The sequence below is a fragment of the Mucilaginibacter myungsuensis genome, assembly GCF_015222005.1.
Classification (GTDB): domain Bacteria; phylum Bacteroidota; class Bacteroidia; order Sphingobacteriales; family Sphingobacteriaceae; genus Mucilaginibacter; species Mucilaginibacter myungsuensis.
Map to the genome: position 1 here is coordinate 230,686 of NZ_JADFFL010000006.1, position 57,671 is coordinate 288,356.

The following is a 57,671-nucleotide window of genomic DNA, read 5'->3' on the forward strand; positions in this document are numbered from 1 at the left end:
TGCAGGTCTACCAATGCCGAATATCATATCATCGTCTGTCAAAACCCGATGCTCTTCCGCCCTCGCCTTGAAGCCACGCTCCTCGGCGAATTGCAAAGCTAAAGCGGTATCCTCGGCAGAATCGGTATCAATGATCACTCTCGTCATAATACTAAGTTACAATATTTTGTAAACAGAAAAAAACTGATCACCGGTCACTTATCTCTGATCACAAAAACTTACCTTTGCGCCTTAAAAAATAACCCTGCTCATGAGTCAGTCCGTAAAGATAAAAAACGCTTTAATATCAGTTTATTATAAGGATAATCTGGAACCGATAATTCACGAACTTAACCGCCTTGGTGTTAACATTTATACCACCGGTGGCACCGAAACTTTCATTAAAGCTTTAGGTGTGGACGTGATCAAGGTAGAGGACCTGACCAGCTACCCGTCTATCCTGGGTGGCCGTGTAAAAACATTGCATCCTAAAGTGTTCGGCGGTATCCTGACCCGTCGTGGTTTAGAAGCCGATCAGCAGCAGATCGCCGAGTATCGAATCCCTGAGATAGACCTGGTTATTGTTGACTTGTACCCATTCGAAGAGACCGTTAAGTCGGGCGCCGGACAGGATGATATTATCGAGAAGATCGATATCGGCGGTATCTCATTGATCCGCGCAGCCGCTAAAAACCATAAAGATGTGGTGATCATTGCATCTAAAGATGACTACTCAGGTTTAGAGACCTTACTGAAAGAGCAGGAAGGCACTACTACTTTTGATCAGCGCCGTAAATTTGCTGCAAAAGCATTCAATATCTCATCTAATTACGATACTGCCATTTTCAATTATTTCAACCAGGAAGAAGGCATCCCGGCATTCAAACAAAGCATTATCGACGCTAAGACCTTACGTTACGGCGAGAACCCGCACCAACAAGGTGTATTCTACGGTAACCTGGATGCGATGTTCAATAACCTGAGCGAGAAAGGTAAAGAATTATCGTACAATAACCTGGTAGACGTTGACGCGGCCGTTGCCCTGATCGACGAGTTTACCGAGCCTACCGTGGCTATCCTTAAACATACCAACGCTTGCGGCGTAGCAACCCGTCAATTTATTAAAGAGGCTTGGATCGATGCTTTGGCTTGCGACCCGGTTTCAGCTTTCGGTGGTGTGATCATCACCAATACCGAGATCGATGCGGAGACCGCTTCTGAAATTGACAAGTTATTCTACGAAGTACTGATCGCGCCGGCTTATACAGACGAGGCTGTTGCTATCTTGACCGCCCGTAAAGGTCGTATCGTATTGGTACGTCAGCCAGTAGAGTTGCCACTGAAACAATTCAAGACGCTATTAAATGGCGTTATCGAACAAGATAAGGACCTGACCGTTGAAGGCCCGGCCGAAATGAAGACCGTTACCGTGCGCCAACCAAGCGAGCAGGAATTGAAAGACCTGTTCCTTGCTAACAAGATCGCCAAGAATACTAAATCTAACGCTATTGTATTGGTTAAGAACAATCAGATGCTGGCCAGCGGTGTAGGGCAAACCTCACGCGTTGACGCCTTAAGACAAGCGATCGAAAAGGCTGCATCATTCGGCTTCGACGTTAAAGGGGCATCGATGGCTTCTGAAGCTTTCTTCCCTTTCCCTGATTGTGTGGAGATAGCGGCTGAGGCAGGTATTGTTGCCGTGTTGCAACCGGGGGGATCTATCAAAGATCAACTGTCGGTAGATATGGCTAACCAAAAAGGTATCAGCATGGTGACCACCGGTGTGCGTCACTTTAAACACTAAGATCTCACCATAACCCCTCTCGCAAGGAGAGGGGTTTTTAATACATTAACCCTCAGGCGGCAACGTCTTTGGCGCGTGATAAATAACTAAACCCACACAATAATAATTTTAATTCAACGCTTTAAAGATCAGGCGATGAATAGAGATCATTAGACTTATTTTTAGCTAACTTTGCACACTATTTTAAACACACAGTAAATGGGTTTATTCAATTTTTTCACACAGGAAATAGCTATTGACCTGGGTACCGCAAATACCCTTATTATACATAATGATAAAGTTGTTGTCGACGAGCCGTCGATCGTAGCTTTTGACCGCACCACAAACAAAGTTATCGCCATTGGCCGCCAGGCTATGCAGATGGAGGGTAAAACTCACGATAATATCCGCACTGTTCGCCCATTGAAAGATGGTGTGATCGCCGACTTTAACGCCGCCGAGCACATGATCCGCGGTATGATCAAAATGATCAACCAGGGTAAAGGCTGGTTTTTCCCGTCGCTGCGTATGGTTATCTGTATCCCATCAGGCATTACCGAGGTTGAGAAACGCGCCGTGCGCGACTCGGCCGAGATAGCGGGCGCTAAAGAGGTTTACCTGATCCACGAGCCTATGGCTGCCGCGGTAGGTATCGGTATAGACGTTGAAGAGCCGATGGGTAACATGATCATTGATATCGGTGGTGGTACTACCGAGATCGCGGTTATTGCCTTATCGGGTATCGTTTGTGATCAGTCTATCCGCGTAGCGGGTGATAACTTCGACTCGGATATCGTTCAGTATATCCGTCGCCAGCACAACATCATGATCGGCGACCGTACGGCTGAAAAGATCAAGATAGAGGTTGGTGCCGCGTTGCCTGAGTTAGCTGATCCACCTGCAGATTTCGCTGTACAAGGCCGCGACCTGATGACCGGTGTGCCTAAACAGATCACCGTATCTTACACCGAGATAGCCCATTGCTTAGATAAATCTATCTCTAAAATAGAAGAAGCGATCCTAAAAGCGTTAGAGATCACCCCGCCGGAGTTATCTGCGGATATCTACCAAACAGGTATCTACCTGACAGGTGGTGGTGCATTACTACGCGGTTTAGACAAACGTATCGCTGCCAAAACTAAACTACCTGTACACGTAGCCGAAGATCCGCTTCGCGCCGTAGTACGCGGTACCGGCACGGCCCTTAAGAATATTGGTAACTTTAAGTTCTTAATGCAATAGAAAGATGCAAGGGCCAAGAATCAAGAAGCGAGACTTTTTTCTTTCTTGATTCTTGACTCTATACTCTTGATTCCCTGTCAAACTAAATAAGACATGCGCAACCTCCTGATATTTATCACTAAGTACAACGCATTCTTTCTGTTCCTGATATTTGAGGTTGGCGCGTTGGTTATTTATGGTAAATACAACTCGTTCCAAAAGGCAAGTCTGATCAATTCTACCAACGAGGTGACGGGGAACGTCTACGCCAAGTATAACGAGGCTGAACGCTATTTGTCGCTACAGCAGGTGAACGATCAGCTGGCTAAAGACAACGCAGCATTACGGGCCAAGCTGAAGTCATCGTTCTATATAGACACCCTGGCTAAGCGTATGGTTAACGATACGGTCTATCTCCAGCAATATGAGTACACCGTTGCCCGCGTGATCAACAATAGCGTTAATAAGCGCAATAACACCATTACCATCAACCGTGGTAGCGATGCTGGTATCCAGAAAAATATGGGGGTGATCAGTGATCAGGGTGTGGTCGGCATAGTTGTAATGGTCTCGAAACATTTTTCGATCGTGATGTCACTGCTACACAAAGAGACCTCATTTAGCGCAATGCTTAACGATGATAGGGTAAGGGGCACTATTAAATGGGCTGACAACCTGGACCCGCGCGTTGCGCAATTAGTAGATGTTAACAATAGCGCAAAGCCGCATATTGGCGAGTTGGTGGTAGCTTCGGATCAGTCATTATTCCCTACCGGTGTGCCTATTGGCCGGGTATCTAACCTGCGCACAAAAACAGGCGGCTTTTTCCTGAATATGGAGGTGACCCTATCTGTAGATTTTAGCAAACTGCAATACGTGTACGTGGTTACCAACCGCTTAAATAAAGAACAGACCGATCTGGAACTGAAGCAAAAAGATGAGCAGAACGATATTAATTAATTTGGTAAGGTTTGTTGTACTGGTATTGGTGCAGGTTTTCCTGCTCAAAAATATCACGCTGTACAGCTTGTCTATCCCGTATATCTACATCCTGTACATCCTTTTATTGCCTTTCGAGATACCGAACATTTTGCTTTTCCTGCTGGCCTTTTTAACAGGTCTTACGGTTGATGCTTTTTACGATACACCCGGACTGCATGCGGCCGCCTGCGTGCTGTTGGCTTTTGTAAGGATATTGTTCATCAATATTACGGTACAAAAAGAAGGTTTTGATAACGAACCCGAACCAACGCTTAGCGTTATGGGTTTCCGCTGGTTCTTTACCTACGCGTCCATCCTCACCTTATTCCATCATTTCTTCCTCTTTAATCTGGAAGTTTTCAGCATTAGCGAAATACAATATACCTTCACCCGTTTTATTATAAGTTCGGTTTTTACCGTATTTTTAATGCTGATCACCGGACTATTATTTTTCAGGAGAAAAGAACGTAAATGAACAGTTTTTTTGCGCGGCGCTACGTTGTTACCATCATTTTTGTTGTTATTGCCCTGGTCTTGCTGGCCCGGCTTTTCTATCTCCAGATCGTAGACGAAAAATACATCCTGCTGGCTAAAAACAACGTGGTGCGTACCCGCATCGTGTTCCCCGCCCGCGGACCGATCAAAGACCGCAACGGTATAGTACTGGTAGAGAACCAACCCGTTTACGATATCATGGTCACCCCGAAGCAGGTGAAGCCTTTTGACACCCTGGCCTTGTGCGATCTTTTAGGCATCGATATGAAAGGCTTCCGCCTGCGTTTAGCCAACGCCAAGATCAAGAACGGCGTTACACGTGCAACAGTGTTTGAGGGGCAGCTTTCGGGAGCGCTGTACGCGTCTTTGCAGGAACGCTTATATGAGTTCCCTGGTTTTGATGTACAGCTGCGTTCGGTACGCAGTTACCCCGATTCTATTGCCGCGCACTTTTTAGGTTATACCGATGAGGTGAAAAATTATGATATAGAGAAACACGGCGGCTATTACCACCCCGGCGATTATATTGGCAGGACGGGCGTAGAAAGCTCGTACGAAGAAGCGCTGCGCGGCCAACGGGGCGTGCAGAATTTGATGGTGGATAACAAAGGCATACCTAAAGGCAGATTTGCCAATGGGGCCTATGATACTGCCGCTGTTGCCGGGGAGCAACTGATATCATCGTTAGACAGCCGCATACAAAAATTGGGCGAACACCTGATGCAGAACAAAGTTGGCAGCATTGTGGCTATCGAGCCGTCATCGGGCGAGATATTGGCCTTTGTAAGTACTCCCGGATATAATCCCAACTTGATGGTGGGCCGTAACCATGGTAATCACTACATGGATATTCAGAACAGCCCAAATCACCGTTTGATGATACGCCCTATTCAGGCAACGTATCCGCCGGGGTCTTCCTTTAAGCCTTTAAGCGCATTGATAGCATTGCAGGAAGGGGTGATCACCAAACAAACCACTTACTTATGCCCGGGCAGGTATTTGGCCAACAATGGCAAGCCTAAGTGTACCCACGTGCATGGTCTGGTCAACTTAAGTTCGGCCATTGCCGAATCTTGCAATGGTTATTTTGCCATGGTGTACGAGAAGCTGATCAATGCCAGAGGAGCTAAAGCTACAGCTACAAGTTTAGATTATTGGGCAAGCAACGTTAATAAATTTGGGTTAGGCGTAAAGCTTGGGGTTGACCTTAATGGCGAGAAGCGCGGAAGGGTGCCCACATCCAAACTTTATAATAAATTTTATCCTAATGGCCAATGGCGCTCAAAAACCATACTTTCTAATGCCATCGGTCAGGGTGAGGTGGAAGCCACGATGCTACAATTGGCGAATGTAGAGTGCGCTATTGCCAATCGCGGGTTCTTTTATACCCCTCACCTGATCAAAGCTATAGGAGACAAAAAAGTGATCAAACCCGAATTTACGGTTAAACACGATGTTGGCGTCGATGCGCAATATTTTGAGCAGGTGATATTGGGGATGCAACAGGTTGTAGACTATGGTACAGCACGTGCATCCAAGATCCCCGGCATTATTATGTGCGGGAAGACCGGCACAGCACAAAATAGTGACCATAGCGGTAAGAACCACTCTGTGTTTGTGGCTTTTGCCCCGCGAGATACACCTAAGATCGCCATAGCAGTAATTGTGGAGAACTCCGGCGATGGTGGCACCTATGCCGCACCAATAGCAAGTTTTATGGTCGAGCAATATTTACGTGGAAAGATCACCCCTCGTGATGCCGGGCCGGGTTTTTCTGTCGATTATTACAGCGGCCTGAATTTGATGCCACAGCCAAAAGTGAAAGCGCCTGTTAAGCCATTGTCTCCAAAAGATTCGATAAAGCAAAAACTGATCGACAGTGCGGCCATGAAACAACGTGCACCCAAATCACCCGCAAACCGATCAAAGCCAATTACTATAGCCATGTTGCCCAAAAAGGAGGACCGCAAATGAGAAATGAGCAACGCAGTCTTTTTTTTAATGTTGATTGGTTGTTGATACTGATCTACGTTGCACTTTGTATGATCGGTTGGTTCAATATCCGGGCGGCAGTTTTTGACCCCGAACACACCAGTTTATTTGATACCCATACTCGCTACGGCAGCCAGTTCATCTTTTTGATAGTGGCTTTCGTGGTCGGTACTGTCATCTTGCTATTAGAGAGCCGCTTTTTAAGCGCCCTCGCGCCAACTTTTTATGTAGCGACGGTGTTGCTTTTGATCCTGGTATTGGTAATAGGCCGCAACGTGGGTGGTAATCAAGCCTGGATAGATATAGGCGGTGGTTTCCGTTTGCAACCATCAGAATTTGCCAAATATTCTACGTGTTTACTGCTGGCCCGTTATTTAAGCGGCGTTAATATCAAGGTGACCGAGATCAAATCGTTCCTCATTGCAGGCGGTATCATCCTGTTGCCAATGCTCCTGATTCTAAAACAGCCGGATGCGGGGTCTACACTGGTATTCTGCTCATTGATATTTGTGCTTTACCGCGAAGGGTTGTCGCCATTGTTCCTCATTATTTTCGGGTTATTGGCGGTGCTGTTCGTGTTGTCGTTATTGGTGGTTAACCAATGGTATCTCATAGCAGGCATTATGACGGCAGGCTTGTTGCTCATCTGGTTTGTAAAGCGTAACAGGGCCTTAGCGCTTTGGGTATTGCTGGGGACGTTGCTGAGCGTCGGGTTCGTATTTGTGATCAGGCCGCTTTATACACATGGCCTGCAGTCTCATCAGCGCGAACGTATAGATCTGGTATTAGGCCTTACCAACGATACTAAACACGTAGGTTATAATCAAAATCAATCCAAGATTGCCATCGGTTCCGGAGGTATGTGGGGTAAAGGCTATTTGCAAGGGACGCAAACCAAATACTCCTTTGTACCCGAACAAAGCACCGACTTTATCTTTTGTACGGTAGGCGAGGAGTGGGGCTTTGCCGGATCCATTGTGGTAATAGGTCTGTTCCTGTTCTTGCTGCTCAGGATCATCCACGTAGCCGAACGCCAGCGATCGCCATTCTCGCGCATATACGGTTACGGCGTAGCCTCGGTCATCTTTTTCCACTTCTTCATCAACATCGCCATGACGGTGGGCTTTATGCCCGTGATCGGTATCCCGTTGCCGCTGATCAGTTATGGTGGATCATCATTGTTAAGTTTTACGATCCTCATCTTCACATTGATCAAGCTGGACTCGAACCGGATGGGGATAGTTTAGGACGAGGTAAAAGGTGAGAGGTCAAAGGCGAAAGGTCTTTGATCATGACAACTATAAATAGAAAAAGGTCAAAAATGAGATAATGCGTAACGCAAACCTTTCACCTTTGACCTCTCACCTTTAACCTCAAACTACAAATACCTTCTCCTTAACAGGTCATAAAACTTATCGGCAGTGGCTTGCTTATCAGCCCAGTTGTTTTTGGTAGCGTAGCTGCCATTCAAAAAAGCTTGTGCTTCTTCAAGCGACTTATAACGGTTCAGGATATCGATAGCTTCGCTGTAGGCCAGGCTGTAGCCGTTGAACAGGTCTTTCACGTAAAGTAATTTATCATTCAATGATATCGCTGACTTCAGGTCAGCGATAGGCTTGCCTGCTAAATGCTCAGGTACGCGTCCTGCATTTAATTGAGCAGACATGCGCTCATTCAGCGTCATCACATGGTCCTCAGGAACGGCGATCACCGTATGTGGTTGCGATGCAATTATCGGCTCCGGTTGTGCGGTGATCACTTGCGCGGTAATGGCCTCTTGAACTACCGGCTCGGGTTTTGCCGTTTGTGCAACTACAGGCTCAGGCACTACTGGTCTGATCGGTTCCATAACCGACTCCGGTAACGCCGGTTTTACTACTTCGATAAAAGGCTCGGGTTTCTGAGCTTCTACTTTTATCGGCTCCGGTTCTGCAACAGGTGCTTGTCGAGTGGTCGGTTCTTCAATTTCCTCTTCGTCCTCGTCCCAATCCTCGCCAATATCTTCTAAAGATAATTCGTGACGGATCTGCTCAGGTCCTGCAACTGGCTCAGGTTCCGGTTCAGGAACAACTTCAGGGTTTCTGGGTATCTCGAACTCGATCACATGCGCGTCGGCATCGTCCTCTGGTTTTATCGGTGTAAAGAACGATGGTTCAGGAGTGCGCTTTTCTTCTTCGACCACAGGCTCCGGCGTAGCAACCTCGGGTAATAATTCAACAACCGGCGCAGGCGGTAAGGCCGCGACAACAGGCTGCTCTTTAGCAAGCGATGCATTCACTTTACGCAGTATCTCTATATGGCCCGACAAAAATTGGGCGTTGGCGGCCATCAGTTCTAATTCAAGATCGTTATTGAGTTCTCCGGTGGTAAGCAAATATTGGTACTGGTCGTTCAGCTCTGCCACAATGCCGCCTATCTTCTTAAAAACTTCCTGTTGCTTCATGGGGTATAAATTGGTATCTGCATCTCAAAAGTAGTATTAAATTGTGATATTTGCAGGCTGTAATTGGTAACGATGCTGTTTAACGAAGACGTATTTAAGCGAAGAAGCGAGCTCGGCGGGAGCATAGAGGTAGTGTGCGGATCCATGTTCTCGGGCAAGACCGAAGAGCTGATACGCCGCCTGCGCCGCGCCCAGATAGCTCGCCTGAACGTGGAGATATTTAAGCCCCGTACCGATACCCGCTACCACGAGACCGAAGTGGTATCGCATAACCAAAACTCTATCCCGAGTACCCCCGTAGAAAACTCATCAGCCATCTTATTATTGGGCAGCCATGTGCAAGTAGTAGGCATTGATGAAGCCCAATTTTTTGACGATGAGTTACCTTACGTTTGCAACAGATTGGCGAACAAAGGTGTACGTGTGATCATTGCCGGTTTGGATATGGACTTTCAGGGTAAGCCTTTTGGTCCGATGCCTGCCCTAATGGCCATGGCTGAGTCGGTGACAAAGGTACACGCTGTTTGTGTGCGATGCGGTAACCCGGCCTTATATTCCTATCGATTAGTGCCGAGCGATACCAAGATCCTGCTGGGCGAAAAAGAAAGCTACGAACCACGCTGCCGCCAATGCTACGAGTTAGACGGTTTGGTTTAATGCTCGATATAGCCTGAGGCTCTGCAATTCAATTATTTTTTACAAAAATTGCCTTTCACGCAAACAAAAGGCAGGGTGTTAGCTGTTTATAGCATATACCGTTGTCGCCACTGCTATCATCGGTATCCGCTTACAGATCTAATTGTTTAAGAACATCATGGCTAAGAAAATACTGATAATTGAGGACGACAGGGATATCAGAGAAACTATAACCTACGCGTTAGAAGACGCGGGTTATGAAGTTGTATCGTCCGAAGATGCCGGTATATTAAAGTCGCTTGATAAGCTTAAACCCTCATTGATCCTGCTTGATAATTGGCTTACTGACTGGAAAAGCGATGCCAACGGTCAGCAACTCTGCAAAGAACTTAAGACCGACCCCAAGACCAGTCATATCCCGGTAGTTATCGTATCAGCCGTAAGCAACATCCGCGAAATAGCCGAAGCCGGACAGGCCGATGGTTATCTTAAAAAGCCTTTTGATCTAATCGATCTGAATGCGGTGGTGGAGAAGTATGCGTTGTAGGAGGGAAAAATCGGAACAACCAATCATGAAAATGCACGTCATTGCGAGGAACGAAGCAATCTCTACACCCAGAGGTCCGCTTTGCAATTCGCTCTGCTAACGTAGAGATTGCTTCGTTCCTCGCAATGACGAGGTAGAGAAGGTAACTCACATTTCCTACCAATTCAGTCTACAAATAAGCATCGATTTTTGTAGTTTTGCGCCTTATTTCGCGGATAAACTACTATGGACTATCAATTTAAGAAAATAGAGCAGGATTGGCAAAAGTTTTGGGCCGATAACCAAACGTTCAAAGCCGACAACAACTCTGACAAACCCAAATACTATGTGCTGGATATGTTCCCTTACCCTTCGGGGGCGGGGTTGCATGTGGGCCACCCGCTGGGTTATATCGCCTCTGATATTTTTTCGCGCTATAAAAGGCTGAAAGGCTTTAACGTGCTGCACCCAATGGGTTACGACTCGTTCGGTTTGCCGGCCGAGCAATATGCTATACAGACCGGTCAGCACCCGGCTATCACTACCGAGACCAATATCGCCACTTATCGCCGTCAATTGGATCAGTTAGGTTTCTCTTTCGATTGGAGTCGCGAAGTGCGCACCAGCTCGCCTGACTACTACAAGTGGACACAGTGGATCTTTATGCAATTGTTCAATAGCTGGTATAATAAAGATGCAGACAAGGCAGAGTCGATCGCTAAACTGGTAGCTCATTTTGATCAGAACGGTTCGGCAGGCGTTAACGCTGTTTGCGATGAAGAAGTAGCATCATTTACAGCTGATGAGTGGAAAGCCAAGACCAACGAAGAACAACAAGCCGAATTATTAAAATACCGACTGACCTACCTGCGCGAAAGCACCGTGAACTGGTGCCCGGCCTTAGGTACAGTATTGGCTAACGATGAGGTGAAGGACGGCTTTAGCGAGCGCGGCGGTTTCCCTGTCGAGCAAAAGAAAATGAACCAGTGGAGCATGCGCATCAGCGCATACGCCGAGCGTTTATTGCAGGGTCTGAATAATATCGATTGGCCTGAGCCGCTAAAAGAAATGCAACGCAATTGGATCGGTAAAAGCACCGGTGCGTCTGTGCGGTTCCCATTGGCTGATGCTTCTGTGGACTATATCGAAGTGTTTACAACTCGCGTTGATACCATCTTTGGGGTTACCTTTGTGGTACTTGCTCCTGAGCATGAATTGGTAGCCGAGTTGACCACGCCTGAACAAAAACAAGGTATAGAAGCCTACATCACTCAAACTAAAAAGAAAAGCGAACTTGACCGTATGTCGGATACCAAAACGGTATCGGGCGCATTCACCGGTAGCTATGTGACCAACCCGCTTAACGGCGAGAAGATCCAGATCTGGATAGCTGATTACGTATTGGCAGGTTACGGTACCGGCGCGGTAATGGCCGTACCATCGGGCGATCAGCGTGATTATTTGTTCGCCAAGCATTTTAACTTGCCGATAGTACCGATAATCGATATCCAAAACATCGAGACCGAAGCCGACCCGACCAAGGAAGGTAAATACATCAATTCCGATTTCATCAACGGGTTAGACTATAAGAACGCAACCGCGACTGTAGTAGCCAAATTGGAAGAATTAGGTTTAGGTAAAGCCAAGATCAACTACCGCATGCGCGACGCCATTTTTGGCCGTCAGCGTTATTGGGGCGAGCCGGTGCCGGTGTATTTTAAAGACGACCTGCCACACCTGATCAGCGAAGCAGAATTGCCACTATTATTACCCGAAGTAGATAAATACCTGCCGACCGAAAGCGGCGAACCGCCATTAGGCCGTGCGACCGATTGGAAACACCCTGATGGTGAATACGAACTTTCGACCATGCCTGGTTGGGCCGGAAGCAGCTGGTATTGGTATCGCTACATGGATGCCCATAATGCTAACGAATTTGCCTCTAAAGACGCGATCGCGTACTGGAAAGACGTGGATCTGTACATCGGCGGCAGCGAGCATGCTACCGGTCACCTGTTGTACAGCCGTTTCTGGAATAAGTTTATGAAAGACCTTGACCTGGTGGTTGAGGAAGAGCCTTTCAAAAAACTGATCAACCAGGGGATGATACAGGGGAGGAGTAATTTTGTGTATCGTTTGGTAGATGCAGAAGGTCGCGGTACAAATACCTTCGTTTCTAACGGCTTAAAAGGCGACCATAAAACGTCAGCGTTGCATGTAGACGTCAATATCGTTGATAATGATGTTCTGAATATCGAGAAATTTAAAGCATGGCGCGAAGAGTATGCCGATGCTGAATTCATCTTAGAGAACGGCAAATACATCTGTGGTGTCGAAGTTGAAAAGATGTCAAAATCTAAATTCAACGTGGTTAACCCGGATGACCTGGTAGAGCGTTACGGTGCCGATACCCTGCGCATGTACGAGATGTTCTTAGGCCCGCTGGAGCAAAGCAAGCCTTGGAATACCAACGGTATCGAGGGTGTGTTCAAGTTCTTGCGTAAATTCTGGAAGCTGTTCCACAATAACGATTGGGAGTTCAACGTGTCTGACACTGAGCCGAGCAAAGCCGAATTGAAAGCCCTGCACAAGATCATCCGCAAGGTAGAGGAAGATGTAGAGCGTTTCTCGTTCAATACATCGGTATCCAGCTTTATGATCGCCGTTAACGAGCTGACCGATCTGAAATGTAACAAGCGCGCCATCCTGCGAGAGTTGGTGGTGGTGTTATCACCATACGCCCCGCACATTTGCGAGGAGTTATGGGTGTTATTAGGCAATCCGGCAGGTAGCTTATCGCACACGGCTTATCCAAAATATAACGCATCGTATATGATAGAGGATGATTTCTCGTACCCGATATCTATCAACGGCAAAACCAAAACTAACCTGAACATCGCCTTAAGCATGGATCCGGCAGCGGTTGAGGCCTACGTACGCGAGCATGCCGATGTACAGAAATACTTAGCCGGCGCTCCGATCAAAAAAGTGATCGTAGTGAAAGGCAGGATCGTGAATATTGTGATCTAAGGTTGATCCTTTTAAGACTTACGAAGTTTTCAAAACTTCGTAAGTCTGTCTTTATACCAAAAGCGGGGCGCTCTCATCGAACGCCCCGCTTTTCTTTTTATTTGAACTTGCTGCGCAGTGCGGCAAGTTTGATCGCCATGTCGGTCTCAACCTCCGGCTTTTGGTTAGATCTGTTTTGCGAACGGTTCTGGTTTTGATTACCTCCGCCACTTTGCCTGCGGTCGTCCGGGCGGCGCTCTTGTTGTTTAGGACGCGGTTCGTTCTCTTTCATGCTTAGCGAGATACGCTTGCGGCTTTCGTCAACTTCGGTCACGGTCACCTCTACGCGTTGGGCTACTTTCAACACCTCGTTAGGGTCTTTAATAAAACGGTTAGTGATCTGACTTAAATGCACCAAACCGTCTTGGTGAACACCAATATCCACAAATGCACCAAAGGCTGTAATATTAGTAACGATGCCCGGCAACTTCATGCCCACCTTCAGATCACCGATGGCGTTAACACCATCTGTAAAGCTGAAGGTCTCGAACTGCTCACGCGGATCACGGCCCGGTTTGGCCAACTCAGCCATGATATCATTCAGGGTAGGCAAGCCAACCGTATCACTGATGTATTTTTGCAGCGGGATGCTTTTACGTAGCTCTGCATCGCTCATCAGGCTTGCTACGGTGCAACCTTTATCCTTAGCCATTTGTTGCACCAATGCATAACGCTCGGGGTGAACGGCACTTGCCTCTAATGGGTCCTCCGTATTGCGGATACGTAAGAAACCGGCAGCTTGCTCAAACGCCTTATCGCCCAAACGCGGCACTTTCTTCAACTCGCTGCGGCGTTTAAAGGCACCGTTCTCGTTACGGTAGGTGACAATGTTCTGCGCCAATTGCGGACCAAGACCCGATACATAAGCTAACACTTGCTTACTTGCGGTATTCAGCTCCACACCAACTGCATTGACACAGCTGATCACCGTGTCATCCAACGATGTTTGCAGTTTATTCTGGTCCACATCGTGTTGGTATTGGCCAACGCCTATCGATTTAGGGTCTATCTTAACCAACTCGGCCAATGGATCCATCAACCTTCTGCCGATAGATACCGCGCCACGCACGGTCACATCCTTATCCGGGAACTCTTCGCGGGCAACGTCAGATGCGGAATAGATCGACGCACCACTTTCGTTAACCATCACAATGGTCACACCCGGGATATTCAATTTACGCACAAAGGCTTCGGTCTCGCGGCCGGCGGTACCGTTGCCAATGGCTATCGCTTGTATCTTATATTTATCAACCAAAAACGGAACGGTCTTCTCAGCCTCTTTAGCCTGACCTGCTCCCGTATGCGGGAAGATGGCGGTATACTCTTCTAACTTACCCTGCTCATCTAAACAAACAACCTTACAACCCGTACGGAAGCCCGGGTCTATCGCCATTACACGTTTCTGCCCAAGCGGTGCTGCTAACAATAACTGGCGGGCATTCTCGGCAAATACACGTATCGCCTCTTCGTCGGCGGCCTTTTTGGTCATCAGGCGTACCTCGGTCTCCATGGATGGTTTCAGCAAGCGCTTGTAACCATCGCCAATGGCTAAACGCACCTGGTCCGACGATGAGTTATTACCCTTCACAAACTCACGGTCCATCAATGCGATGGCTTCATCCTCGGGTGGTTGCAGGTCAAGGTAAAGCACCTCTTCTTTCTCACCGCGGCGCATGGCCAAAACCCTGTGCGACGGTGCCGACTTCACCGGCTCGGTCCAGTCAAAATAGTCCTTATATTTTATTCCCGACTCTTCTTTACCCGGCGCAACTTTAGACTGAAAAGTACCTTTCTCAACAAACAAGGCACGCACCTGCGTACGCACCTCAGCGTTCTCGCTGATCTGCTCGGCAATGATATCGCGGGCACCGGCAAGGGCTTCCTCTATCGAGTTGACACCTTTTTCGGCGTCGATATATTTTTCGGCTTCCAGTTGCAGATCAACTCGGTTCTGGTCAAACACCAGGTCGGCCAATGGTTGCAGGCCTTTCTCGCGCGCTTTGGTAGCACGTGTTTGGCGTTTAGGGCGGTAGGGCAGGTAGATGTCCTCTAACAGCACCATGGTTTCGGCCTCGTTAATGGCTTTCTCCAACTCGGGCGTCAATTTACCCATATCGGTCAGCGATTTTAGGATAGCCTCACGGCGTTTATCCAGATCGCGCAGTTGCTGCACACGGTCGCGGATGGCGGCCACCTGTACCTCATCCAGGCTGCCCGTCAGCTCCTTACGGTAACGGCTGATGAAAGGGACGGTAGCGCCCTCGTCTAACAGGGCAATAGTGGCGGTCACCTGTTTATCGGTAATGGCCAGTTCGGTTGCTATCTTATGGTGATGAGCGGTCATAAATTCAATTTTGCAGATGCGAAGATGAGGCGATCCCGTTTAAAAACCAAAGTTTGTGGAAAGTATAATGGCTGTCTGAACCGCTGATCCGAATGATCACCTTAATTTCGCTGATCGGCGGAATATGAGGATGTGAATTGCGGTGTTTAATGTTCTGAGTCTTTGCAAACATCACCGATCCCAGCGGGATCTCGTGTTAATAGCAGGCGCGCAACAAGAGAAATGGCTCCGTAGGTGCCTCGTATTATTCTGCCCGACCCATAATCAGAAAACGAACGGTCCCGTCTTTCATCGGCACCGGTAGCCCCGCTCTCTGTCCAAGTTTTGCCCCGGCCCACGATGCCTCCCCTCACGCAAAAGCTTTCCCGCCGATCGGGTTTAGGTTGAACGGTTTGTGCTTTGTCCTGCTTTATGTTTACCTGGCTCCGCTGGAGCCTTTTGATATTGGGTAGGTGACAGGCTATTAACACGCGATCCCTCCGGGATCGTACGGCGGACGAACCGAATCATATTAACTAAAAAGTCAGCGCAAATTGGTGTAATAATTAATTAGAAGTAAAATAATTAAACCCTTTCGCTTGCGTTTATGCTTCGTTACTAACAGATTAGATCACTGTCAGTTAATAGTTAATAAAAAAGCAGGCCGGGTCGGGTGGGTTGTGAGCGCCTGCTTTTTTTGTTTCTTTTTCTTGTTCATCATCTGTTTTCCATTCCCATTCTTTTAGATCTTCGTCAAAGAAAATGTCTGGGATCACCAGCGCATCATCCGCGTTTTTAGCCATTTCTTTAAAATCTTCTGTCCGTCTTTCACGATTGTCTTCTTCGATTTTACTCATAATATAATTCATTACGCCGTCGCTCCGCTGCAGCCGAGCGACGGCAAGTAGGTTTTGTACCTACCAGTTTACCACCACCTTCACCCCATCCGGATTATTGTCAAATCCCAGGAATAAAGTATTAGATGAAGCATCCCAAGTCGACTTTACCTCTACGTCAGCGCCTTTGCTATCCGTCAACTTAATACTTTTTGCTTGTGCGGGTAATAATATCCGCATGGCATTAATAGTATTGGCCGGGCTTTTAGCGGTAAAGTTGTACTGCTTGCCCGATACGCTTTCCTCATAGATACGGGCGGCGGTGGCTAATACCTGCGGCTTGCCTTTATTGGGTGCGCGTTTTACATTGTACAGGTACGCTTGCTCGCCGGGGTTTACGATTTTCTCTGCCAATACTGGTAACTCGGGATCGAACAAGTCTATCACCGGGCCCTTAACAACGTATGGTTTGGTATCCTCGTTCTCGTTCAGTACAGCGACGATATCGTACGGACCGCGCTCTAAGTACAGGTTGTTCTTGATGATCAGCTTACCGGCTTTGCCGTCTATCTCATAGGCTTGTTTAATAGTATTCAGGTAGTTGGCATCTTTACCCGCTTGCATGGCAAAGTCTTTAGGGTTATCGCGCATCACATGCACCGCGCCTGCGCCTACTTTGTATTTACCTGCTTTGGCGTCCTGATCTATGCCCAATGCCTTAAACAAATGCTGCGATGGCGCTTTAAAGGTATTGCCCTTGGTGTTCCACCATTCGTAAACGCTTTGGTAGGGGTCGTCGTCTTTACCGGCGTAGATCAGTACGCCACCTTTTTTAACCCAGGCAGCCAGTTGATCATGCACTTCGGCGGCATGCGGTTTCATGTTAGAATAGCTTACTACCAATACTTTGATGTCTTTTAAAGTGGCGGCATAACCCAGGTTTTCCATGTGGACGGTCTGCACCGGGATGCCGCGTTTTACCAACGGTAAGGTCTGCCCGTAAAAGATCGAGAACTGCGGATCCTCGAAACCATTGTGCGTAGGAAAACGCTGGAACATCAGCGAATTACCCATCAGCACGCCGATGCCGTTAACGCCGGTCACTTTATTGGGGGATGCAGGTATATCGTTCAGCGAGTTCACCATCACTTGCATTTGGGTGGAATAGAATTTAGGGATGTATACGCTCGAATCGGTATTGGCCAATTTGTATTTGCCGGTGTAGATACGCTCGGGCCACGGCATCACCTCGTAATTGGCCACCATGGGGTACAATAATTTAGCGGTGAACGTTGCCTGATAGTTGCGCTTGTAATCGGCCCAATCGCGGTGTGCGTCCTCTATCGGGTCGGTCAAAAAGAATAGTTTACGTTTAGTAGGGGCGGTCATGGAAACCATCGAACCATATTCAAGGAACGCATTCTCGAATACGCGCTCTTTACGTTGCCCGTTAAAGTAAGTCGGTTCACGCGAGGTACCCGTCCATACTTGTGCAATGTAACCGTCTATACTCGGCAGCGATGCTAAACTCGCCTCCGGACTAACGATCTGCCACGATGAATAATTCACCAGCGAGTGTGTCGGTATGTAAACCTTTACCTCGGTGCCTTTGCTTTTGGCGTAGGCCTTGGCATATTCAGATACCTCTTTAATGCAACGATAGTAAAGCTGGTATTTTAATTTGCTGGACAGGTAGGTGTTCTCCGCACTTTCATGCTGAGGTTTCCAGGCAAAGCCATAAAACTTCTGCCATTCCTCTTTAAATGCTTCGCTATAACCACCGCGCATCCAAAACTCGGGTTCTTCTAAAAATATCTCCTTGATGCCTACATCTATCACCCGTTTCATTACGCCCTCCTGCATGTATTTGATAAAGGACTCGGTCGGCACAACATACGGTACATTTACGCCGTGCATAATGGGTTTGCCATTGCGCTCTACCTGTGCCAGATCAAGGTGGTTCTTTCCGTCCCATTTGCCGGTGAAAAAATCCGAATAGCTACCCCAGGCAATGCCGGTCATGAAGGCGGTCTGATAGCCATGGTCGCGCCAGCTTTGTACGCGCTGCTCAAAGGTCATATCGCGACGGTCGTTAGTGCCGTAAACAATGGCCACGTCAGAGCGGACATCTATAGCCGGACTCCATGGTGCGCCGGTCTGGAAGGTGGTTTTTTGCGGTAACGATGCAGTTTTGCTTTGCGCGAAGGCAGTAACAGCGGCAGTTGCTAATAGGGTAGCAAGTAAAATTCTTTTCATAGCGGTGGTTTGTACTTGCCAATGGATAAGCAAGCGGATAATAGGGAACTGTTTAAAAGGAACTGTGCAGACAAGTTAGCTATTTTGCTACTTGTTTATACAAGATGTGGTGTGTAATTATTTCTTTACGATGAAAGGACCTCAACGTATCGGGATATACAAATATACTAACAAGTTTAGTAAAATGCATTTTTATTTTAAATAATAGATCAGCCTCTGACCACCTCCTTCGACGCGGCTACCTTATTCCGCTTCTCCATCTCCTCTTCGTAGATCAGCAAAATGAATTTGATATCGTCATCGAACTTACCCACCTCCTTAGCGGGGAAACCGTAATAAGGGGAATTGATATTAACCCTTGGACCAGCCTCGCCAACATAAGGAGAATTGATCCCGACCGACCAAATCATGCTTGCCGACGACATTAACAGGTTAGGAGCATTAACATTTAGAGACGCACCGATACCTAAGGCAACGCGCCCCACTGCACCATCAGGCGCTTTAGTGAAATAGAAATTCTTAAGCAGTTGATTCCAGCTCAATACGTCAGCCTGGGCGTTCATCTGTATCTCTACAGCGCCGTATTTGCCATCCTCTTTGCCGAACTTCTCCATCGCTTTTGCGGGGTTTAGCCATTTGATGTCCCTAAAGTCCATCTTGTCAAGAGTGTAGATCGATAGCGGGTCTGCCACCTTACCATTAACGGTCAACACGGGCCGCTTGTCCAGCGAATCGATCCGTTGATAAGGTAGCTTTTGGGCTATGGTCATTCCCGACCATAGCAGTAGTAACAGGAGAGGTAAGAGCGTCCTCATGGCTTGTACATTTTAAAGTGTTCGTTATCGCCATAGCCATTAACGGCGCCTTGCAGGTAGTGCAGTATCCTGCCCTCTGCAGATTTGTAAGCGCGATTATAAATGTGCATAACCACGATCATTGGGTTAGGTCTGGCGCTTGATACAGGCGGCTTGTCGACGGTTATGCCTGCCAGGCGGCTTTTATGGAACACCAGGGTTTTGGGGTGTTGGATGGCTTCATAGCCCGACATGCCATCCGACCCCGAGGTCATAGCAAATTTTTTCACTACGGAATCGACATTGTACATCTCCAAAACCTGATCGTAATTGATTTGCCCGGTCCGGTCTTTCATCTCTATCACAAAAACGCTATCGCCGCTGGCGGCATCTATATTCAGCTCTTTTTTGGCCGATGCCCCGACCGCGAATTTGATGGCATCTATCCCTTTTGGATCCAGGTAGTGTACGGAATGCGGGTTGATCTCTCTGTCGCCCAAAAATAGCCGGATATGCTTTTGCGCCGATGCTGTCAGCGCGAATAGTAAGGTCAAAAAGATGGTCAGCAGGTTTTTCACTCGGTCAGGTTAATTGGTAGGGCAAGATATGCATTATGAACAAAATGATAATGCCTTTATCTTTTTATTATTTTAGACCGATCAATTACACCCACCATGAAAAGATCGCTCATCAAAATATTCACATTTGCCATGCTGATAGGTGTCAGCCTAAACACATCAGCCCAAAGCCAACTCATCAAAAACTTAAAAGCCGGCAGGCCACAAACATTGGTTACCTACGGCACAAGCTTAACGGCAGCGGTAGGAGGAAAGGCTTGGGTAGATTCGGTTCACAAGGCGCTGAGCAAGCAATATCCCGGACTGTTAAAGACCGTCAACGCTGCCAAGAGCGGCATGTGGAGCACCTGGGGCGTTCAGCATTTGGAAGATAGCGTGATCAAAAAAGCACCCGACGCGGTGTTAATGGAGTTTGGCATGAACGATGCCTTTATGAACTATAAGACCAGCGTTGATGTAGCGCGCCTGAACCTCAACTACACCATCGACCGTATCAAACTGGCTAACCCCAGTTGCGAGGTGATCCTGCAGATCATGAACATCCCGCTGGATAAACATGCCGAGCAGCGGCCCGATCTATTGGCCTATTATCAGATGTATCGCGAGGTAGCTAAAAAGCGCAAGTTATTGCTGATAGACCATTACCCGCATTGGAAAGCCCTGCTGGATAAAGGGCGCGACGAATATCTGAAAGCAGTATCAGACGGCATCCACCCGGATGTGATACCCTCTACAAACATCATCGCCCCATATGTGCTGGAGCGATTGAATGATAAGCCATAAATGTGCGGGAATAATTAATCCTCGATCTTCTCGATACCGAAACCTGTAAGGTCCTTTGGTGGCAGCGGTTTCTTATCCTTCTTTTTGGTGAACTTACCAATGAAGTTAGATACCTTACCCCAAACGCCGGTCACGTTATCCTCGCTGATGTAGTGTGATGCTTTTTGCGAAGCTAAGCCCACCAACGTTTTTACGATGAAGTTGGAATTTCTGAACAAGGTCTTGTTCAAAGCCAGTGGCAATACAAAGCGCGACACGATACCAAGCAGATCCTGCTTTTTAACGGCGTCTGTCGCGGCCGACTTTGGGAAGATAGATAAGACAGCATTGAATATGGCGCCAGGTCCGTTAAAGCGTTCACCTAAAGCTTTTTGTTGCACAACCTTTACCCCCTCTAAGCGGGCTATCTCGGCTTGCAATTCCTCTATGTTAGTAATTGAAAGGTCCATGGTTGCAGATTATTTGAAAAGTTTCTTGATCAGTATATTAACGATAGGGCGCTCGAAGTTCTTTTTAAAAGTGATCATCAGCACCACGGCCAGGGCATAGCCCAAGGCTACACAACCAAATCCTTTCCATTCAGAATGGAATACTTCAGCCAGGAAAAATGCAAGGGTGATACTGGCGAACAGCACCACGCTCAACGCCGCCAATATCATAACAATATCTACAGCTATGCTCGCTACTATGGACGATCCTTTTTGTATCGCCTTTAAACGCGTCAACTTAAGGTAGGTCTCTACGTATTCTTTCACCTGATCAATGATCGGCGGCTGTTCTTTTTTGTCGGTTTCTTCCATAACGGAAATAGGGGTAGATGTGTATAACATCCCTTATCGCTACCTGTATGGCAACAATAGGGATGTTATGAGTTCAATTTATATTCAGGCGTGTTCCAGGTCGTCCTGATACTCGTCCTGGGCACCGCTAACTTTAGATTTGATGCTGTCCACCACGCGATCTTTTAAACCTACCAGGTTATCGATCTCTTTAGCGGCGGTCTCTTTGATAGTATCGCCAAGGTTCTTTAACGATTCGCCAAGTTTGTCTCTTGTTTCGTCTCCTTTGTCTGGTGCAAATAAAATGCCCAGGGCTGCTCCTGCCGCTAATCCGGCCAGCAGTGCAACAACTACCTTTGTGTTATCGTTCATAGTTATATAATTTTTAAGTTGAATAATTGTTTTAAAAGGTTTGCTTTTCTGTAAAGATCGGTAACGTATATTGTTTAAACGTTAAGGCCACCGTCAAATTATGGTTAATTTTGGTTTTAACACAATTATCGCATTTTATTTTAATTATAGAAAGAGGGAGTAATGTGTGAGCGTAATTGCCATATCGGCTAACGACCATAGCGAATCCCTCCTCGGGGAGGTGCGGGAAAGGTGATGCTGAAAAGGCAGGGAGGGGTTGGGCTGCTCTGCTTTTCGACTAACCCCTCCCTGCTACCGCTCTTGGCCAACGCACCCCTCCCCAAGGAGGGATTTAGAAGATCCCCCTTCCCCCTCACTTCTTGATCTACATCAACTTTTATCCTTGCCCCGCGCTATACCTTTGTGTCAACAAAAACAAAAAGGAGAACATACATCATGGCTAACACCGTATTACATAAAGCCGATACCCGTGGCTTTGCAGATCATGGCTGGTTAAAAAGTTACCACACTTTCAGCTTTGCAGGTTATTACGAACCTTCACGCATCCATTTTGGCGCGCTGAGGGTATTGAATGACGATAGTGTGGCCGGCGGCGGTGGTTTTGGTAAACACCCGCACGATAATATGGAGATCATCAGCATACCGTTAGAAGGTGCCTTAGAACATCAGGACAGTATGAGCAACGTGGCCACCATTAAAAATGGCGACATACAGGTAATGAGCGCCGGTACCGGTGTACAGCATAGCGAATACAATAAGAATACCGACGAGCACGTAAAATTCCTGCAGATCTGGGTATTCCCTAACAAACGTAATGTGGAGCCAAGGTACGATCAGGTGACTTTAAACCCGGCCGACCGCCACAACCAATTGCAGCAAGTGCTGTCACCTAATGCTGATGATGCCGGTGTGTGGATCCATCAAAATGCCTGGTTCCATCTGGCCGACTTTGATAAAAGTATCAGCACCGAATACAAGATCAAAGGTGCAGGTAACGGCGTTTACGTATTCATTTTAAAGGGCGACGTAAAAGTAAACGACCAGTTGCTGAATACCCGCGATGGTTATGGTATTTGGGATGTGGATGGTTTCAGCATTACTGCCGAAAGCGATGCCGAGTTTTTGCTGATGGAAGTACCTATGGAATTTAAGTACTAATGGAAAAGGTACAGATATTGGTGCTTTGCAATAACGCCGAGATATTGCCCATTGTGATGAGGCTGATAGATACCAACCCCGACTGGCAAGCCACCGGCGCGGCTGATGAAGAGCAAGGTCTGTCCTTGTTCAACCAGCGGCCGTTCGATCTGGTGCTGTTGGGTAGCGGGATGGATCAGGCCACCGAGCATAGGTTGACGCCGGTTTGCATAGCCATCAATCCAGAGGTAAAATTTGTTCAGCATTACGGCGGGGGTAGTGGATTGCTAAAGGCTGAAATATTGGGAGCCCTGGGTTAGCCCGGTCGATAAAAATACAATTCACTCAAAAACAACAAAGCCCTCTGTGTGATAAACACGGAGGGCTTTGTTGTATGATGCCAATTCTTTATGATCTTGGCGGCGGAACTTTAGGTAACGACTTACGGATCTGGTACAGTATTTCGCTCAGACCATTTGTTTTGATCTCGAATACCGTCGATAGCATCATGCCCAATTTGTCTTTGGTGAAACCCTTGCCGGCCATCCATTCCAGGTAGCTGATGGGGATATCGGCCAGGATAGTGCCTTTGTATTTGCCGTAGGGCATACGCATCTGCACGATCTCGATCAGTATTCTTGGGTCGGGTTGTGGTATCTCTTGCACGGGGGTAAAGCTAATACTAAAGCGGTTCAGTTTTCCGTTTGTTGATAACATCAGTTATTTTTACATGCCGGTGTAACATATATCCGGCGGATGCCGTAATGGCTTAAAACAGAAACTATGAAATACCTATCTATTTTTTTGCTTGCCCTGGTAGGCTTGTCATCATGTAAAAAGGACCGCGACATCAATACCGAGCCGCTGTTGCCTAAAGTGATATCTAAAGACTCCATCAAGACCGGCCAATATTGGGGCATGGCCATTGGCGATACGCATGCGCAGACTTACGCTAAACTGGCAGAAATGAAGGCTGCTAAAAAGATCGTGAGCATTGGTGTAGTAGGCAACGTGTTCACCACACTGGATAGCTTATCTACCCGTATCCCGCTTTACCGTGCTATTTATTTGGACGAGACCACCGGTACGGCTGATGGCGTGCAGATAGGCTTTGCTAATGACAAGGTGGTTGATATCTATTACAACAACGGAGTGCGTGTAAACGCTTGGCCATCAACAGGTGCGGCCAATGCTACCGTTATGGTTGGCGACTCGTCAAAAAACCTGTATCAAAAATTTGTGAACATTAAGCAAATATCGGCCTACTCTAAAAAGTTCGAGCGTATATCGTTGTTCTATAAAGACATCAACAAAGCTTACGATCCGTACACCGGCAATTCGCCGCAATGGTACGTGGTATCACCCGAGGGTACTAACCGGTACTACGAGTTACTGCTGAACTTTAAAGAAGGTAAACTGGCTGTGATACACACCACCCTTTACGAGCAACAATAATTTATAGCTAAAAACATTTTGAGGAAAGGCCCCTGTTGTGCAAACTACAGGGGCCTTTGTTGTGCTTATAAATATGGTTTGATACTTTACGGCTTTTTATCCACCTTAGATGATCAAAAATTGATCCATCTTAAATGAAACACCTTTCCCCGGGCGACTATATCGTTTTCCTCATCTATTTTATCCTGATAGCCGGCTATGGCTATTGGGTGTACCGCAAAAAAAAATCGGACCATACCGATACCAAAGCCTTCTTTTTGGCCGAAGGCTCATTGACCTGGTGGGCTATCGGAGCATCCATCATCGCGTCCAATATATCATCCGAACATTTTATCGCCATGTCGGGCTCAGGCTTTGCTATGGGCTTGGCTATCGCGAGTTATGAATGGGTGGCAGCGGCAACGCTGATCATTGTGGCCGTGTTCTTTTTGCCGGTATATGTTAAGAATAAGATCTACACCATGCCGCAATTCTTGTTGGAGCGATACAACGGCACGGTAAGCGCTATTATGACGGTGATCTGGTTGCTGACCTACGTTTTGGTTAATCTTACCTCGATATTTTTTCTTGGTGCGATCGCTATCGAGACCATATCGGGTATATCATTCAATGTGGCGATCATCGGGCTGGCTATTTTCTCGGTCTTTATTACCCTTGGCGGCATGAAGGTGATCGGCTATACTGATGTGATCCAGGTGATCGTGCTGATCCTTGGCGGTTTAGCCACCAGCTATTTGGCCATGGATCTGGTATCCGAGAAATTGAACGGCGGCGGTGTTGTCGGCGCGCTCTCGATCCTGCGTCGTGAGGCCGACGATCACTTCCACATGTATCTGACCAAAGACAGTAAGTTTTATAAAGACCTGCCCGGCGTGGCCTTGTTAGCCGGTGGTATGTGGCTAAATAACCTCAACTATTGGGGCTGTAACCAATATATCGTTCAACGTGCACTGGGGGCAGATCTAAAGACCGGTCGTAGCGGTTTGATCTTTGCGGCGTTCTTGAAGTTATTGATCCCGCTGATCGTGGTCATTCCCGGCATCGCGGCGTATGTCTTGTATCAGCATGGCTATTTCCAAACCGAAATGCTGGATGCTGCCGGTAAATTGAAACCCGATCATGCCTACCCGATCTTAATGAACCTGCTACCATCGGGCTTAAAAGGTTTGGCCTTCGCAGCCTTAACGGCGGCGATCGTAGCATCGCTGGCGGGAAAGAGCAACAGTATCTCTACCATCTTTACGCTGGACATCTACAAAAAGCACATCAACAAAGGTGCAAGCGACAGGCAAATGATCGTAGCCGGGCGCTGGGCGGTTATCCTGTCGTCGGTAGTAGCGGTACTGATCGCGCCTACCTTGCGCACTTTTGATCAGGTGTATCAATTTATTCAGGAGTACGTAGGCTTTATCTCGCCGGGGGTATTCGCCATATTCTTGTTAGGGTTATTCTGGAAACGGACGACCTCAACAGCGGCTATCGTGTCGGCATTGATCACTATACCGCTATCAGTATTCTTTAAATTTTTGCCCGACTTCATCGGCATCGAACCGATACCATTCCTTAATAGCATGATGATGGTGTTTTCTATCTGTTTAGCGACCATGGTGATCATCACCCTGGCCGGTCCTAAGATGGAGAATAAGACCATTAAGATGGATAGCTCGATGTTTAAGGTAGAAACCTCGTTCATTGTATGGTCGATGTTGATCTTGGGGATACTGGCAGCGTTGTACACCGTATTCTGGTAGGACCGGCTATCATCCTAATGCAAAATTTTGATGCCCGTGTAATGTGCACGGGCATTTTTGCGTATATAAAAAACACTTCATCCCGAACTTGTTTCGGGAACCCATCATGCAGGTCCGCTTTGCAAGTGGGGTGCTGAAACAAGTTCAGCATGACTTGGTGTTTAAAGCGTTAACAAATTGCGGTGGCTATGAAGTTTATTAAAAAGTAGCTACCTTGTCAAACTTCAATATAAAATACTACTGCCATGACGACCGATACGTTGGACATCAAGATCACGCAAACGCAAAACTCGCGCTTGCAACAAACCGACTTTGCTAATTTACCCTTCGGTAAAATTTTTACCGACCACATGCTGGTGGCCGATTATGCCGACGGTGAATGGAAAAATTTTGAAATTGTACCTTACGGCGATATCGCGCTTAGTCCGGCTATTTCGTCACTACATTACGGTCAGGCATTTTTTGAGGGATTGAAAGCCTACAAACATGCCGATGGCAAAGTGAGCGTGTTCCGTCCTGAGAAGAATGGTGCAAGGTTCAATAAGTCGGCAGAGCGTTTGTGTATGCCGGAGTTACCTGTAGATCTTTTTGTTAACAGTATCGCGGCTTTGGTTGATGTGGAGCGCGATTGGGCCCCGACGCAAGCGGGCCACTCGTTGTATATCCGTCCGTTCATGTTCGCTACGGATCCTTATTTGGGTGTTACCCCCTCTAAAACCTATAAATTTATGGTGCTGACCTGCCCTGTTGGCCCATACTTTACCAAACCATTGCGTGTTAAATTCGAGACGCATTATACCCGCGCTGCCGAAGGTGGCTTTGGCTACGCTAAAGCGGCCGGTAATTACGGCGGATCGATGCTGCCATTTAAAAAGGCTGCCGACGAAGGCTTCGACCAGATCATCTGGACCGACGCTAAAGAGCACCTGTACGCCGAAGAAATGGGCGCTGCCAACGTGATGTTCGTATTGGATGGCAAGCTCGTGACCCCATCGACCCGTGATACCATCCTTGATGGCATCACCCGCGATACCGTTTTAACCCTTGCCCGTGATTGGGGCATGCCGGTTGAAGAGCGCCGTGTATCCATTGCCGAGATCGTAGAAGGTGCCAAGTCGGGCAAACTGACCGACGCTTTTGGCGCCGGTACTGCTGCGACCATAGCCCCCGTAGGCGCTATCCACCACGAAGGAACCGACTACACCCTAAGTGAACCGACCACCCGCGAGTTCTCGCAAAAGGTATTAAAAACCTTAGATGCCATCCGCTACGGCGCCGCCGAGGATACCCACGGCTGGAACCATTTGGTAGGTTAAACTTAGCTTATTTGATATTGCAAAGGCGTGTTGAGATGATCAGCGCGCCTTTTTGTGTTTTGTTGTAGTGGTTAACTAACCAGCTACTCCATCGCCAAAGCCGCTTCTATCTGCTTGAACAGCTTGTCCCTGTCCAGACGCGAATCCCCGTCATACAACTCGTAAGTACCATCTTTTTTTATAATGAAGTAGGTAGGGTAAGTACTCCGTTTTAACTTGGTCATAATATCCTGGCTCAATTGTGGGTTGGCTAATACATGTGTGCCTTCTAATTTAAAATAGGCGATCAGGCTTTTCCAATCTTTTTGGTTACGCTCATCCCGGTTAGCTATGTAAAGGTAGTTGAGGCCTTTATTTTTAAAGTGCTCTTTTATAGCCGGGCCATGCTGGGCAAGGTTTTCGCGGCAGGGCGCGCACCAGCTCCCCCACATGTCTACAAATACGGTCTTGCCTTTGCTTAGCGCCAGTATCTCATCTAAGGTATTTAGTTTATTACCGTTACCGGGGGCAAAAACCATTTTATCTGTCAATTGATACTTTTGATTTTCGATAACACTATCTATATACGACCTATAAGGCGCCACATATTGGCTTTGAGGGAAACGCTTTTTAAAGCGGTTATAGATCGACACTACATTTTTAGGGTTAGCTTTGGCTTTAATGTCAGCTATCAGGTTGGCTAACAGGTATTCTTCTACCGTGCCGGAAAAGAATTTGTTAATGATCTTTTCTCTTAATACATTATTCGAGTCGTCATTATATGCCTGTTTAGCGGCAACACTATCGGCACCATACCATGCTGCAATGATATCCTTAGGGCGATAAAAGGCTTGTTCTGATAAATATTCTCTGTAACGCCCTACAAATTCCCTGATCAGGCTATTATAGTTCGATGTCCCCAGTGCGTCAGGGTTATTGATCACCGAATATTTTCGTCCCGGGATGTGTTTTAAAAGTATATCGCTTTTATCTGCAGGTGCCGGCTTATTTGCACTAACCCGTGCCGGCAAAGCCAGGTCCCTGCTTATAGCATCCAATAAACTGTCCTGCACCCGTTGCCATTTGGCTACATTGCGCGCATATGGCTGCTTGCCGCGCCCTTTGTTATTCTCCTTAAAACCAAAATAGGTTGTTAAGGCCTCATATTCAACATCGTATTTTTGGGCTTTTACAAAGGGGGCGCTTGGGTTGTATTTTTTAAGATATTCGTTTAAGGCGGCTTTGCTCTCCAATTGTTCTTTGTTGATAACCGCTATCACCCTGTCAGGAACGCTATCACCCAAAAAGCGTTGTTCGGACGATACCACTAACGGCCTGAAAGCCAAAAGCGGCTGGTTATTTTCGCTGCCTTTGCCGGTAACGGTCAGGCCGTTGCCATTGGCTTTAAAGTCGGCGCTGAGCATGATATCATCTCCCGGCGATAAGTAAAGGCGATAAAAAAAAGTTTGTTTCCCGTACCCGCCATCCGGACTCAAGACCAGCGATGCCCGGGTTGGTTGCTTAAAGTTGAACGTGATATCAGCCGTACGATGCTGATCAGCGCTGATCTGATACTTTGTTTTCCCCTCTATCCGGTTGTCGAACGCGTCGCCATACAAATAAGTAACAGTAGTTGCTGTAGTATTGGCGATATCCAGTTTAACACGTTGCGCCGATGCGTAGAACGACGCAGCTGATAACAGGGCAAGCAGGGCGATCTTTTTCATGATAGATGAGACAGCGGCAGTGGTTATTAAAGGTTTATGTTTAAGGGGCAATATAGTGAATTATTTGGCCGGCACGGTTTGAATCACTTATCTAAGCTGGCCGCATTTACCTCCACAATCTCCACACAAAAAACAAGTATGAGATGGTAACCCCGGTCCACAATAGAAATGCTTCAAAATGATTTTCGGGGAAGCCGCGAGATTGAGATATAAATGCACCAGTGAGTAAAGTCAGTAAGATAGCCGAACCCAAGGTCAATATCAACCTCCGAGCGTTATTAAATGGTTGAGGGGCATCAACAGCATGGACCTTAGGTAAGGTCAATTCTTCCTGCATCATTATTGGCGCAAACTCTAATTGCCTGGCTAACACATCTAAGGAATATTGCCTGGGCATTACTTCGCCCTTTTCAATACGCTGTACAGACCGCAAACTCAGTTGTGTCATATCTGCCACCTGTTGCTGCGTATAGCCTTTTTTAATGCGGCTTTGCTTTATTAAGCTACCAATTTGCTGGGGTTCTAACTTATCCAAGTTACGTCACTTACGTCATTTTACGCCATTGTCAAATGGCGTAAAGGTTAAAAATTAAAGATAAATACTTTTATCAAAATTTCTTAAAAATGGCGGGTTTAGTACTTCAATTGATTATATCATGGCTATCACTCAAATTCATTCTTCACAAAAACCTGTCGGTGCTCGGGTTTAAGTTCGATTGCCAACACCTTAAATACATAACTATAGCGCTGCTTATACCGGTAGTTTTTCTGGTCGTTTATTTGATCGGCATTTCCTTATGGGTCAAAAACACTTATCACCTAAATCCGCATTATACTTTTGCCGCATTTAAAAGCTCCGCGTCTTACGTATTAATATCAGTCATTTATGAAGAGCTGATCTTCCGCGGAGCATTGTTATATATATTAATCAAAAAAATAGGCGATCAAAAAGCGGTCTGTGTATCCGCAATAAGTTTTGGCATCTATCATTGGTTTACTATGGGGGTGTTCGGTCAGTTGGTGCCTATGCTGTTCGTTTTTATGATCACCGCTATTATGGGATACCTATTTGCGTTATCTTTCAGTATAAGCCGTACCATCCTCTTTCCGCTGGCTATACACCTGGGGTATAATTTTACTTTTATGATCATATTTTCCCGTGGAAATATTGGCCAGCAACTATTAATGCCAATGTTTAAAATTGACCCGGTAAAAGTAGGTGCTACGTTTAAAACTATTACAGCAATGATACATTACATCGTATTTCCGTTTATTATATGGCTGTATTTGAGTTATCTCAAAAGCGCGCGATCAAGGGTCAATCGGCTTAAATATACTAACGACTTTTTGGCGGCAAAACTCACAAAGTTAACCCGCGAAAATAACCGATCATTTAGCCGCCGCCGTCAACTCACTGATCATAGCCTGCCTATCTACCGGGTGTTGTGTTCGCGCGCGGGCGTACGAGCCATTCTTTTTTACGATGATGTAAGTTGGGTAGCCGCTGCTGTTGGTCCTGTTCATAATATCGTCGGTCAATTTTTGGTTGGCCAGTATGTGGATGCCCTCCAGGTGATAAAAGGCGATCAGCTTTTTCCATCTGGCTTCCTGTCCGCTGTCGTAGTTAGATACATACACAAAGGTTGCCGGCTTGCCTTTAAAATGATCGTGCAGGGCCTGGGCATGCGCTTCTATTTCTTCGCGGCAAGGGCTGCACCAGGTGCCCCACATATCTATCAATATGGCCTTTCCCTTAACCAACTTCAGCAGATCGGCCATGCTGTTCAGCTTGCTGCCGTTGTAGGGCGGGAAGATCATGTTAGCGTTCAATGGTTGTGATAGCTGTTTTACCACCTTTGCCACCGGCGCGTTGAACTGTGCTATGTAACCGCTGTTGGGGTAAAGCTGTTTAAAACGGTTAAATACCGTCGGGAGGTTTTGCAGGTTACTCTCGCTAAGCATGTTCTTTAACAGATCGGCATACAAAAACTCCCGCACCTTGCCGTTAAAATGTTTGTCTATTAGTTTGGCCACCAGCATGCCGCCCCTGTCCATCGCGAATATGTCTTTACCTTTGTCGGGAGTGGTATTGTACCATTGCCTATAAAACGCTTTAGGCTGTTCATCTTCAGCGGTCCACAAGTGTTCTTTCTCGCGAAGACAAAAAGTCTTGATCAGATCTATATAATTGCTGCCCGTCAGGGCGGCATCATTACTCAATTTAACGACCGAAAACAGACTATCCTGTATATGCTGCCACCTTGCCTTGCTACCCGTTCGGGTAACAGATGGGTCTACCTTGACATTATAAAAAGCCATGGCCGCAAAATACTTTTGGTTAATGCGGGCATCGCGGATAAAGGTTGTAGATGGTTTGTATTTGGCGATGTACTTATCCAGTAATACGATGTTGCTCTTGTACTGTTTATTAATGGCCGCGATGATCTTGATGGGGGCGGCGTGCTCCTGAAAGCGGCTCAGGTCGATATCCGTCAGCGCCGCCAGTTGGGGCTGATCACCTGTTCCGGTGACCGTTTGCGCTAACGCACTTTTAAAAATAATACAGATCAGGGCAAGGAGCAGGTATTTATACATTGACTAAATATTGGTAAGCCAAGATAGTACAAACTATTTATTTAGTTACTCTCGGGTCTTTTTTATTTTCTGTATCGAAGATCGCTTTGATAGTTTCCTCGTAAGTGGGTTAAACATCTGTCCCATTATGAAATTTATCTCTCCAAAACTTCATGGCATTATCGATTATCTGGTGGTCATATTCCTGCTGGCATCACCAACCATTTTCGGTATGACAGGCATGCTGTCCACAGGCACTTACGCGCTGGGCGTTGTGCATTTGATACTCACTTTATTGACCGATTTTAGTGGCGGCGTAGTGAAGCTGATCCCCTTGGCCTTGCACGGGTTAATAGAATTGGTGGTCGGTATCGCACTGGTGGTTATCGCCTTCACGCTGCTTAAGGGCGATGCGGTAGGGGAGTTATTTTATACCGCCTTTGGAGCTGCTGTATTGGTGGTTTTTTTCACGACGGATTACAAGGGTGCATCGAAAGTATAGCACCATTACGCTCAAGTTGTCGCAAAAGTATGTTCACGGGTGTATCCCGCCATGTGGTCGGTCTTGTTCTGTTTAAGTGTTTGTTATACAGTGTATTGTGTCGTGTTTGCCACGCCCCGTTCATTGCCGCGTGTTCACGGCTTAGAAAAATAGCATTGATAGTGAGTGAGTTACACTTGGTGGGGTGCTTCATGTTCACGCGTGAACATGAGCGGCTGTGTTACAATTCCGTAGCCGGATCCCAGAACACTTTCTTAAAATCGACGATCTTGTTATCCGTTACCATTACGCCTTCACTCGCCAGCAACTGCTCCATGGTGCTACCACCAAAGTGGAACTTGCCAGTCAGCAAACCCTGGCTGTTCACTACCCTATGAGCGGGTACCTGCGGATGCACGCTACCGGCATGTTTCAAGGCATAACCCACCATGCGCGATGTACGCCCACGTGTACCAATAGCATTAGCGATAGCCCCGTACGATGTTACCCGCCCGGCCGGGATCAGCCGCACAACCTGGTAAACCATATCGTAAAAGTTATCGGGACTCATCATCGCTTTATCTTACTCGAACGAGAATTTAAGGTAGTTGATATTCTTATCAAATGCCAGATACTTCTTCTCGTAATAGGTTTTGATGGACAGCACCTCATTCACATGGTCGGAGTTATACAGATCCTCGGTACGTACGTGCAGTTTAAGGCCAAGTCCGGCTATCATTTCGTGCGTGTATTGGTGCAGGCCGTCGTTATCGGTCTTCAGGTGCATGATGCCGCCCTGTCTAAGTAGCACTTTGTACATGTTTAAAAAGCGGGGCGATGTCAGGCGTTTCTTCTCACGGCTTAGTTGTGGTTGTGGATCTGGAAAAGTGATCCAGATCTCGTCGATCTCGCCGGGTGCAAAGTAGTCGGTCAGGTTCTCTATCTGGATACGCAGGAAACCAACGTTATCAATGCCGTCATCTATAGCGGTCTTAGCACCACGCCAGATGCGGTTGCCTTTATAGTCTATACCGATAAAGTTCTTGTCGGGGAATAAGCGGGCCATGTTTACGGTGTACTCACCTTTGCCACAAGCCAGCTCCAATACTACAGGTTTATCGTTCTCGAAAAACTCGGATGCCCATTTGCCCTGGTAGGGTTTACCGGCTTCCATTTGCACCACATTATCGAATGTCTCTATTTCGGCAAAGCGCCTTAACTTATCTTTTCCCACGCGTTAAATAAAAAATGCAAATGTAGGGTTTATGCTGATAGGGAGGAAATGGAATGTTGACGCTGAATGAGATGCAGCTTAATTTGCCCGCCTCACCATAAAATGGCGCTGATATTCCATCGGTGTTTCACCCTTAACGGCCCTGAATTTGCGGTTAAAGTAGGATACGCTGTTAAAACCAGCGTCCAGACTAACCTGTGATATGCTGAGGTTGCTGGTTTGCAGCAGCTTGCAGGCATGACCAATACGCAGGTCGGTCAAAAATTCAGAAAGTGTCTTCCGGGTGAACTTTTTAAAATAGCGGCAAAAGGCTGATGGGGATAGATAGGCTATGGATGCCACCTCGTCAAGTGTGATATCCCGACGGTAATGCTCCAGGATATGGTCGTAAACCTTACTCATCCGGGCCGATTCGTCAAAGTTAAGCCCGCTCATAAATTTCGGGCTGGATAATAAGGTCTGACCTTCGGAAAGCGACAGAGAGTGCAAAATATCCAGCAGACCGATTACGATCTCGGTATGAGATTTAGATATCAGCGCGTGGATCTTCTTAGCAAATTCCGCTTTATCCGTACCTTCAAAAACGATGCCTTGGGATGAGCGTTGCAACAGCGCCTTGATGTTTTTGAAAGGCTCGCGGTCAAAGAAACCGGGACCTAAAAAATTCTCGTGAAATTGGATCACCACTTGTTTAATGGCCTCGTGCTCGCCCATGCCTTTGGTGAAAAAGGTATGCGGCAAATTAGCCCCGAACATGCAAAGATCGGTAGCGGTAAACTCGGTAACGCTATCGCCAACGATGCGCCTGCCTGCCCCTTCCAGTATCAGGATGATCTCGAACTCGGGATGCGCGTGGAAGGGGAAGTCGTTGTATTTAAATTCCTCTTCCTTAACCACAAAAAGGTTATCTGGACTAACTATGTTCTCGCGGAAGATCCTCATATTTTACCGTGCCTTAGCTGCACTAAAGCTACTAATAAGATACGAGAGTTTGACAGTTAAACGTCTGTGCAGAGGCTCTCGGCAAAAGTCGCGCGTCCCCGGTTGAGCGGGGTCAGGGGCGTGTCCTCCGTTTGCAAAGTCTGCGAAAGGGCACACCCCTATCAAAGCAGGTTCTTTATATATGGTCTGTGCTTCCCCGCTCAAGCAGGGAGACTTGGGCTTGTCATCTACCATCAAAACGTTTCTCACTTCTCCGGCATCCAAACCTGGTAAGGCGCGCCAGGCGTACGGTTACCCAACGCATAAAACGGTATTGCCGTAAAATTCACGGTTTGGCCATCTTTATTGGTGGCTTGCCCGCTGATGGTGTTGATACCGTTCAATAACGATGGGTTATAGCTTACCTGCATTTTCACATCAGACTTAATGCTGTAACCTTTAACGCCCGGGTTGTCCAGATCTTCAAAACCATAGATCATTGGTCCGGCAGCAATGGTGGTCTTTCCCTTTACCGATGCTACGGCTTCGTTGCTGGTCACCAGGCGCGGGGCCATAGGCAGGTCCAGCGTTATCGCATCGCCTTTTTTCCATTGGCGGGTAATGGTGACGTAGCCTTTATCAACCTTCACCGGAACAGCTTTGCCATTCACTTTTAAGGATACCGAACCTGTGGTTTTGGAGTAATAGAGGTCAAAAGGATTCTCTTTACCCTGTGCCCAACCCGGTATGCGGATCTTTACCGGAATAGCTTTAGTGGTGGCGGTACGCAACTCGATCTTAGAATTACCTTTCCATGGATACCCGGTAGATTGTTTTACCAGCACCTCGGTACCGTTCACTTTTAAAGAAGCTTCGCTGCCTACAAAAAGATTAACATAAACCGCCTTACCATCCTGCCCGTAAATATATCCCGGCAGGGCCGAGAACATCTTCAAGATCATGGGCGGGCAGCACGGGCAACTGTGCCAGTTCCAGCGCTTGTGGCCGTTAGCTAACAATGGGTTCTCATAATAGTAATGATCCCCGCTAATGGATACGCCCGATAGCAGGTTATTATAGGCCACGCGCTCAAACTCATCCATGTATTTGCCGTCGGCCTCCAGCTCGTTCATCTGTTGCGAGAAGAATCCCGAGCCGATAGATGCGCAGGTCTCGCCGTAAGCATTTTCTGGCAGGAAGTAGTCAGGCCCAAATTTCTCGTCCTCGTGAATGGCACCTTGTCCGCCTGTGATAAACAGGCGTTTACCTATCATGTTGTCCCAATAATTATTGGCGGTTTTAGCATAGGCGGCGTTGTCGGTCTCCATAGCCATGGCTGTAACGGCGGTGGCCAACAAAGTGGCACGCACAGCATGGCCTTCAATGGTCTTTTGTTCGGTCACCGGCATGTGGTCCTGGTTGTAGGCGCCGTCGGTCTTGCGTTTGCTGTTGGCATCGGCCATTTGGTAATGGCCGCGTACATCTATCCAGTACTTGGCTAAGGCTAAATAAGCTTGCTTGTTCACCGGGACACCTAATTGCGCTTTTAGTTTAGGGTTGTTCTTAAATAGTTGATACAACTTCAACACCGCCTCCTCTGGTCCGGCATGGCCGGGAACCACGTTCTGTTTAGGTGCCGGCCCCATAAAGCCGGCCATTAGGTTGGTCAGCTTAACGGCCACTTTTAATAGTTCGGTCTTTTTAGTGGCGTTGTGATAGTGTACGGCGGCCTCTACCAGCATGCCGGCATTGTACACATCGTGTTGCCAGCGGTCCTCGCCGCCATTTAGGCCCCAACGTTTTTCGGGATAGGTGAGGGTGGTGTAGGTGTTCAGATAACCATCAGGACTTGCCGCCTGTGCCGCTGCTATGCGTTTAATATAGGCATCCAGCTTCTGCTCCAGTTTAGGGTCGGGGTTAAGGATCAGCAGGTCGGCGGCGCCGCGGATGGTCTCATAAACCAAGCCATCGTACCAAGGTGGACCATCGTGCTTGTTGGTTTTGCTTTGGCCTTGGGCCACCATATCAAAATTAAGGAAGGCATTACGGGTGCGTCCCCATTTTTGTTTCTCGTCGATTATGTCCTGACGGTCGGGGTCATACTTGCCCTCCAGTTTATCCAGCACATCGTAAACTGTTACGGTGCTCGATGTTTTCAGTTTAGGTGCCCAAAAGGCATCGTCTACCTTAACATCCCGAAGATCTAATGGATGAACGATCTTTTTAACCAATACTTTCTTTTGCGCATCTGCCGGTTCAGCCATTACTAATAACGCGACACCTATAGCCACAAGGATATATTTTTTGCTGATCATTTTTATTGTCTCCATATATTTTAGATATATGCGGGTGCCGGTATGCCATTTTCCGCGATCGCTAATTTAGGTAATAAAAGCCTGCACAAATTTGAACGTTCTTGCCAAATTCTTTCACTAACTTGATCCGTAGCTTGCACGCCTTTGGTCAATATCGAACTAAAAGTTATCAATTGCGTGCGATCACTGCTGGGGCCGAACACAGATCTTAGGAGCGTTAAATATCATCATCACCAGATCATCTCTATGACCAAAAACATAAGCCGTCAACTTATTGCACAATGTGGCTTTACTTTATTAGCTACCCTTGCCGCATCGGGGCAAACGGCGCGTATTACCATCGACGCTGCCAAAGTGTTGAATAAGATACCGGCCAACCTTTACGGAACTTGTATCGAAGACGTTAACCACGAAATATACGGCGGTCTGTACGATCAGCGCCTGTATGGCGATAGCTTTGAAGAGCCTGCACCATCACGTCAATTTAAAGGTTGGAGAACAATTAAAGGCGAATGGGGTACCATTCCCGGCGGCGTATCCGTTAATGCGGGCGAAGGTTACAAGCTGATCAAAGAAACGCCGGTGATACAGGATGGCAGCATCGAAGCTGATATCGCTTTTCCTAAAGGCAGTGGCGTAGCCGGTTTCATTACCCATGTAAACAACGCAGGTCCTGGTGCCGATAATTTTGACGGTTACGAGATCAGCTTAGCGCCCGAGCGGCAGGCCATAGTTTTGGGTAAACACCGTAAAAATTTCCAGTCGCTAAAAGAGGTGAAAGTTAAGTTTGATAAGACCGGCTGGACGCACTTGCGGGTTGACATCCGTGGGGCACACTTAACCATCTACGTAAATAACGAGACCAAACCAGTGATAGACTTTACCGATACCAATAACCCCTTAGAGGCAGGCAGCGTAGGTTTAAGGACATTCTTTGCCGATGCGCAATTCCGCGGGATCAAGATAAAGAGTGATGCCGTTGATGTACCGGTGGAGTTTATCAGCAGTAAGCCATTGCAGGTCAGCTCGGTTTGGGATGCCGTTAGTGCGCCGTCGGCCAAAGTGAATTTTTCATTAGCGGATGATGCCTTTAATGGCAAACAAGCCCAAGTGATCGAGTATCTGGGCGGTACAGGCAAAGCTGGCTTAGCCAATAACGGATTGAACCGTTGGGGCATCGGCGTTCGCCGGGGGCAAAAGTTTCAGGGGTATATTTATTTAAAGGCCGATCAGTTCAAGGGCCCGGTGACCGTGGCTTTGCAAAACGCGGCCGGGACTAAAACTTATGCTACGCAGCAATTGAGCGGCCTGTCATCCAACTGGAAAAAACATGCTTTCAACCTGACAGCAAACACAACCGACGGTAAGGCCCGTTTTGCTGTTTACATACAAAACAAAGGTAAACTGATGTTGGATCAGGCGGTGTTAATGTCGACAGGCAAGGACCAATTCAAAGGCTTGCCTTTAAGGGCCGATATTGCCAATAAAATGGTAGAACAGGGCCTCAACTTTGTACGCTACGGCGGTACCATGGTCAATGTGCCCGATTACAAATGGAAGAACATGGTAGGCCCAACGGAAACGCGCCCGCCGTATAAAGGCCATTGGTACCCGTACAGCTCCAATAAATTCGGCATCAACGAGTTCGTTGCTTTTTGCGAGGCCGCCGGTGTCGAGTCGGCTTTTGCCATTAATGTAGAGGAAACCCCTCAGGACGTGACCGACATGGTGGAGTACCTGACAGGTGACGCTACCACCACCTGGGGTAAAAAGCGCGCGGCGGCCGGTCACCCTAAACCTTATCCGGTAAAATATATTGAGCTGGGTAACGAGGAAGTGATCTGGGGCGATAACCCTAAAGATTACGTGCATTATGCCGAGCGTTTCAATATCCTGTACGATGCTATCCATGCTAAAGATCCGTCCATCAAAGTGATCTGCGCGGCATGGTGGAGGCCAAAGTCGAGCAATATGGAAGTGGTGTTTAAGGCCATCAACGGCAAGGCTGACTACTGGGACCTGCACACCGATGCCGACGAAGCTAATGCCGGTGCTTTGGTTGACAAGAACCTGCAGAACATGCGCGACCTGTTCCTGAAGTGGGACCCGAATACCAAAATGCGCATTGCTATATTTGAAGAGAACGGTGGCCTGCATGATCAGCAGCGGGCCTTGGGTCATGCTACTACGCTGAACGCTGTCCGCCGCCATGGCGATTTTGTGCTGACTTCCTGCGCGGCCAATGGCTTGCAAGCATTGGGGCAAAATGACAACGGCTGGGATCAGGGGCAGATATTCTTTACACCATCGCAGGTTTGGGGTATGCCTCCGTTTTATTCCGGGCAAATGGCCGCGAAAGCGCATCAACCGCTGTTAGTGTCGAGCACTACCAAAGGCGACCTGGATGTGACCGTTACCCGCGATGAGAACAGCAGCGAATTGATTATGCACATCATTAACATCAAAGAAGATGAGGTGAAGACCAATATCGATATCAAGGGCTTCGACCGGAGCAACCCGGCGGTTAAGGTGGCAACGCTGGCAGGTGACCTGAAAGCAAGGAACACTCCGGAGCAACCGACCCGAACATCCACCAAGGAGACGACCGTGCAATTGACAGGGAATAATGTAAAGTACAGTTTCCCGGCGCACTCTTATACCATATTAAGGTTTAAGAAGTGACGTGATATTTCCCACTACAGCGACTAAATAGACCGATAATAAGCTTACCTTCCGGCTGTCAAATTAATGATACAAAGCCGCCTCGGGTAAGCTTATTTGTATATTGGCTACGCTAATAGTGAACAAACAACATCACAATTTAAAATGACCAATAAACTTATGAAAGCGGCCTGCGCATCGGGCCTGCTTGTGGGGCTTGCCGCCTTTGCTGCATTCAAGACCAGTAACGACACTCCTGTTAAAATCGCCGATCTGAAAATGCCGGGTGGATTTACCGCCACCATCGTTGCCGATTCGTTAGGTCCGATCCGCCATATCGAGGCGAATGCCAAAGGCGATATCTACGCCCGTAAGAACTTTGATCCGCGCAGGGGTGGTAAAGGGGTTTTCTTTTTGACCGATACCAACCACGATGGGCGTCTGGATAAGAAACTCGCTTTTGGCGATTACCCGGGTACCGGCGTTAAGATCAAAGATGGTTATTTATATTCCTCATCAAATAGTGCGGTATTCCGTTATAAGTTGGACAAGAACGGGCAGGTGATCGATCCGAATAAGCCCGAGACCATTGTGACCGGCCTATTAGATAAAAGGAACGACAACTCTAAATCGCTTGCGCTTGACGACCAGGGTAATTTATATGTGACCGTTGGTTCATGGTCTGACGCTTGCCGTCAGCCTAAGTCGGCCATTGGGATACCGGGTTGCCCGATATTGGATTCGGCAGCCGGCGTTTGGAAATTCAAGGCATCTAAACAGAACCAAACTTACAGCGACGGTGTGCGCTTTGCGACCGGATTGAAGAACGTTGTCGGCATAGATTACAACCCCGTTACTAAAAGCGTTTTCGCTATGCCGCACGGCCGCAGCTTTGATAAACAATCGGGTGCGTTCTTTGTCGGTCAAAAAAGCTCGGAATTACCTGCCGAGACCATGTACGAGTTAACACAAGGGTTAGACGCGGGCTGGCCGTTCACTTACTACGATCAGCAATTAAAAAAGAGCATGCTGGCCCCCGAGTATGGCGGCGACGGCGCTAAACCCGGCGACAGCAAATTTGCCGACCCGGTCATTTCATTCCCCGGCCATTTGGCGCCGAATGCAATATTGTTCTACACCGGCAATATGTTCCCTAAGCGATATAAAAATGGCGCTTTCATCGCCTTCCACGGCAGGTCGGTATCGCCAACGCGTGGTTACTTTGTAGCATTCGTACCATTTGTTAACGGTAAGCCAACAGGCGAATGGGAAGTATTTGCCGATAACTTTACCGGACAAGATCTGGAAAAACCGACCGGCCCGTACAAGTACCGCCCAATGGGTTTAGCGCAAGGACCTGACGGCGCTTTATATGTTTCTGACGACTTTGTGGGAGCGATCTTTAAGATCACTTATAAATAAGAGCTAAGAAAATAACATTGCTAAGTCGCTTCACAAAATGGAGCGGCTTTTTTTAGTCTGCGCCGAGGGTGGTGTGCTTTAACATCGATAGTATAAAGGCCAGTGGTATCGGTGCAAGTATCAATAACGCTAATCTGAAATAGAATTTTGAGGCGGTTTTGGATACCGCAGTTAGAATGGTGATAACGATGAGGAAGGGAGCCATGAATACGGCAGAAAATGCAAGGAGTACAAAACCCGGCAGTTCGTCATCCCCGTACTTCAGAAACAAATATACTATCCATAGCCACCCTAAAAGGTAGGCCACATAAAATGATACCGCTACGGGATGCTGCTTAAAAATCGAACCTTCTACCATGATCCATTAATCATTAAACAATACCCAAAGCCGTCTCTACCCAAGCCTTGCCCCAATTACCAATCTCATCTGCACTCCATAACCGCGGGTAAAAGATCCGTTTTTGAAAACGCGGCGGAAGGTATTTTTGCCAGTTGGTACCGCCGGTGGCTTTGATCTCTTCAGGCTCGCGGTGCAGGTAACGTACGGCCGACTTATAGTGCGATAGTGGCCAGTTGATATTCACATGGACGTCCAGGTTGCGAAGTTCGCGTTCCAATTCGGGGGTAGCTTGTCTGGCGGCTTTAAACTGGTTGTACAGGTTATTAAAATTGTTGGTGGCGTTACTTTGCGCCAGATCGATAAAAGTTTTAGCGTACTTCTTCTCGAACTGCTTCAACGTCAGTGTTTTTTTTCCGGTCGATAATTCAGTCGCGCCAAATTTCCAGTAGATGTATTCAAATTGTTCGGCAATGCTTGCGGTGGCTAACTCCTCACGCTTATCTTTCGCGACGAGATTGATGAAATCGGTCGCGTGTATCTCTATCATCCGGTACTGGCCGGATTGGAAACCGCTTGCGGGTAATAAGGACATCCGGAATTTCAGGAACTGTTCTTTCTCCATGCCATCCACCATGATCTCGAACGAGTGGGTCAGCGCTTCAAAATAACGGTTGATCCGTTTTAGGCGAGCGGTGAAAAACTCAGCAGTAAGCGATGGATGGGCTGCGATCTGCTTGCACTCGTGCAGCGATAGTTTAAAGTACAACTCCGTGATCTGGTGGTAGATGATGAAGATCTCCTCGTCGGGGAACGGCGTTTTGGGGCTTTGCAAACTTAGCAACGTATCCAGGTGGATATAATCCCAATAGGTCAAAAAATCAGCATACAACAAACCATCCAGGTACGATGCCATATCCTGGCCCATGGCCTCGTATTTTTGTTGCAGGGCAGCTATGCGTTGTTCTATTTCGGGAGAGATGGACATGGTGTAAAGTTAGGTTTTTAGTCCGAAAGACGGGAAGTCCGAAAGACCGAAAGTAGCTGCGATGATAGGTGCCATGAGTGTTCAACAGTAGTGAGCGTTCAATGTGATCCCGATGGAAATGGAAAGCCCGGAACGGGGACGGCCAAGAGTATAGAGAGCGGCGAGGACTTGAAATAAATAGCGGGGCCTCCTGTGTCAAAGGACTATAGCCGCTCGTTTCCGGGCAAAAGCATCTTTTCTAACTTCCGGTCTTTCGGACTTCCCGTCTTTCGGACTAAATATTATCTTTGCTTATCTAAAAAAGGTGATGGTGCTCCACCTAATTGAACCGCTGCAAAGCTGATGGCGCCTACCCAAATAAATTAATTGTTTATTTGCCTGTAGGTGTATGCTAAAAAATATCTTTAATAAGTCTGCAATTCGTCCGGCGCTGGTGGCTGTGCCTGTTTCTGTTGCCATTGGTAGTATGGTGGCGCTCTTTTTGGTGCTGCTTAATTGGGCTATCCATTTTAGGTTCGGGCATATATGGCTGTTGTACCTGTTGCCTTTGGCGGGTATCGGCATCCATTTTTTGTATAAACTTTATGGCAGTTCGGCCGGGCGTGGCAACGATCTGATCATCGACGAGATACATGAACCCGGTGCCGGTGTGCCTAAACGTATGGCCCCGCTCATCCTGATCACCACCGTCATCACCCACCTCTTCGGCGGATCTGCCGGGCGCGAGGGGACGGCCGTGCAAATCGGTGGCAGTGTAGCCAATTGGTTAGCTGATGTGTTTAAACTCGATGGCGAGGGGCGCAAACTTTTACTAACCGCGGGCATAGCAGCCGGCTTTGGGGCGGTATTCGGCACGCCAATAACCGGAGCGATGTTCGCCATCGAAGTGCTGACCGTTGGTCGTTTAAAGCACGATGCGTTGATCCCCTGCCTGGTTGGCGGCCTTGTAGGCCACCTTACCGTTTGGGCCTGGAGCGTGCCGCATACCCACTACCATATTGATGTTACACCTGCCGACTACAGGTTTTACGGTTATCAACTGCACCTCAATTTCATGCTAATGCTTAAAGCTGCCGTCGCTGCTATTTGCTTTGGCGTGGTGAGTTATGGTTTTGCAAGGGCTACCCATTTGGTGAAAGATAGCTTTGCCAGGCTGGTCAAAATAAGTTGGCTGATACCGGCGTTCGGCGGCGTTGTTATCGTATTGCTTACCTTCATTATCGGTAAGCCCGACTATCTGAGTTTGGGTGTAGCCCCCGAATATCCCGGCGCAATAACCATCCCATCGGCTTTCTATCCCGGCGGCGCGGATGCATCAAGCTGGATATGGAAGTTGGTGTACACATCCATCACTCTCGGCACAGGCTTTAAAGGCGGCGAGGTGACACCGCTCTTTTACATCGGCGCAACTTTGGGTAATGCACTTGCCGGGGTTATGAGCGCGCCTGTAAGCCTGTTTGCCGCGCTTGGTTTTATTGGTGTGTTTTGCGGGGCTACCAAAACCCCTATCGCTTGTACTATTATGGGCTGGGAGTTATTCGGTCCGCAGTACCTTATCTATTTTGCGGTGGTATGTTTGGTAGCTTACCTAAGTAGTGGCAAGGTAGGTATCTACAGTGCACAAAGGCGGCGGTAGGACGCTTTTTCATGCCCCGTTTATGGAGATAGAAGCGGCTATCGAATTAGTAAATGATAAAAAGCGCATTAAGCCCTGAAGCAATGCCAGACTTAATGCGCTTTAGTTTTAACGAGCGAATTTAATTAGCGATAGAAATAAATATTATTGATCATAGACACACCGCTGGTGGTCTCGAAGGCATTACGCACACTTTCAGGTGTGCGGGTGCCCCAAACGGTCCACATCAAACCTTGCGAGTTGCGGATAGACCAGGCCTGGGCAGCGTTGGCATCCAGCCATGCGCCGTAGTTTGTTCGGGTGCCGGTGTTCTTCACAAATCTGCAAGCCCACCTTGCAAAAATGCCTTTCATACCTTGGGTGTCGGGGATGCCATTTTCATCTTTTAAGATGCCGCCGGATGTGATGCACATGTTACTGCGTGCATAATCCATTGCTTTGGTGCCCATAGCCAGGTAATTTACAGCGGGGTAATCAGCCCTAAGCAGGTCGCAAGCGCCGATGAATGTGCCCTGGGTGTAGGACAATGGTCCTTCGGTAATCGTACCCGCGGCGTTTATCGCGCCTTTTACTTCGCCGGTAGATGCCACATATAAGCGGCTTACCATCCAATCCATGATCAGTTTGGCTTTGTTTTTATAGGCAACATCACCGGTGGCTTGGTATAACAACATAGCGCAGATCACCGCAGGTGCGTTTACGCAAGTGTTTTTGGTTTGATTAGCGGTTGTCCACCACAGGCCGCCGCCTAATGATGAAGTATTCCAAGCGCGGTTCCACATCATGTTAAAGTTGTTTTTGGCCATGTCCAGCATACCACCGTCGTTAGTGATCTTGAACGCGCGCACGCACATCAAGGCTCCCCAAACAATGTCGTCGTTATATATATTGTTGCTCCATAGCAGGCCGTAGCCGTCGCGCACGCCGTTATATAAGTAAACGATCTTGTTCTTCAGGTCGGTGCTTGGGTTTATGGCGTAAGCATCTATCAGGGTTTCGATAGCCTCTTGCTGTGTCCAAAAATCCATGCGGCCGGTGTGGTTATCATCCTTCCAATAATAGGCTTTGTAGGATGGTCCATAAGTGCCATACTGATTATAAAAGTGGTTATTGTAAACCTGCATGGCCACCAGGGCCTCGGCTTTAGTGGGGGTTGGCGGGGCAGCGTTCACCCTTAATTCAGGCCCGGTGACCGTAGCAGTAGCGTTGGCAGGTTGTTCGGTGGTAATAGACTGTTCTTTTTTACAGCCCGACATTAAGGCACTGAAGCCTAATGCCGAAATGATGATGAGTTTTTTGTTTTGATGTAACAATTGTTGCAGCACGCTTGGATAAAAAGGTACCGTAGTGGTGTTGGTGTTGTTTCTCATAATAATGCACAAAAAATTAAAATTTGGTTATATAGGTTTATGCTCGTTCGGTTTAGCGACAAGGCAAGGGGAGAACAGGAAGCGGCTAATACTATTTATAACCCCGGCTATGCGGACGTGGTCATGAACAGAGAAATATAATTGGTAGTTGTTTGTACGTAATTGCGTTGCAATTAGTTATGGTAAAAGGGCTTCTACCATAAAGCATGACGGCTACATACTGGTTTACAACAGCATGCAGCTAAAACAGCAAACCGCGAGCTGTGTATCAACTATCGCGGTCTACTGTTTGAATTTTTAATGAATCCCGATCTTATTGCATCGCGTCCATCATCAGTTGCTGCAACTCGGCCTGATGATCAGCAACAGCCTTTTGACTTAGTGCCATCGTAGTTTGCAGAATGATCGGTGTTTTTGCCTGGAATTTGATGCCTATCGGACTTTTATAAAATGCGGTCAATTCTTTTAGTTCTGCTACGGTAAACTCACGTGCGTAAACCTGGCAAAGATCTGGTTTCATGATCTCCCACGTTACATATTTGCCTAAAAAGGTGGTCATTGCCTGGGTAAACTTAGCACGCTTCTCTTGAGGAATATTCGCTAATGCCTGGGTCATGCCGGCAGCGGCACTTTTTTCAAATTGCTCTTTTCCGCCTGATGCGATCAGCATTTCTTCGGCAGCTTTTAATGCCGGCGAAGGTGCAGGCTGGGTGGTTTGCGCTTTAATGTCGCTAAAACTTAACGCAACAATACCCGCGATAAGGGCGATAGATGTTCTCAATTTCATTTTGGTAGTGTTTAAACTTTGATGTAGATCTTCTTTTTGTAAAGATAGTATAACGGCAGCCAACAAATGGCCACATAAATGATAGCCCGTATCAATGACGCGTTGTAAGGCGTAAAATGCGGTGCGATCAAATTTTTATAAAGCCATTTGGTGTTACCAACGTCGGCAATTGGTATCAGATCGATAAGGCCTTGCATGATGCCGCTGAGGACATAGGCTAATATGGCGTTCACGCCAAAAACAACAAAAAACCATAGTCCTTTTTTGTGGCCTTGCACATCTATCAACCAATAGCATAATGCGAGTGCAATAGTAGCCAAGCCGCCGGTGTAAAGCACAAAGGAGCTTGTCCACAATGCCTTATTGATGGGGAAGAAAAGATCCCAGCCCAAGCCAATTACCACGGCTGTTACACCGTAAACAAACAGCCAGGTCACTTTGGCGGCGCTGTCCTTGTCAGCGCGTTTTAGCCAGCTACCTACGCGGATGCCGAATAAACCTGTACCTAATGCAGGCAGGGTACCTAACAAACCTTCAGGATCCCAGGTAACGGCTTGTTTCCAAAGATGGTCGGTGGTCAACAGTGTACGGTCTAACCAGGCGCCGATGTTGGTATCCGGGTTAAGGTTGGCGGGGTTACCATCGGGGACAGGAATAAATGTCATGATCATATAGTAACCTACCAATGAGCCGGCAAGCACCACATCCCGTGTTTTTTGCGAACATTTGATGTACAGGATACTGCAGATAAAGAATACCAGTGCGATCCGTTGTAACACTCCGGGGAAACGGAGGTGAGTGATGTTCCACCAAAGCGGATCGTGATGGTAGAACAATTGGATACCCCAACTGATCAGGACGAGCCAAAGCGCGCGCCTGGCAGCTCCCCATATCATTTTACCATGATTAACCGGATCGGCGGCTTTGTTCTCCATAGAAAACACTGTCGATACGCCAACAATAAATACAAAGAATGGAAAGATCAGATCTGTAGGCGTACAGCCATTCCAGGCGGCATGCTCTAAAGGCGCATAAATGTGGCCCCAATCGCCGGGATTGTTGACCAGGGTCATAGCCGCCATGGTAATACCACGGAAGACATCGAGGGAGAGTAGTCTTGAGTTCTGAGTTTGGAGTTCGGCCATTGGTTTACGATCAGTAAAGCTGACAGCAATTTATAGAAAATAAGCCGAACATCACAAAATGGTCGATCCCAAATACGAAGCGACCCTTGATATCCGGACATTCGCTAAGCTGAACATTCGGATATCAAGGGTCGCGTATTGGACCGTAACAACGTAATTTTTTACTTCACCGGAGGTACAACGACAGGTGGCTTAGCGCCCGCTGCCGCACCTGCTCCGCCACCGTTAATGGTTCCCTGAGTACCGCCGCCCATGCCGTCGCCGCCATCGCCGCCGCCCATATCGTCGCCCATGCCGCGGTTCTTTTTCTTATCCGGAGCTGGTGTCGAACCAAAACGGTACGACAGCGTGAACGTGAACGTACGGCTTTGCCAGCGTCTGCTCGATTCTTGCATGTAACGGATAGTAGATAGATTATCCTCGATAGTAGAACCAAAACGACGGGTATTGAACGCGTCGCGCACGTTGCCGCTCAGGCTTACGGTTTTGGTCACATCATATTTAACACCTGCATCCAGGCCATACATGGCTTTCATGCGGCCCTGGCTCATTACCTGTGGCGCGTTGTAATCACCACGTAATTGGATACCCAATGCTTTGGTCGGTTTGTAATTACCCGTCAGGTTGGCATTCCACGCAAAGCCCGATGATGACGGCAAGTTATATTCAGGCGCGGCATTCAACTGTCGGTAGAACGAGTTAAAGTTAGCGGTCACGTCAAAATTGTTGGTCGCATTTACTTTGGCGATCAGCTCGAAACCACTGTTTTGCGAGCGCGAGATATTTTTAAAGGTCATCACCGTGATCTGGTCTGTCAATGGCTGGCGGATCATTTGGATATTCTCGTTGGTCAGCCTGTGGTAAACCGACGATGTTAAGGTCAACGCTTTCCAGTAGTTGATATAGCTTAACTCAAATGAGTGCGTATCCTCGGGACGTAATCCCGGCGTACCTTGGAAATAGTTGAACGGATCGCTCCTGTCTTGGAATGGGTTGATCTGCCTGTCGCGCGGGCGGCTTACCCTACGGGTATAGCTTAATTGCAGGGTCTGGTTCTCACTCAGCTTATCGCTTAGGAACAAGCTTGGATAAACCCTAAAGTAATTCTGGTTGTTACGTACACCACCATTCTCACGCAATAATGTATTGATATAAACCTGCTCGGCACGCACGCCTAATTGCACACCAAAATTGCCGAATTGCTGCTGATAGTTGCTGTAAACGGCGTGCACTTGCTCACGATATATAAAATGGTTGGTCAGGTCATTATTTACAAAATAACCTTTGGTAGCCGGGTTTAAAGATGATACATCATTATTGCTGTAGTTGTTGGCGATAGTGCTACGGTATCCGGCCTCAAATTTACGGCCGTTCTCTAAAGGTAAGGTCAGATCTGCCTGAAGGTTGAGATTGTCGCCGTTGCCGCCGTTCTGGTTGAACTGGCCGCCAATTGAATCGAGCATGCCCAATGAATATTTCTCTAAGGACAAAAAGTCGTTAGCTGATTCTTTACCATGCGAGTAGCCAATATTAGCCGTAAACTCCTGACCTTGTTTTTTAAATTTCCTGCTAAAATCAAGGTTATAATCGTTATTGTAATTACCTGTAGCGCGGGATGTGCTATTCTGCATCGTCTGCTGGTTTTGCGTGCCCAGGCTATTGTAAATGCTGGTGAGGCCGCCCTGAAAGCGATCGCGGTTACGCAAGTTAAAGTTACCGCTGATGCCTAAGGTGGTTTGCTCATTAAGGTTGATATCAATGCCGGTACGGATATTACCACCACGCTGACCGAAGCTTTGGTTATTGCTTTGGTTCAGGAACAGCAGGTCGCCCGGGCGATAAGTTGTACGGTTGGTAAAACCATTACCCTCCCTGTCGCCGCGGCGGTAGCTGTAGTTACCGTACACATTAATTTTAGATGTTTGGTAAGCCAGATTAAGGTTGCCATTGTACGTGTTATAGTTACCACCCGTCATAGATGCCGAACCGTTGAAACCTAAGCGGGCATTCTTTTTAAGGATGATATTGATGATACCCGATTGCCCCTCCGCGTCGAATTTAGACGACGGGTTGGTGATCAGCTCGATATTCTCGATAGCGCTGGCCGGGATAGATTGCAGGATATCGGCCACATTGGCGCCTGTTAATGCCGAAGGTTTACCATTGATCAGCACGCGCACGTTGCCCGATCCGCGCAGGTTAAGGTTGCCATCCACATCAACCTGAACCGATGGTACGTTGCTCAGCAGGTCGGTCGCCGATCCGCCCTGGCTTACCAAACTTTGGTCAACGGCAAAGGTCTTACGGTCGATACCTAATTTGATATTGCTTTTTTGCGATGTAACGGCCACCTCTTTTAGCAGGCCTTTACCTACGATCATTTTGATAATGCCGACAGCGAAAACGCGCTTGGTAGCATCGATCGTAAAACCATCTTTATTAACAGTGGCGTAGCCCACGTAGGTAGCACGAAGAGTATAAGCTCCATCGGGCATATTGTCCAGCTTAAAGTTGCCGTCCATATCGGTCTGGATGCTTTTGGCGGCCAGGTTATCACTTTTTTTAATAAGCGATACGGTAGCAAAAGCCAACGGCTGGGCGTTGGCGCTGTCTATCAGTTTACCCGTTACCGAGCCTTTGCCGGCCGGTTGCTGGGCGAATGTGTTTGTAGCAGATAGTAAAATAATAACCAGTAGAAGGTTCAGGAACCTGTAAATTTTCATCCGGCAAAGGTCAGTTTTTGCAGGCGATCGTGGTATAGGCTTTCTGTAACTTTATTGATAAGCAAAAAAGCCGGACGATATTCTGACAATACCGCCCGGCTTTTGGGGATGCGTAGTAAGGGCTGCTTACTTCAACTTCTTCAATGCCGCTAAGATCTCTTCGGTCTTGGTCACTTTATCAAATGCCTTTACCCACTTGCGGTTGCTGTCATACAAAGCAAGGTAAGGGGTAGTATCTATCTCGTAATAACGCTGCACCACGCCTGTATAACCTTCGGTACCAATGGTGAAGTTAGGGTGTTTCTTCAGGTCAAAATCGCGCTTAAATATCTTGATGGCGCGGATATCGTGATTGTTAGACCAGGTGATCATCACTACCTGTATCCCTGCCAGCTCTTTCAGCTTTGGCTGCATCTCGTACATCATTTTTAAGCAATGGCTGCAATCTGGCGCAAAATAGATCAGCACTACCGGCTTGCCTTTGGCCAGGTTGGCAGGTGTTTTCCAAACGCTGTCGGTGGTCAGGATCTTGTAGTTAGGGATCGGCTTTGGTTTTGGGGCAGTACCAGTTCCGGCACCGGCCTCTTTAGTAGCGTAACCTAATGTCGCGGTAAGTACAAATGATAATAATACCAGTAGTTTTTTCATATCAGGGTTTTGAGTTCTTTTGTTCGTATTGGTTTAATTTATGCCTCCAGCATTTCCATCTGCCACATAATATGCTCTTCGGTTATCGGGAATAACGCGTTTTCGCGAATGGTATGATAAGCGGCCTCAAATAAATGTGTGTAATCGCCTTTAGGGGCTGTCAACCTGCTCGACTTAGTTTTAGCGTCCATGTCAGCCTCGGTCAAAACACCCTCGCTGCCGGGATGTTCAATGCCATAACTCGCATCGGTCGGTGGGACGTTCTTGTCCAGCAATTCCTCTTGGATATCCGTCCGGCTCTTGATAAAGCTGCCCAAACTACCGTGGATCACGAAAGATGGCAGCGGTTGCGCGATCAGCCAGCCTGCCGAAAGGAATACGTTTATCTGATGCGGGAAGGTTAAATGGAAACTAAAATAATCTGTAACCGTTGAGTTTTCGCGGTGCGATGCCTCGGTCTTGGTCCAGGTCAGCGGCTTGCCGAACAGGCTGATCATCTGATCGATCAGGTGCGGGGCAAGGTCATAAGTAATACCTGCCGATGTAAGGCTGGCATCCTCTTTAAATTTCTTTACGCTAATGGTTGGGCGGTAACGATCGTACCGGCAATTGATCTCGATCAGGCGACCAAGCTTGCCGCTCTCTATCACTTCTTTCACCGACAGGAAATCACTGTCCCAACGGCGGTTCTGGAAAACCAGGTAGTGCTTGCCTACCCTGCGGGCCAGATCATACAGTTCCTGCACCTCGGCAACGGTGGCACCGGCGGGCTTTTCGGTTAGCACGTGTTTACCTGCCAGCAGGGCACGTTTAGACAGATCATAATGCGTATTATTAGGCGTGTTGACGATGATGAACTCAATCTCGGGGTCGTTCAATAACTCCTCGGTACTGTCATAGCTTAGCACATCGGGGTAGTGCCCTTGTGCTACTTTTTTAGTACGCTCCACAATAGCTTTCAACTGAAAGCCCGGGTGCGCGTGAACAAAAGGTGCATGAAATAAACGGCCCGACATGCCGAAGGCCAATAATCCGGTTACGATAGGTGCTGCCATAGATGTGCAATTATACGATTTTACCTATCTACTGTAAAGCCCCATAAAAAGAAAACGGGGCACCTCTTTCAAAGCGCCCCGTTCTTAAGGTATAGACTGGTATTACTATTTGTTAAGATACTGGTTGATACCGGCAATGTGCTCGGTATGCATCTTTAGCGTAGGCAAGGTTTTATCTACAAATGCTTTAAGATCCGGATCTTTAGCAACAGTGGCTTGATGCTCGAACATCTTCACAGTTTTCTCGTGGTCTTTTACCATTGCGTCCGCGTAAGCCTTGTCAAAATCGTTGCCCATTTTTTTGGCCATGTCGTCGGCTTCTTTTTGTTTATCCTCACTTACCGTAGCAGGCAGGGTGATGTTTTTAGCTTTAGCCAAAGCCATCAATTCCTCGTTAGCCTTCCCGTGATCAGCGATCATCATATTGGCAAACTCTTTTACCTGTGCGTTGGCTGATTTTTGCAGGGCCAATTTAGCCAGCGCAACTTCGGCCATGCCGCCATTAGCAGCATCTACAGCAAACTTTGCGTCGCTTTCTTCTACAGTTATACCCGGGTTAGTGCCGGCGCTGTCAGCCATTGCCGATGTATCTGCTTTAGCCTCATTCGCACTATCAGCCTTATCTGTGGTGGTTGATGAACCTCCGCAACCTTGTATCATCCAGGCGGCGGCAAGCATTGTCATTAAGTAGGTGATCTTTTTCATCGTTAATGTTTGTTTGGTTTTTATTAACTACAAGTACAGATACCTAATGTTTTAATTAAATTAGGGTTTGCTTTTCTTTGGCAACTGCTTACTTATCAAGGTTTGATAAGCACAGTTGATGGCATCAGCCAGCATATCTTCACGTACCAGATCAAAGTTAACAAAGGTGGACCCTTTTTTACCCCAGGCGTTAGGCACGGGATAAAAAGCCGAGCCATTATCGAACGAGCAGAACACATCCTGATCCGTCAGCGATAACTGCACCATGGCCAGCCCGTCGCTCTCGCGCAAGGTGGCGAAGATCTTGTTACGCCATCTAAAAGATGTTTTCTCAAAATGGGGTAGTTCTTCAACATCAGGATGAAAAAGCGCCAGGCGGCGAAAAGTTTCTGTATCGACCATTACCAAAGCTACTTATATTTGCAGGATAGTGATCAAACAGGTGCACATCATTCAGCGTAAAAACTTCTTGTATTTAAATAAGTGGCTGGTGATGGTGTTGCTGCTTGCTTTTGTCGGCACGATCACAAGTTGGACCTACGACCCTGTGCCGATCGGCCCATACCAATTCAACTACCCGACCAACTTTGGCAACCGCACTTTTATTCCCGACGATAACCCGACCACCAAAGAAGGGGTTTATTTAGGCAGGATGCTTTTTTACGAGACGGCCTTGTCAGCCAATAATAAGATCAGTTGCGGTACTTGCCATCAGCAGGCTTTGGCCTTTACGGATGGTAAAGCTTTCAGTACAGGGGTAGATGGTTCGTTGACCTCGCGAAGTTCCATGAGTTTGGCTAATATGCTTTGGTCGCGCAAGTTATTTTGGGACGGGCGCTCTAATGCTTTGGAAGGCCAGGCCGCTATCCCCATGCAAAACCCGCACGAGATGGGCCAAATGATGCAAACCACTGTGCGTAAGTTAAGCCGTAAAATGCCTTATCCCGAACTATTCGATAAAGTATTTGGCAAAGAGGAAGGTATCAACGGTGTAACCATTATTAAAGCTATCGCTCAATTTGAGCGCACGCTGATATCCGCCAATTCTAAATACGACCAATATCTGCAAGGCAAACACAAACCGACCAAACAGGAGTTGCAAGGCTTAGCGTTATTCAATAATGCCCCACAACCAGCCAAAAGCATCCGCGGTGCTAATTGCTCCAGATGCCATGGCGGGGTGAAAACCTATATGGAACTTTTCCATAACAACGGACTGGATACGGTAGGTAAAGATGCAGGCATTGGTAGCCTGACGGCGCTGGCCACTGACCAGGGTCGCTTTAAAGCACCAACACTACGCAACATCGCCTTGACAGCGCCTTATATGCACGATGGTCGGTTTAAGAATTTGGATGAAGTATTAGACCATTACAGCGATCATATAAAAACTTCGGCCGCTTTAAGTGATATATTTAGAGGGGCTTCAAATCGAAAAGACGGCACGCAGTTATCGCTGAAGGCGGATGAAAAGAAAGCCATCATCGCATTTTTGAGCATGCTGACCGACGATACATTTATTCACGACCCACGGTTTTCGGATCCGCATATTGCCGCTACTATTAGCAATAAATAAACATCAACTTATGAAACAACTATTAACAACCATCATTATTTGCTTTATAGCTATTACGGCATTGGCTCAGTCCATAAAAATATCGGGAGAGGTCGCCGCACCTACTGAATTGAAATTGGCAGACATGGCCCAATACCCACAAACAGAAGTGAGCCGTAAAGACCGCGATGGGAAGGACCATAAATATACCGGTGTACTGCTATCCACCATTCTGCAAAAAGCAGGCGCGACATTAGGTAAAGACCTGAAAGGCGAGAATCTGACCAAATACATTACCGTAGAAGCGAGCGACGGTTACCAGGTGCTGTTCGCGCTGGCCGAGTTAGATAAAGACTTCACCGATCGGCAGATCATTTTGGCTACCAAGATAGATGGTCAACCTTTGGCATTGGCCGATGGACCGTTCCGCATTATTGTGGAGGGTGAAAAGAAACCGGCAAGATGCATTAAGCAGGTAACAGCGATCAAGGTCGCTTTTGCCAAATAGGGATCGCATTCACATTATATTTCCATTAGAACAACAAACAACCTACAGGTCTACCTTGTTATAACCATATAAACCAAGGAGGCACACAATGGAAACTTTAGAAAAAACAGGACCGGCTAACGGTGCCGATGGCCATTACGAATTTACGATCAGCTACTCGGAGCGGGAAGTTGACGTGACCGTAGATAAAGATGATGATGTTTTAAACGTGAAGATGGAGAATTTTGAAGCCAAACTGGAGGTTCAGCCTGATGGCAGCCTGCACCAGGCAAGCGGCAACAACCTGCCCGATTCTCTGATAGAATTTATCAAAAAAGAAGTTTTAGGGCACGGGAAGTAGTTCTTCGAACTGTCCATAGTCGATGGTCCATAGACCATAGTTCTTATTGACCATCGACATTTCTCTTACACCAGCGGTAAAGCTTCTACTATGGTCCATCGACTATGGACCATGGACTATGAGCCCAACACCTCTTCCAGCACCTCATGCGAGCGGATATTGCCAAAGTTCTCTACATGTAGGGCATAGTATTCCAGTAATTTATTCAGGAGATAACGGCGCTCATCATTCTTTAATTCGATGCCATCCATCTGTTCAAATGTCGACCTGAGCAAACGATAGAAGTTATCGGTATGTGGCGGCGACAAATATTGCCAACTCTCGGGCTTGTATTTAGTAAATATGCCGTCCTTCATGTCAAAATAATCGGCACCGTTGGGTCTGTCGCGGTCGGGGAAGAAACCTAAGTAGCGACTCAACCTTAGTAAAAAGATCAGGTGAAAATTGGCCACATTGCCGGTCTGCTGATCCAGTAGTTCAATGCTGTGAAAGATGAAATGGAATAAATGCTCATCAGCCGTTTGCTGTTTGATCGACTTATACAGCACCTCATTGAGGAACAGCACTAAACTACTCTTGATGATATCATAAGGGATGGTCTGCAAAAGCGGGGCATTCTTTAATTCGGATATGCGCTGCACCGAACCATTATCTTTATGATAGACCACCATATCCAATAAATGCAAAGGTTGCAACATGTTACGATGGATCTTGGCCTTCGGCTTCTTTGCCCCATTAACGATATAAGACCGCAGGCCAAAATTTTCGGTATAGACCTGCACGATCACGCTGTTCTCGCCGTAATCAGTCACCTTTAACACAATGCCACGGGTCTTATGCAGCATGGATAAGGGCTATTATCTTGGGTAGGAAAATGATCGATCCAGTGATCAGCGCGAATATCGCTGTCACCAATACCGCCCCCGCCGCAACGTCTTTTACATGCCCGGCTTTCTTGTTATACTCGGGCGATACCAGATCAACCAATACTTCAATAGCCGTATTCATCAACTCGGCCGACATTACCAACGCCATACAAAAGATGATCCAGATCCACTCGTTGGTAGATACGTGTAAGGCATACCCTAACACCGCCGCCGTTAGTGACGCTACCAAATGCACTCTGAAATTCAGTTGAGTAGCCATAGCATAGCCGATCCCCTTAAAAGCATAACCAAAACCGCGGATGAGTTTTTTCATTGAGGGTAAAGATAGTGATAGAGTCCGGAAGTCGGAAAGACGGGAAGTCCGAAAGTCGAAGCAAGCATCTTTACACAGCGTCATTGCGAGGACGAAGCAACCTCTACACCCAAAGGTCGACCTGCATAGCCACTCTACTGACGGAGAGATTGCTTCGTTCCTCGCAATGACGTAGCTTTGAGTTTTAACTAATCTCATGGATCTTAAACTCACCAACAAAGTAGCCATCGTCCTTGCCGCAAGTAAAGGTTTAGGCAAAGCCATCGCCACAACCTTATCTGCCGAAGGTGCTAAAGTGATCATCGGCTCGCGTGACATCGTCGAACTATCCAAAACTGCTACCGAGATCAGCACGCAGACCGGCAACCCCGTCATTGCTATGCCGGTGGATATGTCCAAGGGGGAAGCTATTGAAGAGTTCATCAAACAAGCTGCCGAACAATTCGGCCGCATAGATATCCTGCTCAACAATGCCGGCGGACCACCTTTTGATAAATTTGAGAACTTTGATGATAAACAATGGTACAAAGCCTTTGAGTTGAACCTGCTCAGCTTTGCGCGTACAAGCAGGTTGGTGTTGCCGTACATGAAAGAGACGGGCAGTGGCAGGATCATCAACATCATAAGTGGCTCGGTTAAGTCGGTACTGAACTTGTCGGTGTTGAGTACGAGCATGCGAATGGGCGTGATCGGCATGGCTAAAATGTTGGCTGATGAATTTGGTCCCTACAATATCACGGTAAACAACGTCGCCCCGGGACTGATCTTGACCGACCGTATCAAACACACCTTGCCTAAAGATGTCGACCCTGAGCAGGCTATTAAAGACAAAGCAAAGGCTATTCCTTTAGGGCGTATCGGTAAGCCGGAAGAGTTGGCGGCCTTGGTGGCCTTCTTAGCGTCTGAACAGGCGGCTTATATCAGCGGGACTACGATACAGGTTGATGGTGGAGCGAGTAGGGGGATTTTGTAGAGACACGATACCTCATATCTCGGACTATGCAGGTCGGATATGCATAACGCCGTTCTTTTGGCTTGTTCGTTCTTTTATCAACGGCAGTCTGCTCATAGCCGCAGGGGCCTATTACTTTTTCCCTTGATGGAAAAAGCAACAAAAAGATCAAGCGAGAAAAAAGCTTCCGCCCGCCCTGCTGTGGCAACTTCTCCGCGGAGCGGGTTGCCACAGGCATTCCCGCCAACGCTGGCCCGCTGTTCTCGCAGCCCCACGCTCGTTTGGAAGGAGCCAAGGTGAGTCAAGAGGTGCCGTGTCTCTACGATAAAACTGATGCGATGAACAGAACAACATATTTCTTCTCCGGCATTGGGAATCGCCGGGAGCTACTGTCCCTGCCTGAACACAGGCCAAACGTAGGTGATTCACACAGCCGGGAGTTTTTCTTTGGTTACTTTCTTTTTGCGGAAAAAAGAAAGTGACATCCACTGACTTACATTGAGCACACCGCCTATCCTAATGAAAAACTGACCGAACGAGCAGCACAAAAGCTAGCTACTGACTTAAACCGGAAAACTATTTACGACGCAATTGCTCCCCAAGGATCAAAATAAACCCCACGATCCCCGCAAGTGCAAAACCGGCCGATGCACCCTGCACATAGATCATCCATTTTACTTCTTTATAAGATTCGGATATGGTAAAGAGGGCGGCCGCTATGGCCATGAGTGCTAAAGTGCGCTTAACTTTGGGATCCATCGGCGCAAGTTATGGTTTTTCCGACTTATATTACCTATTTTTGCACCTCTTAAAATCGAGGCAACTACACTGATGTACAAGGAATATAAACAATTAAACTTATCGCAAACGGGCAAAGATATACTGGAGTTTTGGCAGCAGAAC

54 protein-coding genes, 1 pseudogene and 1 riboswitch (2 of these 56 only partly in view) are annotated in these 57,671 nt (G+C 47.5%); of the genes and pseudogenes, 25 read left to right on the plus strand and 30 right to left on the minus strand.

Going from position 1 to position 57,671, the window contains the following annotated elements; genetic code table 11:
- On the minus strand, positions 1–147 hold the 5' portion of the coding sequence (locus IRJ16_RS16405; RefSeq protein WP_194112701.1) for a hypothetical protein. The gene continues 108 nt to the left of window position 1, outside the view; 147 of the gene's 255 nt are visible here — the first part of the coding sequence; its start codon is at positions 145–147; the stop codon falls past the left edge of the window.
- 103 nt (positions 148–250) lie between these two features.
- On the opposite strand from IRJ16_RS16405, the gene purH reads away from it, so the two are divergent.
- The 6 genes from purH (at position 251) to rodA (ending at position 7,698) form a co-directional block, all read left to right on the plus strand.
- Positions 251–1,783, plus strand: a complete 1,533-nt coding sequence (purH, locus tag IRJ16_RS16410; protein ID WP_194112702.1) for a bifunctional phosphoribosylaminoimidazolecarboxamide formyltransferase/IMP cyclohydrolase — start codon at positions 251–253, stop codon at positions 1,781–1,783.
- A 198-nt stretch (positions 1,784–1,981) separates the two neighbouring features.
- Positions 1,982–3,004: a rod shape-determining protein gene (locus tag IRJ16_RS16415; RefSeq protein WP_194112703.1), complete on the plus strand. Its 1,023-nt coding sequence runs from the start codon at positions 1,982–1,984 to the stop codon at positions 3,002–3,004.
- A gap of 93 nt (positions 3,005–3,097) precedes the next feature.
- A complete protein-coding gene (gene mreC / locus IRJ16_RS16420) occupies positions 3,098–3,943 on the plus strand; it encodes a rod shape-determining protein MreC (RefSeq protein ID WP_194112704.1) in 846 nt (281 codons plus the stop codon).
- Positions 3,921–4,439: a rod shape-determining protein MreD gene (locus IRJ16_RS16425; RefSeq protein ID WP_194112705.1), complete on the plus strand. Its 519-nt coding sequence runs from the start codon at positions 3,921–3,923 to the stop codon at positions 4,437–4,439. The genes mreC and IRJ16_RS16425 overlap by 23 nt, the downstream gene beginning before the upstream one ends.
- The gene (mrdA, locus tag IRJ16_RS16430) at positions 4,436–6,433 is read left to right on the plus strand and encodes a penicillin-binding protein 2 (protein ID WP_194112706.1); all 1,998 of its coding nucleotides are present in this window, start codon (positions 4,436–4,438) and stop codon (positions 6,431–6,433) included. The genes IRJ16_RS16425 and mrdA overlap by 4 nt, the downstream gene beginning before the upstream one ends.
- Positions 6,430–7,698, plus strand: coding sequence for a rod shape-determining protein RodA (rodA, locus tag IRJ16_RS16435; RefSeq protein ID WP_194112707.1), 1,269 nt, complete (start codon positions 6,430–6,432; stop codon positions 7,696–7,698). The genes mrdA and rodA overlap by 4 nt, the downstream gene beginning before the upstream one ends.
- Positions 7,699–7,829: 131 nt before the next feature.
- Here rodA and IRJ16_RS16440 read toward each other — a convergent pair whose 3' ends face one another.
- The gene (locus IRJ16_RS16440; protein ID WP_194112708.1) at positions 7,830–8,894 is read right to left on the minus strand and encodes a hypothetical protein; all 1,065 of its coding nucleotides are present in this window, start codon (positions 8,892–8,894) and stop codon (positions 7,830–7,832) included.
- A 72-nt stretch (positions 8,895–8,966) separates the two neighbouring features.
- Here IRJ16_RS16440 and IRJ16_RS16445 point away from each other — a divergent pair, with 72 nt between their 5' ends.
- The 3 genes from IRJ16_RS16445 (at position 8,967) to leuS (ending at position 13,086) form a co-directional block, all read left to right on the plus strand.
- Complete coding sequence (locus IRJ16_RS16445; protein ID WP_194112709.1) at positions 8,967–9,551, plus strand: thymidine kinase; 585 nt, start codon at positions 8,967–8,969, stop codon at positions 9,549–9,551.
- Between the two features lie 157 nt (positions 9,552–9,708).
- Positions 9,709–10,077, plus strand: coding sequence for a response regulator (locus IRJ16_RS16450; RefSeq protein WP_194112710.1), 369 nt, complete (start codon positions 9,709–9,711; stop codon positions 10,075–10,077).
- A gap of 225 nt (positions 10,078–10,302) precedes the next feature.
- Positions 10,303–13,086 carry a leucine--tRNA ligase gene (leuS, locus tag IRJ16_RS16455; RefSeq protein ID WP_194112711.1) on the plus strand — a complete coding sequence of 928 codons (2,784 nt, stop codon included), beginning with the start codon at positions 10,303–10,305 and terminating at the stop codon, positions 13,084–13,086.
- A gap of 97 nt (positions 13,087–13,183) precedes the next feature.
- Here leuS and IRJ16_RS16460 read toward each other — a convergent pair whose 3' ends face one another.
- The 5 genes from IRJ16_RS16460 to IRJ16_RS16480 all read right to left on the minus strand — a co-directional run bounded on the left by IRJ16_RS16460 (position 13,184) and on the right by IRJ16_RS16480 (position 19,912).
- On the minus strand, positions 13,184–15,469 hold the full coding sequence (locus IRJ16_RS16460) for a Tex family protein (protein WP_194112712.1): 2,286 nt from the start codon (positions 15,467–15,469) through the stop codon (positions 13,184–13,186).
- A 620-nt stretch (positions 15,470–16,089) separates the two neighbouring features.
- A complete protein-coding gene (locus IRJ16_RS16465) occupies positions 16,090–16,305 on the minus strand; it encodes a hypothetical protein (RefSeq protein WP_194112713.1) in 216 nt (71 codons plus the stop codon).
- Between the two features lie 60 nt (positions 16,306–16,365).
- A complete protein-coding gene (locus tag IRJ16_RS16470; RefSeq protein WP_194112714.1) occupies positions 16,366–18,540 on the minus strand; it encodes a hypothetical protein in 2,175 nt (724 codons plus the stop codon).
- A 209-nt stretch (positions 18,541–18,749) separates the two neighbouring features.
- On the minus strand, positions 18,750–19,355 hold the full coding sequence (locus tag IRJ16_RS16475) for a hypothetical protein (RefSeq protein ID WP_194112715.1): 606 nt from the start codon (positions 19,353–19,355) through the stop codon (positions 18,750–18,752).
- Positions 19,352–19,912, minus strand: coding sequence for a hypothetical protein (locus IRJ16_RS16480; RefSeq protein WP_194112716.1), 561 nt, complete (start codon positions 19,910–19,912; stop codon positions 19,352–19,354). The genes IRJ16_RS16475 and IRJ16_RS16480 overlap by 4 nt, the downstream gene beginning before the upstream one ends.
- Positions 19,913–20,008: 96 nt before the next feature.
- Between IRJ16_RS16480 and IRJ16_RS16485 the strand changes: the two genes are divergently transcribed.
- A complete protein-coding gene (locus tag IRJ16_RS16485; protein WP_194112717.1) occupies positions 20,009–20,695 on the plus strand; it encodes an SGNH/GDSL hydrolase family protein in 687 nt (228 codons plus the stop codon).
- Positions 20,696–20,709: 14 nt separating this feature from the next.
- Here the strand turns inward: IRJ16_RS16485 and IRJ16_RS16490 are convergent, their stop codons facing one another.
- The 3 genes from IRJ16_RS16490 to IRJ16_RS16500 form a co-directional block, all read right to left on the minus strand.
- Positions 20,710–21,144, minus strand: a complete 435-nt coding sequence (locus IRJ16_RS16490) for a hypothetical protein (protein WP_194112718.1) — start codon at positions 21,142–21,144, stop codon at positions 20,710–20,712.
- A gap of 9 nt (positions 21,145–21,153) precedes the next feature.
- A complete protein-coding gene (locus tag IRJ16_RS16495; RefSeq protein ID WP_194112719.1) occupies positions 21,154–21,495 on the minus strand; it encodes a hypothetical protein in 342 nt (113 codons plus the stop codon).
- A gap of 84 nt (positions 21,496–21,579) precedes the next feature.
- Positions 21,580–21,846, minus strand: coding sequence for a YtxH domain-containing protein (locus IRJ16_RS16500; RefSeq protein WP_194112720.1), 267 nt, complete (start codon positions 21,844–21,846; stop codon positions 21,580–21,582).
- Between the two features lie 435 nt (positions 21,847–22,281).
- Here IRJ16_RS16500 and IRJ16_RS16505 point away from each other — a divergent pair, with 435 nt between their 5' ends.
- On the plus strand, positions 22,282–23,004 hold the full coding sequence (locus IRJ16_RS16505) for a pirin family protein (RefSeq protein ID WP_194112721.1): 723 nt from the start codon (positions 22,282–22,284) through the stop codon (positions 23,002–23,004).
- Positions 23,004–23,303, plus strand: a complete 300-nt coding sequence (locus tag IRJ16_RS16510; protein WP_194112722.1) for a hypothetical protein — start codon at positions 23,004–23,006, stop codon at positions 23,301–23,303. Before IRJ16_RS16505 ends, IRJ16_RS16510 begins: the two co-directional genes overlap by 1 nt.
- 88 nt (positions 23,304–23,391) lie before the next feature.
- On the opposite strand, the gene IRJ16_RS16515 is transcribed toward IRJ16_RS16510, so the two are convergent.
- The gene (locus IRJ16_RS16515; RefSeq protein WP_194112723.1) at positions 23,392–23,700 is read right to left on the minus strand and encodes a DUF3820 family protein; all 309 of its coding nucleotides are present in this window, start codon (positions 23,698–23,700) and stop codon (positions 23,392–23,394) included.
- Between the two features lie 66 nt (positions 23,701–23,766).
- Here IRJ16_RS16515 and IRJ16_RS16520 point away from each other — a divergent pair, with 66 nt between their 5' ends.
- The 3 genes from IRJ16_RS16520 to IRJ16_RS16530 all read left to right on the plus strand — a co-directional run bounded on the left by IRJ16_RS16520 (position 23,767) and on the right by IRJ16_RS16530 (position 27,505).
- The gene (locus IRJ16_RS16520; protein WP_194112724.1) at positions 23,767–24,438 is read left to right on the plus strand and encodes a hypothetical protein; all 672 of its coding nucleotides are present in this window, start codon (positions 23,767–23,769) and stop codon (positions 24,436–24,438) included.
- Positions 24,439–24,572: 134 nt separating this feature from the next.
- Entirely contained in the window at positions 24,573–26,189 is a 1,617-nt protein-coding gene (locus tag IRJ16_RS16525) for a sodium/sugar symporter (RefSeq protein ID WP_194112725.1), read from the plus strand.
- 245 nt (positions 26,190–26,434) lie between these two features.
- Positions 26,435–27,505, plus strand: coding sequence for a branched-chain amino acid aminotransferase (locus tag IRJ16_RS16530; protein WP_194112726.1), 1,071 nt, complete (start codon positions 26,435–26,437; stop codon positions 27,503–27,505).
- Between the two features lie 83 nt (positions 27,506–27,588).
- Here the strand turns inward: IRJ16_RS16530 and IRJ16_RS16535 are convergent, their stop codons facing one another.
- Positions 27,589–29,211, minus strand: coding sequence for a TlpA family protein disulfide reductase (locus IRJ16_RS16535; RefSeq protein WP_194112727.1), 1,623 nt, complete (start codon positions 29,209–29,211; stop codon positions 27,589–27,591).
- 106 nt (positions 29,212–29,317) lie between these two features.
- Positions 29,318–29,746, minus strand: a complete 429-nt coding sequence (locus IRJ16_RS16540) for a helix-turn-helix domain-containing protein (RefSeq protein ID WP_194112728.1) — start codon at positions 29,744–29,746, stop codon at positions 29,318–29,320.
- An 89-nt stretch (positions 29,747–29,835) separates the two neighbouring features.
- On the opposite strand from IRJ16_RS16540, the pseudogene IRJ16_RS23220 reads away from it, so the two are divergent.
- Positions 29,836–30,336: pseudogene (locus IRJ16_RS23220) on the plus strand (CPBP family intramembrane glutamic endopeptidase); the annotation flags it as partial.
- A gap of 264 nt (positions 30,337–30,600) precedes the next feature.
- Here the strand turns inward: IRJ16_RS23220 and IRJ16_RS16550 are convergent.
- A complete protein-coding gene (locus IRJ16_RS16550; RefSeq protein WP_194112729.1) occupies positions 30,601–31,806 on the minus strand; it encodes a TlpA family protein disulfide reductase in 1,206 nt (401 codons plus the stop codon).
- A gap of 127 nt (positions 31,807–31,933) precedes the next feature.
- On the opposite strand from IRJ16_RS16550, the gene IRJ16_RS16555 reads away from it, so the two are divergent.
- On the plus strand, positions 31,934–32,287 hold the full coding sequence (locus IRJ16_RS16555) for a hypothetical protein (protein ID WP_194112730.1): 354 nt from the start codon (positions 31,934–31,936) through the stop codon (positions 32,285–32,287).
- A gap of 220 nt (positions 32,288–32,507) precedes the next feature.
- Here IRJ16_RS16555 and IRJ16_RS16560 read toward each other — a convergent pair whose 3' ends face one another.
- From IRJ16_RS16560 to IRJ16_RS16575, 4 genes are all read right to left on the minus strand, one after another.
- Entirely contained in the window at positions 32,508–32,840 is a 333-nt protein-coding gene (locus IRJ16_RS16560; RefSeq protein WP_317174013.1) for an MGMT family protein, read from the minus strand.
- A gap of 9 nt (positions 32,841–32,849) precedes the next feature.
- Entirely contained in the window at positions 32,850–33,500 is a 651-nt protein-coding gene (gene trmB, locus IRJ16_RS16565; protein ID WP_194112731.1) for a tRNA (guanosine(46)-N7)-methyltransferase TrmB, read from the minus strand.
- 78 nt (positions 33,501–33,578) lie between these two features.
- Positions 33,579–34,442: an AraC family transcriptional regulator gene (locus tag IRJ16_RS16570; protein WP_194112732.1), complete on the minus strand. Its 864-nt coding sequence runs from the start codon at positions 34,440–34,442 to the stop codon at positions 33,579–33,581.
- Between the two features lie 245 nt (positions 34,443–34,687).
- Positions 34,688–36,751 (minus strand): glycoside hydrolase family 127 protein, encoded by a 2,064-nt coding sequence (locus IRJ16_RS16575; RefSeq protein WP_228080252.1) that lies wholly within the window; start codon positions 36,749–36,751, stop codon positions 34,688–34,690.
- Between the two features lie 231 nt (positions 36,752–36,982).
- Here IRJ16_RS16575 and IRJ16_RS16580 point away from each other — a divergent pair, with 231 nt between their 5' ends.
- Together IRJ16_RS16580 and IRJ16_RS16585 are read left to right on the plus strand one after the other, a co-directional pair.
- Positions 36,983–39,418: an alpha-L-arabinofuranosidase C-terminal domain-containing protein gene (locus IRJ16_RS16580; protein ID WP_194112733.1), complete on the plus strand. Its 2,436-nt coding sequence runs from the start codon at positions 36,983–36,985 to the stop codon at positions 39,416–39,418.
- Between the two features lie 144 nt (positions 39,419–39,562).
- On the plus strand, positions 39,563–40,819 hold the full coding sequence (locus IRJ16_RS16585; RefSeq protein ID WP_194112734.1) for a PQQ-dependent sugar dehydrogenase: 1,257 nt from the start codon (positions 39,563–39,565) through the stop codon (positions 40,817–40,819).
- Between the two features lie 371 nt (positions 40,820–41,190).
- On the opposite strand, the gene IRJ16_RS16590 is transcribed toward IRJ16_RS16585, so the two are convergent.
- Entirely contained in the window at positions 41,191–42,144 is a 954-nt protein-coding gene (locus tag IRJ16_RS16590) for a tryptophan 2,3-dioxygenase family protein (RefSeq protein WP_194112735.1), read from the minus strand.
- Positions 42,145–42,438: 294 nt separating this feature from the next.
- A riboswitch (Fluoride riboswitch) is annotated at positions 42,439–42,503 on the plus strand.
- A 29-nt stretch (positions 42,504–42,532) separates the two neighbouring features.
- Between IRJ16_RS16590 and IRJ16_RS16595 the strand changes: the two genes are divergently transcribed.
- Positions 42,533–43,780, plus strand: coding sequence for a voltage-gated chloride channel family protein (locus IRJ16_RS16595; protein ID WP_194112736.1), 1,248 nt, complete (start codon positions 42,533–42,535; stop codon positions 43,778–43,780).
- A gap of 125 nt (positions 43,781–43,905) precedes the next feature.
- Here the strand turns inward: IRJ16_RS16595 and IRJ16_RS16600 are convergent, their stop codons facing one another.
- From IRJ16_RS16600 to IRJ16_RS16635, 8 genes are all read right to left on the minus strand, one after another.
- Entirely contained in the window at positions 43,906–45,150 is a 1,245-nt protein-coding gene (locus tag IRJ16_RS16600; protein ID WP_194112737.1) for a glycoside hydrolase family 76 protein, read from the minus strand.
- Between the two features lie 313 nt (positions 45,151–45,463).
- On the minus strand, positions 45,464–45,937 hold the full coding sequence (locus IRJ16_RS16605) for a DUF2059 domain-containing protein (RefSeq protein ID WP_194112738.1): 474 nt from the start codon (positions 45,935–45,937) through the stop codon (positions 45,464–45,466).
- 11 nt (positions 45,938–45,948) lie between these two features.
- The gene (locus IRJ16_RS16610; protein ID WP_194112739.1) at positions 45,949–47,082 is read right to left on the minus strand and encodes an acyltransferase family protein; all 1,134 of its coding nucleotides are present in this window, start codon (positions 47,080–47,082) and stop codon (positions 45,949–45,951) included.
- Between the two features lie 161 nt (positions 47,083–47,243).
- Complete coding sequence (locus IRJ16_RS16615; RefSeq protein ID WP_194112740.1) at positions 47,244–49,805, minus strand: outer membrane beta-barrel family protein; 2,562 nt, start codon at positions 49,803–49,805, stop codon at positions 47,244–47,246.
- A 126-nt stretch (positions 49,806–49,931) separates the two neighbouring features.
- The gene (locus IRJ16_RS16620) at positions 49,932–50,453 is read right to left on the minus strand and encodes a TlpA family protein disulfide reductase (protein ID WP_194112741.1); all 522 of its coding nucleotides are present in this window, start codon (positions 50,451–50,453) and stop codon (positions 49,932–49,934) included.
- A 38-nt stretch (positions 50,454–50,491) separates the two neighbouring features.
- The gene (locus IRJ16_RS16625) at positions 50,492–51,508 is read right to left on the minus strand and encodes a Gfo/Idh/MocA family oxidoreductase (protein WP_194112742.1); all 1,017 of its coding nucleotides are present in this window, start codon (positions 51,506–51,508) and stop codon (positions 50,492–50,494) included.
- 105 nt (positions 51,509–51,613) lie between these two features.
- Complete coding sequence (locus IRJ16_RS16630) at positions 51,614–52,213, minus strand: DUF4142 domain-containing protein (RefSeq protein ID WP_194112743.1); 600 nt, start codon at positions 52,211–52,213, stop codon at positions 51,614–51,616.
- A gap of 60 nt (positions 52,214–52,273) precedes the next feature.
- Complete coding sequence (locus IRJ16_RS16635) at positions 52,274–52,615, minus strand: MmcQ/YjbR family DNA-binding protein (protein WP_194112744.1); 342 nt, start codon at positions 52,613–52,615, stop codon at positions 52,274–52,276.
- Between the two features lie 28 nt (positions 52,616–52,643).
- Between IRJ16_RS16635 and IRJ16_RS16640 the strand changes: the two genes are divergently transcribed.
- From IRJ16_RS16640 to IRJ16_RS16650, 3 genes are all read left to right on the plus strand, one after another.
- Positions 52,644–53,789, plus strand: coding sequence for a cytochrome-c peroxidase (locus IRJ16_RS16640; protein ID WP_290246148.1), 1,146 nt, complete (start codon positions 52,644–52,646; stop codon positions 53,787–53,789).
- A 10-nt stretch (positions 53,790–53,799) separates the two neighbouring features.
- On the plus strand, positions 53,800–54,276 hold the full coding sequence (locus IRJ16_RS16645) for a molybdopterin-dependent oxidoreductase (RefSeq protein ID WP_194112745.1): 477 nt from the start codon (positions 53,800–53,802) through the stop codon (positions 54,274–54,276).
- A gap of 88 nt (positions 54,277–54,364) precedes the next feature.
- Positions 54,365–54,616 carry a hypothetical protein gene (locus IRJ16_RS16650; protein WP_194112746.1) on the plus strand — a complete coding sequence of 84 codons (252 nt, stop codon included), beginning with the start codon at positions 54,365–54,367 and terminating at the stop codon, positions 54,614–54,616.
- A 116-nt stretch (positions 54,617–54,732) separates the two neighbouring features.
- Here the strand turns inward: IRJ16_RS16650 and recO are convergent, their stop codons facing one another.
- On the minus strand, positions 54,733–55,461 hold the full coding sequence (gene recO / locus IRJ16_RS16655) for a DNA repair protein RecO (protein ID WP_194112747.1): 729 nt from the start codon (positions 55,459–55,461) through the stop codon (positions 54,733–54,735).
- Entirely contained in the window at positions 55,451–55,816 is a 366-nt protein-coding gene (locus tag IRJ16_RS16660; protein ID WP_194112748.1) for a diacylglycerol kinase family protein, read from the minus strand. Before IRJ16_RS16660 ends, recO begins: the two co-directional genes overlap by 11 nt.
- A gap of 196 nt (positions 55,817–56,012) precedes the next feature.
- On the opposite strand from IRJ16_RS16660, the gene IRJ16_RS16665 reads away from it, so the two are divergent.
- Complete coding sequence (locus tag IRJ16_RS16665) at positions 56,013–56,789, plus strand: SDR family oxidoreductase (RefSeq protein WP_194112749.1); 777 nt, start codon at positions 56,013–56,015, stop codon at positions 56,787–56,789.
- Positions 56,790–57,344: 555 nt separating this feature from the next.
- Here the strand turns inward: IRJ16_RS16665 and IRJ16_RS16670 are convergent.
- Positions 57,345–57,527 carry a hypothetical protein gene (locus IRJ16_RS16670; RefSeq protein WP_194112750.1) on the minus strand — a complete coding sequence of 61 codons (183 nt, stop codon included), beginning with the start codon at positions 57,525–57,527 and terminating at the stop codon, positions 57,345–57,347.
- 72 nt (positions 57,528–57,599) lie between these two features.
- Here IRJ16_RS16670 and ileS point away from each other — a divergent pair, with 72 nt between their 5' ends.
- Positions 57,600–57,671, plus strand: partial view of an isoleucine--tRNA ligase gene (ileS, locus tag IRJ16_RS16675; protein WP_194112751.1) — the start only. The gene runs 3,327 nt beyond the window's last position; 72 of the gene's 3,399 nt are visible here — the first part of the coding sequence; it begins with the start codon at positions 57,600–57,602; its stop codon lies off the right edge, out of view.

Excerpts from the sequence above, each read along its gene's own strand:
- purH (WP_194112702.1), top strand. The coding sequence starts at position 251 with ATGAGTCAGTCCGTAAAGATAAAAAACGCTTTAATATCAGTTTATTAT.
- IRJ16_RS16415 (WP_194112703.1), top strand. The coding sequence starts at position 1,982 with ATGGGTTTATTCAATTTTTTCACACAGGAAATAGCTATTGACCTGGGT.
- mreC (WP_194112704.1), top strand. The coding sequence starts at position 3,098 with ATGCGCAACCTCCTGATATTTATCACTAAGTACAACGCATTCTTTCTG.
- IRJ16_RS16425 (WP_194112705.1), top strand. The coding sequence starts at position 3,921 with ATGAGCAGAACGATATTAATTAATTTGGTAAGGTTTGTTGTACTGGTA.
- mrdA (WP_194112706.1), top strand. The coding sequence starts at position 4,436 with ATGAACAGTTTTTTTGCGCGGCGCTACGTTGTTACCATCATTTTTGTT.
- rodA (WP_194112707.1), top strand. The coding sequence starts at position 6,430 with ATGAGAAATGAGCAACGCAGTCTTTTTTTTAATGTTGATTGGTTGTTG.
- IRJ16_RS16440 (WP_194112708.1), bottom strand. The coding sequence starts at position 8,894 with ATGAAGCAACAGGAAGTTTTTAAGAAGATAGGCGGCATTGTGGCAGAG.
- IRJ16_RS16445 (WP_194112709.1), top strand. The coding sequence starts at position 8,967 with ATGCTGTTTAACGAAGACGTATTTAAGCGAAGAAGCGAGCTCGGCGGG.
- IRJ16_RS16450 (WP_194112710.1), top strand. The coding sequence starts at position 9,709 with ATGGCTAAGAAAATACTGATAATTGAGGACGACAGGGATATCAGAGAA.
- leuS (WP_194112711.1), top strand. The coding sequence starts at position 10,303 with ATGGACTATCAATTTAAGAAAATAGAGCAGGATTGGCAAAAGTTTTGG.
- IRJ16_RS16460 (WP_194112712.1), bottom strand. The coding sequence starts at position 15,469 with ATGACCGCTCATCACCATAAGATAGCAACCGAACTGGCCATTACCGAT.
- IRJ16_RS16465 (WP_194112713.1), bottom strand. The coding sequence starts at position 16,305 with ATGAGTAAAATCGAAGAAGACAATCGTGAAAGACGGACAGAAGATTTT.
- IRJ16_RS16470 (WP_194112714.1), bottom strand. The coding sequence starts at position 18,540 with ATGAAAAGAATTTTACTTGCTACCCTATTAGCAACTGCCGCTGTTACT.
- IRJ16_RS16475 (WP_194112715.1), bottom strand. The coding sequence starts at position 19,355 with ATGAGGACGCTCTTACCTCTCCTGTTACTACTGCTATGGTCGGGAATG.
- IRJ16_RS16485 (WP_194112717.1), top strand. The coding sequence starts at position 20,009 with ATGAAAAGATCGCTCATCAAAATATTCACATTTGCCATGCTGATAGGT.
- IRJ16_RS16490 (WP_194112718.1), bottom strand. The coding sequence starts at position 21,144 with ATGGACCTTTCAATTACTAACATAGAGGAATTGCAAGCCGAGATAGCC.
- IRJ16_RS16495 (WP_194112719.1), bottom strand. The coding sequence starts at position 21,495 with ATGGAAGAAACCGACAAAAAAGAACAGCCGCCGATCATTGATCAGGTG.
- IRJ16_RS16500 (WP_194112720.1), bottom strand. The coding sequence starts at position 21,846 with ATGAACGATAACACAAAGGTAGTTGTTGCACTGCTGGCCGGATTAGCG.
- IRJ16_RS16505 (WP_194112721.1), top strand. The coding sequence starts at position 22,282 with ATGGCTAACACCGTATTACATAAAGCCGATACCCGTGGCTTTGCAGAT.
- IRJ16_RS16510 (WP_194112722.1), top strand. The coding sequence starts at position 23,004 with ATGGAAAAGGTACAGATATTGGTGCTTTGCAATAACGCCGAGATATTG.
- IRJ16_RS16515 (WP_194112723.1), bottom strand. The coding sequence starts at position 23,700 with ATGTTATCAACAAACGGAAAACTGAACCGCTTTAGTATTAGCTTTACC.
- IRJ16_RS16520 (WP_194112724.1), top strand. The coding sequence starts at position 23,767 with ATGAAATACCTATCTATTTTTTTGCTTGCCCTGGTAGGCTTGTCATCA.
- IRJ16_RS16525 (WP_194112725.1), top strand. The coding sequence starts at position 24,573 with ATGAAACACCTTTCCCCGGGCGACTATATCGTTTTCCTCATCTATTTT.
- IRJ16_RS16530 (WP_194112726.1), top strand. The coding sequence starts at position 26,435 with ATGACGACCGATACGTTGGACATCAAGATCACGCAAACGCAAAACTCG.
- IRJ16_RS16535 (WP_194112727.1), bottom strand. The coding sequence starts at position 29,211 with ATGAAAAAGATCGCCCTGCTTGCCCTGTTATCAGCTGCGTCGTTCTAC.
- IRJ16_RS16550 (WP_194112729.1), bottom strand. The coding sequence starts at position 31,806 with ATGTATAAATACCTGCTCCTTGCCCTGATCTGTATTATTTTTAAAAGT.
- IRJ16_RS16555 (WP_194112730.1), top strand. The coding sequence starts at position 31,934 with ATGAAATTTATCTCTCCAAAACTTCATGGCATTATCGATTATCTGGTG.
- IRJ16_RS16560 (WP_317174013.1), bottom strand. The coding sequence starts at position 32,840 with ATGATGAGTCCCGATAACTTTTACGATATGGTTTACCAGGTTGTGCGG.
- IRJ16_RS16570 (WP_194112732.1), bottom strand. The coding sequence starts at position 34,442 with ATGAGGATCTTCCGCGAGAACATAGTTAGTCCAGATAACCTTTTTGTG.
- IRJ16_RS16575 (WP_228080252.1), bottom strand. The coding sequence starts at position 36,751 with ATGGAGACAATAAAAATGATCAGCAAAAAATATATCCTTGTGGCTATA.
- IRJ16_RS16580 (WP_194112733.1), top strand. The coding sequence starts at position 36,983 with ATGACCAAAAACATAAGCCGTCAACTTATTGCACAATGTGGCTTTACT.
- IRJ16_RS16585 (WP_194112734.1), top strand. The coding sequence starts at position 39,563 with ATGACCAATAAACTTATGAAAGCGGCCTGCGCATCGGGCCTGCTTGTG.
- IRJ16_RS16590 (WP_194112735.1), bottom strand. The coding sequence starts at position 42,144 with ATGTCCATCTCTCCCGAAATAGAACAACGCATAGCTGCCCTGCAACAA.
- IRJ16_RS16595 (WP_194112736.1), top strand. The coding sequence starts at position 42,533 with ATGCTAAAAAATATCTTTAATAAGTCTGCAATTCGTCCGGCGCTGGTG.
- IRJ16_RS16600 (WP_194112737.1), bottom strand. The coding sequence starts at position 45,150 with ATGAGAAACAACACCAACACCACTACGGTACCTTTTTATCCAAGCGTG.
- IRJ16_RS16605 (WP_194112738.1), bottom strand. The coding sequence starts at position 45,937 with ATGAAATTGAGAACATCTATCGCCCTTATCGCGGGTATTGTTGCGTTA.
- IRJ16_RS16610 (WP_194112739.1), bottom strand. The coding sequence starts at position 47,082 with ATGGCCGAACTCCAAACTCAGAACTCAAGACTACTCTCCCTCGATGTC.
- IRJ16_RS16615 (WP_194112740.1), bottom strand. The coding sequence starts at position 49,805 with ATGAAAATTTACAGGTTCCTGAACCTTCTACTGGTTATTATTTTACTA.
- IRJ16_RS16620 (WP_194112741.1), bottom strand. The coding sequence starts at position 50,453 with ATGAAAAAACTACTGGTATTATTATCATTTGTACTTACCGCGACATTA.
- IRJ16_RS16625 (WP_194112742.1), bottom strand. The coding sequence starts at position 51,508 with ATGGCAGCACCTATCGTAACCGGATTATTGGCCTTCGGCATGTCGGGC.
- IRJ16_RS16630 (WP_194112743.1), bottom strand. The coding sequence starts at position 52,213 with ATGAAAAAGATCACCTACTTAATGACAATGCTTGCCGCCGCCTGGATG.
- IRJ16_RS16635 (WP_194112744.1), bottom strand. The coding sequence starts at position 52,615 with ATGGTCGATACAGAAACTTTTCGCCGCCTGGCGCTTTTTCATCCTGAT.
- IRJ16_RS16645 (WP_194112745.1), top strand. The coding sequence starts at position 53,800 with ATGAAACAACTATTAACAACCATCATTATTTGCTTTATAGCTATTACG.
- IRJ16_RS16650 (WP_194112746.1), top strand. The coding sequence starts at position 54,365 with ATGGAAACTTTAGAAAAAACAGGACCGGCTAACGGTGCCGATGGCCAT.
- recO (WP_194112747.1), bottom strand. The coding sequence starts at position 55,461 with ATGCTGCATAAGACCCGTGGCATTGTGTTAAAGGTGACTGATTACGGC.
- IRJ16_RS16660 (WP_194112748.1), bottom strand. The coding sequence starts at position 55,816 with ATGAAAAAACTCATCCGCGGTTTTGGTTATGCTTTTAAGGGGATCGGC.
- IRJ16_RS16665 (WP_194112749.1), top strand. The coding sequence starts at position 56,013 with ATGGATCTTAAACTCACCAACAAAGTAGCCATCGTCCTTGCCGCAAGT.
- IRJ16_RS16670 (WP_194112750.1), bottom strand. The coding sequence starts at position 57,527 with ATGGATCCCAAAGTTAAGCGCACTTTAGCACTCATGGCCATAGCGGCC.